Source organism: Streptomyces sp. NPDC019937, from assembly GCF_040631655.1.
Classification (GTDB): domain Bacteria; phylum Actinomycetota; class Actinomycetes; order Streptomycetales; family Streptomycetaceae; genus Streptomyces.
On record NZ_JBEYAL010000033.1, the window covers coordinates 1 to 55,045 of the forward strand.

Consider the following 55,045-nt stretch of genomic DNA (forward strand, 5'->3'; position numbering starts at 1 on the left):
GAGCGCAGCGGCGCTGCGTGCGACGAGCGCGGGGCCGCGAGGTGCCGTGCCGGGCGTCGGGAGCCCGGCATGATCCACACGACACCCCCTAGTCGCGGGGTCGCGGCGGCGACGGCCTCCCGCACCGCGTGGTGCAACCCGTCCCCGGCGGCACATCGCTGACCCGCCCGGCAGTCGGTACAACCCACGGCGTGGTCGAGGAACCGGCCCCAGGGCGTCGACTCGGACGGGGCAGGGCGTACGCCGCAGGCGGGGTCGCACGCCCACACCTCGCACGTCATCCGAGTCATCTCGTGATCCACGGTGACGGTGCCCATGGGCTGGTCGACGGTGAGGTGGGTGCCGCAGAGTACGCAGTTCCAGCCCTGGAGTTGTTCGTGGCTGAGCGTGGCCGGGTCGAGGTCATCCACGGCCGCGGCAAGCTGCTGGCGGGCCGTCATCGCTGCCGCCTGATAGGGAAGGGGTCGCACTGCTTGGGGAAGGTGGGCGCGCAGCGGGGGCAGGCGTAGAGGGTGCGGCCTCCGACGCTGGCGCCGTGCTCGACGGCGACCACGACGGGCTGGCTGGTGGTTGCCTGGCAGCGGGCGCAGACCTGAGGCATCACCGGTCGCTCTCCTGGCCGTCGCCGGGCTCGGCGAGCAGGACGCTGACCAGTGCCTTGTACAGCAGGTGCGGGTCGGTGAGGTACCGGCCTCGGGTGAACGGGATGCGCCAGTACGAACCGGGCCGGGTCAGCCGATTGGCCGGGGGCACGCCGAGGTAGGTGGTGACGCCTTCGGTTTCGGTGAGGACGGTGACTCCCCACAGGTTCCAGGACGTAGCCGCGCCGGGTGCGATGAGCCAGTAGAGGGTGTTGCAGCGGTCTTTGATGACGGCGCCGGACTGATCGCCGAGGACATCGAGGGCGCGTTCGCCGACATCCTCCGCAGCCCGGACGGCGTCCCACCATTGGCCTGTCGGTAAGGCTTCGGGCTCGGGCCCGTTCGGCGGTGTCCACTGTTCGGCTCTGGTGGTCATGGTCGACTCCATGCAACGTGCGGATCACTGACCGTTACATCGTGTCGATCTGGCCCCGCACCGAGTTGCACAGAAGAGTGCAACTCGACAGCAACGGCACGTGCTACAGGCCGATCCATTGCGCGAACTCGGCAAGCTCACTGCTGCGCGACCGATCGCGCGACCGTAGCGTCACCACGGCTTCCCGCACGGTGGGGTGATAGCGCGTCTGCTGAGGGGCCGTACGGCGAGCCCGCTGGAGACAGCGCAGCGCCTCCTCCGAATCCTCCGTCCATACGTTGGCCCTGCCCAGGTCCAACCAGTGATGTCCGGCCCGCGCCCGATCCCACCCCTTGGGGAACCGAACGTCTTGCGCCAGCTGGACAGCCTGTCCGTACTCGTCCAGATCGCAGGCGATCGCGACAGCGTGGACGCCCACGTTCGTCGGTCCCCACCCCACCCCGTAGGCCGGGGTCTCCCCGGTCCGCTCCGCGAGCGCGCGGGCCTCGGACACCCGAGCGTCCACTGCGTCGGCGTCCCCCATCCGCCCGGCGATCACCGCCGCTCGCAGCTGAAGCACACCGGTCATCGCGGCCAGCCCCGTCGCGTTCCGGGAGTCCTGCCCGGCCATATCCCGCAACGTGCCGTCCACCACCCGCATCCCCAAGTCGTACCGGCTGGATGAGAGCGTGGTCTGGGCGCGCAGATAGCCGTACATGGCGGCCAGCCCCGGCTCGTCGGCCCGCGGCGCCGCCCACGCCAGCCGTTGCAGGGCGATCGTGGCCAGGTCCACGTACCCGAAGGACCACGCCAGCGTGAACACACACCGAAACGCCCACGCCAGACACTCGTGCCCCTGCCGCTGCTCCTCACCGCTGGTGGTGTGGATGGCCTGCACACACTCGTCGATGAGTGCCGGAAGGTCGACGGCCATCGGCAGATACTCGGCCTGCCGCCGCTGGACCAGGACCTTCTCCATATCGGCCCGGATCAGCGCGACGGGACGGGCCGACACCTGCCAGTCGAGGGGGATGTCCCAGTTCTCCATGCTGACCCGGATGGGCTGTATCACCTCATCAAGCCGCTCCCGCCGGAGTTCCTGGGTGTAGGGCTGACCGAGAAGATCCGAGGTAGTGACGCTGAGCGCGCGAGCGCAGGCAGCGATCAGTGATGGCGAGGCGGGCCTCTGACCGCACTCCACCTTGGACAGCAGGGACTTCGAGACATTGGCACGCATCGCCAGACCTTGCTGAGTCAGACCACGCTCGCGACGAGTGCGGGCGATCCGTGCGCCGGTGTGTTCCTCAATGCTCTGCGGCATGCTGAACTCCGTTCTGGCCTAGACACCCAGAACGGTACCCGCGGCCTACCCGGCGGGGACGGCTGAACAGCCCCGTTCCCGTAGGAGCCAGCGCGCTTCCTTGACACCGACGAAACCCCTCCCGTGGCCGAGGGGCGCACAGCGCCAAGCGCGAGCTGTCGGGTCTCGGGTGATGGTTGACGGTTTGGCGTCGGGTGATGCTTGACGTCTGTCCTAGACAATCTTCCGTCGGTTGTACTCTCCGGATTTGCGGACGACCACCTCCTTGGCAGTGGTGCGGGGGACGGTGGTGATCAGGTCGTTGCCGTGGAAGACCCGGATGACGGTCTCGTCGAGGTGGGCGGTGACGACCTGACGGGCCCAGGATCGGCCGATCTGGACGCGCTGGCCTGCGAGGGTGAAGCCGCCGTTGCTGGTGACGGTCCGCTCGGCGATCTGCGGGGCGGGCGGCGGAATGGCCGGGGGTGGGCCCGCTGGGCGTGCTCCGCGCAAGCGGCCGCAGGCCGTGGCCGACAGGGGGCAGGGCAGCGCGGCCAGCAAGACGCGCTGCTCGTCCAGGACCTGCATCACCGTGCCGTCCAGCCGCAGGGTGACCCGCTGTCCTGCGAACGCCCAGCCGATATTGCACCGGTCACCGCGGCCGCCGGGGATGCTGCTGACGCCATCGACGCAGAACTCCGCGGCCGCGCAGAGAAGCAAGTACGGTCGGCGTCGCCGGCCCACCCTTGCTGAAGTGCCTCCGCAGCATGCCGGAAACCTGTCGAGCCCGACCCTGGGGCGGCTCTACCCTTCCCGCATGGCCCATGGAAAGACCTCGTACGTGTGCCTGCCCTGCCGGGCCTCGTACAAGCAGCCCTACCCCGGCTACCACGACCACGACCGGGTCTGTCCACGCTGCGCCGAACCACTGATCCACGTCGGCTCCGCCTTCGCGGCACCCAAGAGGCGGGACACCGCCGCCTGGCGCACCCTCTCCGTGCTGCTGCACGCCGGTGTGCGCTTCCACAAGAGCTGCTGCGGCGGCCCCGGCTACCGCCCACGCACCCTCAGCGAGGTGCGCGAGCGGATGGCCCACGCCCGGGCCACCGGAGAACCATTCGCTCAGGCCTTGGTCCGCCGCGACCTGCCCTAGCAGCCCGAAAGCAGGGGGCGTTCCGCCGCGCCGCCGAAGCCCTGCTGTCATACACAGCACGTATGAGGCACACATCACGCCGCGGGATCCTCCAGGACGGCCACGGCCTCGGCAGCCTTGCGGGCATGCCTCTCCGCCTTGACCAGTTGCTTGGAGCGGCGCTTGCGCATCTTCTTCGAGGCCCCGTCCAGCCGGTCCGGGAGGAAGTGCCCGTAGGTGTCCAGGATCAGCGTCGCGGAATCGTGGCCCAGCATCGGCGCTGGATTCGAACTCCTTCGCAAGGGAGTCCTCCTCGCTCCATAATCCGATCGCTGGACTTGGCACGGATATTACGATCGAGAAGTGACGGTCAAGTACGAGTGGCGGGGCGGCTTCGACAACGCCGCCCTCAACGCGCTCCACGCTGACGGCTTCGGCCACCCGCCCACTCAGACTGACTGGCGGGAACGACTTGAGCACCACAGTCTCGGCTGGGTCTGCGCATGGGAAGACGGTTCTCTGATCGGCTTCGTCAACGTTGTCTGGGACGGAGGGAATCACGCCTTCATCCTGGACACGGTGGTCGCACAAGATCGTCGGGCGAGCGGCGTCGGCGCCGCGCTGGTCGCAACCGCGGCCCGCGAAGCCCGTGCGGCGAGGTGCGGATGGCTCCACGTCGACTTCGAGGAGCACCTGCGTTCCTTCTATTTCGATGCCTGCGGCTTCAAGGAGACGACAGCCGGTCTGATCGCTCTGTAACACCGCGGACCAAGCTTTGAGCCAGGGCACACAGCACCAGAAGCGGTATCAACGACCCCTTGCAGGATCCCTGACCCAAGTCTCGGCCGTCACCTGGTGTGGCGGCAGCACGCAGTTGGACCAGAGCCGAGGGAGTCATTGCGGAGCGACTTCGGGAGTCGTTCCGGGGCCGGTCTGCCACAGTCACCCTCCGCGCCCGCGCGCCTTGGCCGACGCGTCGGCGAAGGGGCGTCAGTGGTGGTGGCCGTGGCGGCCGAGGGTCTCCACGGGGGTCGCGCCGGGGCGGGTCCACTGTGGCACGGGGCGGCTGGTCGGGCCCCAGGTGGCGTTCCCGTTCGCGTCCGAGCGCCAGGACCAGCACGGGCCGCGTCCCTCGGGCCGGCCCTCGGGGGTGTCCTCCCACGCCTCGCCGCGGCCGGAGGGCGTCATGTCGAGCAGGCCCAAGGACCCGTTGACCCGCTCGTTGCCACGGCCCGTCGTGGAGTAGGTGAGGAACGCGCGGTTGCCGTCGCGCAGGAAGCAGGTGAGGTGACCCATGGCGCCGCCGACCGGCGCGTCCACGTCGCGCGCCGAGTACCAGGGCTGGGTGTAGCCCATGAACGCGACGTAGGGGGCCACTTCGTCCCACCGGCCCGTGGTCAGGATGGCGAACGAGACGCCGCGGGCGTCCAGGTAGGCGGCGTCCTTCAGGTGCCAGGCCGTGGTGGTGCAGCCCTCGCACTGCCCCTGGTGCGGCGCGTCGTCGTACCACATGTGCTTGTAGACCACGAGCTCGTCGCGGCCCTGGAACAGGTTCAGGAACGGGACCGGGCCGTCGGGTCCGACGACCTCGACCGTCCCGTCGAACTCCACCATCGGCAGCCGGCGGCGGGCCGCGGCGATGGCGTCGCCCTCGCGGGTGTGGGCCTTCTCGCGGGCCAGCAGCTCGTCGCGGGCGATCTGCCAGGTGGCCAGGTCGACCACGGGCGGGCGGCCGGGCAGTGGGGTGGTCGGGTCGTCCGGTGCGGTCGTCATGGTGTCCTCCGTGGTGTCTCGTGCCGGGCAGCGTCGTACGACGTTCTACGGCGGTCACCAGAAGAGACTCGCGGCCCGGCCGGAACTCATCGCGGCGGGGCGCGTCGCGCTGCCCGAGCGAGCGGCCCTTCCCCGTCGTAGCGCGGCGTCCGACAGCCGCCGGACAGGGCGGGGCAGGGGGCCGGCCTGTTGGACGTGAACGATTCTTCCGAAGCGCTCGTCGAGCGGTATCTGCTGGCCGGCGCCGAGTTCGAGCGGCGGTTGCGGACCGTGCGGGCCGAGCAGTGGGCCTGGCCGACGCCCTGCACGGAGTGGAACGTACGCGACCTGGTCCATCACATGACCCGGGGCAACCTCGGCTACACGGGACTGCGGAATCTCGCACGCGCCTTCGGCATGGACGACCGCCTGCGCCCCGACCTGGTGGCGATCTACGCCGGGCTGCCCGAGACTCCCACCGCGGCCGAGACGACCCATCGGTCTTCGCGCCGCCCGTGGCTCCTCTCCGCCGCGACGCGGCTCGCCAGGACCGGTTGCCGCGCCGGATGGGCAGGGCCCCGGAGGAGAGGAACGCTACCGGCCCCGGACGCGCTTGAGCTTGGTCCAGCCCGTCCAGCCCCGTTCCCTCAGCAGCTCGATCAGCCGGCGGGCCGGGGGCACGGTGTCGTACGCCAGGGTGTCCATCAGCGCCACGAGCGGGGGTTCGAGGTCGGCGTCGTCGACGTAGTGTTCGCCCCGCTCGTCGGCCAGTCGCGTGAGGTAGGCGGCCAGGTCGTCGGCCAGGCCGGTCAGGCGTGGATCGTCGGCGGTGTGGTCGAGGGCCTGGCTCAGGGTGCGGTAGAAGCCGATGAACAGCGGGTCGGCGATCTGCGCCCGCTTGCGGGTCATCCACTCCGGGACGCGTTCGGGTGAGCGCGCGGCCAGGGGGATCCAGCCGTCGCGTTCGGCCTGGACGATCCGCTCGTCGACGCCGAGAGCACGGAGGTGGTCGAGGTAGGCGACCACCTCCCGGGGCAGTGCCAGGTGGTCCCCGGCGGCCAGGCGGGCGAGCTGGTCGCGGTGGTGCTGGCGCTCCTGGATCTCCGCGCGCAGCCGTTCGTCGATGTCCGTGACCGCTGCGGCGAAGTCCGCTTCGCCGGCCTGGAGGAGTTCGCGTACGCGCGCCAGCGGGACCCCCGCCCCGGCGAGGGTACGGATCTTGATCAGCTCGACCACGGCGCCCGCGTCGTACCTGCGGTAGCCGGAGTGGTCCCGTTCCGGTTCCGGGAGCAGGCCCTTGGCGTGGTAGTACCGCACCGCGCGCACCGTCACTCCGGCGTACGAGGCCAGCTCGCCGATGGTCAGCATCCCGGCAGGTTACGGATGATCTCCGCGATGTGCGGGGCGTGGGTGAAGACCAGGCGGTGGTCGGCGTCGAGCCAGGTCGTGGAGGTGTGCGGTCGTGCGCGTACGAGACGTTCGACGCCCGCGCGCCAGAGCTGGTTGTGGCGTGGCGCACGGCCCTCGGTGCGGTCGCCGGCGATGTTGGCCGACATGATCAGGCTGATGGGGTGGTCGATCTTCCGGTAGCGGTCGAGGAGCGCGGACCGCACCACGTCGATTTCCAGGTTCAGGTTGTGGATGTCGTGGGCGGTGAGCACCACCCGTTGCGCGAGGTCGTCCGCCAGTGAGCGGAATTCCGCCAGGTCGGCATCGGTGATGAACGGTTCGGGCAGTGGGTTCGCACCGTCGATGAGGACGAGCCCGGCGACGGCGTCGGGGCGCTCGCAGGCGTAGTGCACGGCCAGGTCCGCGCCCAGCGAGTAGCCGACGAGCAGGGGCGCCGTGGGCAGGTCGAGCGCCGTCAGTACGGCGACGAGGTCGCTCAGGAACGCGTCGAACGAGTACCGGTCGGAGGCCGAGGCGGGGCCGTGGCCCCTGAGGTCGAAGGTGACCACGTCGTAGTCGCGCCGGAGGAGCGCGGCCAGCTCGTGCAGGTCGGCCTGGGTCGAGATCAGTCCGGGGCACAGGACCAGCGGGCGTCCCCGGCCGCCGCGGGTGACCGGGATCGTGACGCCGTCGTGGTGGATCGCCTTCGTCATCATGCCGGTCAGGCTGCGGGGTTGCCCCTGCGGCAGGGTCAAGGCGGGGGCGCCGTGAACCGTTCGGCGGCGTCCCAGAGTTCGCCTTCGCGCCGCGGGTCGTACGACTCCTCCGACGACCGGGCCTCACGGCCGCGGTCGACGTACGACCCGGTCGGCGCCCGGGTCGTACCGAGGACGACGTCGGCGAGGTGGCGGCCCGCGGTGCCGCGGGTGGTGGCGAACGGGGTGAGGGTCATCGCGGGCAGGACGCGGCGCATCGCGAAGCGGGAGACGGGGTCCGCGTTGCGGGCGAGGCCGGTGCCGGGGACGAATCCGGGGTTGTAGGCCACGACGTCGATCCCGGCCGGGAGGCGGCGCGCGTGCTCGTGCACGAGGTAGATCGCGGCCAGCTTGCTCGTCGAGTACGCGGTGCGCCCGGCGGCGGTGGTGTCCGGCCGGGGGAAGGCGCCGGTACGGGCCAGCACGTCCGGGGACTTCCAGTCCGGGCCGGGCACCATGCCCAGGTTGTGCCTGAGGTCGCCGAAGTGGGTGTCGCTGACGGTGATCACGATCCGGGCGGGTGCGGGGATGCGGTCCTGGAGCAGGCGGATGAAGAGGTGGTTTGCCAGGACATTGACCGTGAAGGTCGACTCGAACCCGTCGGGTCCCTCGGTCAGCGCGTTGGTGTACTGCACGCCCGCGTTGCCCACGAAGCCGCGCAGCGGCGGGAGTTCGCCGTCGTCGAGCCGGGCGCGGATCTCGGTGGCGGCCGAGCGGACGCTCCGTAGCGAGCCGAGGTCCGCCGGGACGTACGAGACGGTACGCCCGCCCGTGGCGAGCCGTGCGGCGGACGAGCCGCGGCTGACGACGAGGAGGTGCGCTTCCGGCGACCGGCGCAGGATCTGCTCCGCCGCGACGCGGCCGATCCCGCGGCTCGCGCCGGTCATCACGATGGTGTGCTTCACGGGAGGCCCTTTCGTTGCTCCGCCTGTCCGTCCCCACGTTCGCCGCGACCATCGCCGTCGACCAGTGCCGTGCCCGTCACTAGGACCGGCAGTACCCAGGCTGATGTTGCGCGGCGTGGCGAGAATGAGCCCATGGGTTCCTCGCGCTCCGACTTCGCCACACTCCTGCGCGCCTGGCGCGACCGGCTCTCCCCGGCCGACGCGGGTTTCGCCGTGACGGCAGACCGTCGTGCGCCGGGGCTGCGCCGTGAGGAGTTGGCGCAGCTGGCCGGGCTCTCGGTCGACTACGTGCTGCGGCTGGAGCAGGGACGCGCCAAGCACCCCTCGGCCCAGGTCGTCGGCGCCCTCGCCCGCGCCCTCCAGCTCTCCCGCGCCGAGCGCGACCAGCTGTACCGGAGCGCCGGGCTCCTGCCGCCGCAGGACGGGACGGTCGGCACCCATGTGCCCGCCGGAATCCAACGGCTCGCCGGGCGGCTGGGCGACGTACCGATCGGGGTGTTCGCAGCCGACTGGACCCTGGTCTGGTGGAACGCCACGTGGTGCGCCCTGCACGGCGACCCCACCGTGCTCCCGCCCTCCGAACGCAATCTCGCCCGCGCCCTGTTCGCGCGCGGCGCCGCGCACGCCGCGATGCTGCCCGTCCAGTCCGAGCGCGGGCAGGACGCCTTCGAGGTGTCGATCGTCGCCGACCTCAAGGACGCCGTGTCCCGCTACCCCGGGGACGTCCAGCTCGATCGTCTGGTGAACGAACTGCGGTCCGTATCCGACGCCTTCGCGCATCACTGGTCCACGAAGACCGCGGCCGTCCAGCACACCACCGACCAGAAGACGATCCGCCATCCGGAGGTCGGCGACATCCTGCTCGACTGCGATGTCCTCATCGTCCCCGGCGCGGACCTGCGCATGGTGACGTACACGGCGGCGACGGGGAGCGGCGACGCGGCGAAGCTCGACCTTCTGCGCGTCACGGGTGGCCGTACGACCAGCCCACTTCCCTGAGGACGAGGAGGCGACCGGTAAACCTTCGGAAGTTTTCGTGATTCTTTCCGGAATACTGTTGACTGTTGACGTGGGCAGCTCAAAACTGCGAGGCAAGCGCCGCATGGTCTCCCCACCGGCCTCATGAGGGCGAGGAGGAATCACGCACATGAAGCACGCATCCGCTCACGCACACCCGACAACCGGCAGGCGCGGTCGCTTACGCGCGCTCGGCCGGTTCAGGCTGCTCGTCAGCAGCGCCTGTACGACGGTGCTGGTCACCGTGGCCGCGATGGCGCTGCCCGGCACCGCGCACGCCGACACGGTCATCACCACGAACCAGACCGGCACCAACAACGGCTACTACTACTCGTTCTGGACGGACTCGCAAGGCACCGTCTCCATGAACCTGGCCTCCGGTGGCAGCTACAGCACGTCGTGGCGCAACACCGGGAACTTCGTCGCGGGCAAGGGCTGGAGCAACGGCGGCCGCAAGAGCGTGACGTACTCGGGCACGTTCAACCCGTCCGGCAACGCCTACCTGGCGCTCTACGGGTGGACGTCGAACCCGCTGGTGGAGTACTACGTCGTCGACAACTGGGGCACGTACCGGCCCACGGGGACGTACAAGGGCACCGTCACCAGCGACGGCGGGACGTACGACATCTACAAGACGACGCGGTACAACGCACCGTCCGTCGAAGGCACGCGCACCTTCGACCAGTACTGGAGCGTGCGGCAGTCGAAGCGGACGGGCGGGACGATCACCACCGGCAACCACTTCGACGCCTGGGCCCGCGCCGGAATGCCGCTGGGCAACTTCAAGTACTACATGATCCTCGCGACCGAGGGATACCAGAGCAGCGGCAACTCCAACGTCACCGTGGGCGGCGGCTGATGAGGACCGGGACGCCTCGCCCGTCACGTTCCCTGGTCGTGAGGCTGGCCGTCGTCGCGACCGCCGCCGCGGGCACCCTCGGCGTCCACGCCGCCACCCCGGCGCAGGCCGGGGCGGCGGCCTGCGCCGGGTACGTCGGGCTCACCTTCGACGACGGTCCGTCCGGCAGCACCTCCGCCCTGCTCGGCGTGCTCCAGCAGAACGGGCTGCGGGCCACGATGTTCAACGAGGGTCAGTACGCCGCCGCCAACCCGTCCCAGGTGCGGGCCCAGGTCGCCGCGGGCATGTGGGTCGCCAACCACAGCTACACCCATCCGCATCTGACCCAGCTCGGTCAGGCGCAGATCGACTCGGAGATCTCCCGGACGCAAACCGCCATCGCGAACGCGGGCGGCGGCACGCCGAAGCTGTTCCGGCCGCCGTACGGGGAGACCAACGCGACGGTGAAGTCGGTCGCGGCCAAGTACGGCCTGACCCAGATCATCTGGGACGTCGACTCGCAGGACTGGAACAACGCCAGTACGGACGCGATCGTGCAGGCCGCGGGCCGGCTCACCAACGGCCAGATCATCCTCATGCACGATTGGCCCGCCAACACGCGCGCCGCGATCCCCCGGATCGCGCAGGGGCTGGCCAGTCGCGGGCTCTGCGCCGGGATGATCTCGCCGCAGACCGGCCGCGCCGTGGCCCCGGCCTGACAGCGACATCACGCGCACGGCGGGCCTTCGGGACGCCGAAAGCGGCGTCACCGGGTGAATTCGGTGACGCCGCCCTCTCTTTCAGGGTTCTTTCAGGGCTCGGCGGTCAGTCCCTGATATCCGACCCGACGCGGAGAATCCCCACCGCGCCGCCCTGCGTTCCGGGGCACTTCCGCTTCGAGGTCTTGCCGTTCGAGACCCAGGGGCCGTAGAAGGTGACCTCCACGCCGCGGGAGTCCACGCAGATGATTTTCACCCGGTGCGCGCCGAGGTGGCCCAGGCCCGAGCAGTACGAATAGCCGGTGGTGCCGCCCCTCGCCCACGCATTGCAGTCGGCGGAGCGGGTCGAGACATCGCCGCCGTCATTCGCCATGGCGTTCGGCGTGATGAGACTGGCGCTCATGGCCAGTCCGGCGATGGTGAGGAAAGACTTCTTTCGATTCATGCCGGTGTCCCCTGATGTGCGAAAGCTGGTGGTGATGGGCGTTCGGTCGTGGCTCAGAAGAGTTCGACCTGGTAGCCCGCCTTGTAGACGCCCACCGCACCGCCCTGCGTACCGGGGCACGTGCGCTTGGACCACTCACCGCTCTTTCCCGGCTTCCACGGCCCGTAGAAGACGGCCTTCACACCCCGGCTGTCGATGCAGGTGACCTTCGCTCGATACCGGTCGAGCTTCGCCAGGTCGGCGCACTTGGCGTACCCGGTGGTGCTCGTATTCTTCGAGGTGCAGACGTACTTGACGCTCACGTCGCCGTCCGCGGCAGCGGCGGCGGGCGCGAGCAGGGCACCTGTGGCCATGACGGCAGCGGCGAGGGCCGCGATGGAGCCGGCTTTGCTCCTCATTCAGAATCCCCCGTTTTTCATTTTTACAGGCTGAGCCTGTCTTTGCGGTCGCGGAACTTTCTACCCGCGCCTGTTCGCCGGACGCAAGGGGTTTGCGCCACCCAATCCAGGGGGACGCCGGACTCCCGCCATATCGGACGAAGTCATGCCTTTGCGCTTTCAGTACCCTCCTGGGCACCCAACCGCCACCATCAAGGACCAAGCGGAATTGCCTTGCCGGGACCCTGACTTCACCCATGACGTCTGCTAGCTTTCCCGCCAAGCACGATCACTTCGATCAGGCTCAAACGGGGAGCAATGGTGAAGTTCAAGACCATCGGCGTGGCCGTCGTCGCGTCACTCGCGGTATTCGGGGGAACTCAATCGGCATCCGCTGCCGACTGGCTCACCGCAAAGGCACCCACGTACAAATCCGGGAAGGTCACCGCCAAGGCGACCATGCTCGGCCCGCAGCCCGCGGGCACCAAACTGTGCGTATCCCTCCTGGTGGCCCACCCCTACTACCCCGACATCGAGGTGGCCAACAAGTGCACGACCACCCAGGCCGGGTCCGTGAGCGTCACCGTCAAGGTCGGCACCTGCGGTAAGTACTCGAGCTACGCCAGCGTCAAGCGGGCCGGAGCGGGGACGTCCGTCCGCAAGTCGAATCCCGCGATCTACTGCAAGTAGGCAGCAGCGGTCGGCAGGCCCCCGTCTCCGCGGGGGCCTGCCGCGCCTCGTCAGGCCGCCGCCTTGGCGATGATGCCGTCCATCTCCTCCCGGCCGAAGGCGCGCAGGGTCGTGGTGCGGACGTTGCCCAAACTGCTGAGCTGCAAGGATGCCGCGGTGGCGGTTTCGTCGTCGGGTGCCTCGATGGTGAAGACGACGTCGTACGGGCCGACGGTCCAGACGAAGTCGAGGAGCTTCACCCCTTGCTTGTCCAGCGCCGCCTTGAACGCGTCGTAGCGCTTCGGGGTGTCCCGGTAGGCGCGGACTCCCTGCTCGGTCCAGTTCAGTAGCACGACGAACTTCGGCATGACCTTCACCTCCACGAAGGGGCACATCGCAAGGTCAAGCGTCGACGTCAGGCGCGCCGCCCGCCCGAGGCGCGCACCCATTCGGGTGGTGGCCGGCAGGTCGATCAGCAGCAGGACGCTCCACCTGAGCTGGTCAGCCGATGGGGTTGACGAAGGTGCCGGGGTGGGTGGCGCCGCGCTGGTCGACGAGGCTGTCGTTCTCCCAGGGCCACTCGATCTTGAGGGCCTCGGTCTCGTTGGGCGGGGTGACCTCGACCCAGGCCGGCTGGTAGAAGCCCTTTTCCTCCTTGGTGAAGGCGAGGTTGAGGGTGAACTCGGTGCTCTGGCCGGCCTCCACCTCCACGGGGCTCCCCTTCTGCGAGGAGCGGGCCAGGGACCAGCGCTCGCCGCCGTTGATCGAGGTCAGGTCCACGCCGGGGAAGCCGCTGAGTTTGCAGGAGCTGGTGCCCTTGTTCATCAGGACGATGGTGGCGGTCGTCGCGCCGCCCGCGCCCGCGTCCGGGAGCGCGTCCTCGCCCGTGGCGAAGGCGGCTTCCAGGTTTTCGGTGCGGCACCGCTCGACGCCCGCGTGCGCCCTGCCGCTGCCTTCGGCGGCGCCCTGCCCGCCGCCCGACTCCGAGCCTCCCTCGGCCTTGGCGTCGGAACCCTGCGCACCGCCGGAGGAATCCGAGGAGCTGCCGGACCCTGCTGGGGCCGTGTCGGCCCGGCCCGCGGACTTCGTGCCGCCGGTCTCCGCGCCGTTGCAGGCCGTCAGGGTCAGGGCAGCGGCCGCGGTCAGGGCCGCGGCGGCGACGCGGAGGGTGCGACGGCGGGCGGTGCGGGCGGTGGTGTTGGAGCGCATTTTCGGGTCCCCCGGAGAGGTCGGCGTCGTGGTCCGTTCGGTACGACAACAACTCTCGCCGGGGCCACTACCGCAACACTGCCGCCCCGCTAACTTCCGGCTAACACGACGGTGACCAGGGAAGGGACGCCAAGGGGGCCCCTCAGCGAGTGAGCAGCACGCTCACTTCCAGGGCGCCCTTGTTGTCGTCCAGGCAGGTGTCGGCGTCGTTGATCCGCAGCTCCAGGGTGCCCGAGCGGGCGGCCCGGAATTTCCACTCGCGGCCCACGCGGTGGCTCGGCAGGCTCTTGGGGTTGCCGGAGAAGCGGCCAAGGAGGGTGCCGAACCGGGATCCGGAGTCGACCTTGCAGCCCCAGCCGCCCCGCAGGGATTCGTCGACGGCGGCCGTGTAACCGAGGGGGCCGACCTCCGGTTGGGAGCGGGAGTCCATCGTCCAGGTGCCGGTGGAATAGCGCACCGTCACCGCATCGCCCTTGCGGAGCGGGGTCCGCGTCGCGCGCTGCCAGCCCTCGGCCGACTGGACGCTCAGCTTCGTCGTCGTGGTGACCGGGGCGGCCGACGCGTCGCTCCCGGGGCCGAACGGGGGCGCGTCCTTCACCACCAGGAAGGCCCCGGCGGCCAGGGCGGACACCAGCCCCACCGCCACCGGCCACCACCACCTCGCCCTGCGGCGCGGGGGCGCCGCGGCGAGTATGCGGTCCACGACGGTCGGCTCGGCGCCGACGACGGTCGGCTCCGGGCCCAGGGCGCGGATGCTCGTCTGCGTCGCGGCCTCCGCCAGGGACTGGGGCACCCGTACCGTCGTGGCGCGGATGCCCGCGTCGCCGGTGGGCGCCGGGACGGCCGGGCCGGGGGCGGAACCGTCCGCGACGCTCCGCAGCGCCTCGCGCACTTCGGCCACGGAGGGCCGCTGGTCCGGGGACTTGTGGAGCAGCGCCTCGACGACGGGCCGCAGCGGGCCGACCCGGTCCGGGATGTTGGGTTCCGCGAAGGTGACGGCGTGCAGCGCGGCGGCCTGGGTGGTGCGCTGGAACGGCGCCACCCCGGAGGCGACGGCGGACAGGGTCGCGCCCAGCGCCCACAGGTCGGACGGCGGGCCGACCTCGTCGGCGGTCAGCTGCTCGGGGGCCATGTAGCCGATGGAGCCGAGGAGTTCACCGGCCGTAGTGAGCGAGTCGTCGCCTTCCAGGGCGGCGATGCCGAAGTCGGTGAGGACGGCGTTGCCGTCCGGGCGCAGCAGCACGTTGGCGGGCTTGATGTCGCGGTGCAGCGCCCCGACGGCGTGCACGGCTTCGAGGGCGCTCAGCAGCTGGAGGCCGATGGCGGCGGTGCGCTGCGGGGACAGCGGGCCGGTGGCCGCGAGGTGACGGTCGAGGGAGGGGCCGTCGATCAGCTCCATCGTGATCCACAACCGGTCGTCGTACTCGACCAGATCGTGCACCCCGATCACATGGGGGTGGTGCACCCGGGCGACGGTGCGCGCCTCCCGCACCGCCCGGCGCAGCCGTCTGTTGTGCTCGTCGCCGTCGCTGTGGACGTGTAACTCCTTGACGGCGACCTCGCGCTCCAGCACCCGGTCCCGGGCTCGCCAGACGGTACCCATGCCGCCCTGGCCGAGCCGGTCCAGGAGCAGATAGCGTTCGGCGATCAGCCGTCCGTCCTCGGCGGATCTCACTCGGTCTCCCCTGCCTCTTCCCCCGACCCCGGCCGTACGCGCGGGGAACGATGCGGCGAGCATAGCGGGGCCGTTGACGTATCCGTGCGGTCGACCGGACACGTGTGCGAGAGTTCAATGGACCGCATGGCGGACGACAACAGGTGGCGCGTCGAGCTGAGCGGGGTCCCGGAGACCCTGCTGTGGAACCTCCACATGCGCGCGTACGAGGCGCGGCGGCCACGGCCGGTGCTGGCGGACCCCAAGGCCGTGGAGCTGGTCGACCGCATCGACTACCCCTTCGAGGAGATCTTCGGGCCACCGGTTCCGCTGCTCGCGCAGGGGCACGCGCTGCGGGTGCGGACCTTCGACGACGCCGTACGGGACTTCCTCGCCGCCCACCCGGACGGCACCGTCGTCGCGCTCGCCGAGGGGCTGGAGACCCAGTACTGGCGGGTGGACAACGGACGGGCCCGCTGGCTGTGCGTCGAGCTGCCGGAGACCGCCGCGGTGCGGCGCGCCCTGCTGCCGGACGACGAGCGGCGGCGCACCCTCGCCCGGTCGGCGCTCGACCTGTCGTGGCGGGAGGAGGTCGATCCCTCCCGCGGGGTGCTGATCACCGCGCAGGGGCTGCTGATGTATCTGCGGCCCACCGAGGTACGGGACCTGATCGCCGGGTGCGCGGAGGGGTTCCCGGGCGGGGCGCTGGTCTTCGACGCGGTGCCCCGCTGGTTCAGCGCGCGCACGATGCGCGGCGAGCTGCGCACCGCGCGGGGGTACCGGCCGCCGCCCATGCCGTGGGGCATGGACGCGGGCGAGCTGGCGAAGGTCCGCGGCGCCCATCCGCGCATCCGTGAGGTGCGGGAGCTGCCGCCGCCGCGCGGGCGGGGGCTGTACCACGGGGCGCTGGTGCCGGTGCTGCGGCGGCTGCCCGCGGTACGGAATCTGCGCCCGACGATGACCGCGATCGCCCGCTTCGGCTGAGCTTGTCGTTCAACGTCCGGTCGCTTCTACTTCTGATGCGAGCGATGCCCGAATGATGTGCAGCCATCGCTGACAGACCGGGACGGTGATCGGCTCGAAGAGCTAGTTCTGGTCAACGTGGGACAGCCGCGAGCGGGTCGGGGCCTTGTTGTTCGGGTCGATGACCGGGGTCAGACCGATGTACGGGGTCCGGGTGCTGCTCGTGGAGCCCGCCGGCACCAACACCCTTCGATACGAACATCGTCGCCCCCGACCGCCCGTTGCAGGTCTACGCCGAACAGCGGCGCATCGCCGACCAGGTGGCGGTGGCGATCAACAACGACGGCGACGATCCTGCCGTCGTCGCGAAGGTGATCGTCGCAGCCGCGACCGACACCAGGCCGAAACCGCGCTACGCCGCCGGCCCGACCGCCCGACGCGTCAGCGTAGCGAGCCGCATCGTTCCCGCCCGGGTCTTCGAACGGATCATCCGCAAGGCCAACAGGCTCACCCCTGACGCTTGCGCGAGCACGGATCTGGCCGACAAGGCCGAGAACCTTAACGGGGAAGGCCGCGCCGCGACGTTTGCCACGGACCGGATGGGCGCGCAGGGCGGTACCCGGCAAGTCCTGCTGTAGCGCTTGCGCGGCCCCGTCGACTGGTGGGGCCCGCAGTTCCTGGACCTGCTTTTCAGCTGATGACCGTAATCCATACTCTCGCCGCTCAGGAGTGAGCAGGACGATTGGGATTTCGCGGTCGGTCTGCTGTGCGTCCTCGTCGTACAACGGCAGGATGCGCATCCGGCATCAGGGACCAGACCTGCCCGTCATCCCTGGGGGATGTCGATCAGGACGCGGCCGCGGCCGCCGGCGTCGATGCGGTCGTGGGCCTTGGCGATGCCGGCGAGCGGGAAGCGGGCGCCGACATCGACGGTGAGGGCGCCGACGGCGGCCGCGGCGGTGAGGTCGCGGGCGGCCTGGCGTTTGGCCTCGGCGGGGAAGTCGTCGCTGCCGAGCAGGCGCAGGGTGACGTTGTTGAACAGCAGCGTCCAGAACGGGATCTCGGTGCGGTCGTCGCGGGTGGCGTACGCGGCGATGACCGCGCCGTTCGCGGCGACGGCGTTGTCCAGGTCGACGTTGTCGGACAGAGCGACCTCGATGATCCGGTCCACGCCGTCGGGTGCGTGGGTGCGGATCGCGGCGGCCGGGTCAGCGGAGTCGAGGGCCACGGCGTGGGAGACCACCGCGGGATCGACCCGGTCCAGGTCGGTGCCGCGCCGGACGGTGCCGATGACCGTGGCCCCGCCCCAGCGGGCGAGCTGGGCGGCCAGTGAGCCGACCCCGCCGAGGACGCCGTTGACCAGCACGAACTTGCCGTCGACAGGGCCGTCGGCGAAGACGGTGCGATGCGCGGTGATGCCGGGGATGCCCAGGCTCGCGCCGAGGTCGTCGGACAGGTGGTCGGGCAACCGGACGGCGAGGTCGCCGGGAACGACGGTGTACTGGGCTGCGGTACCGAAGGGGCGGTAGGACTGGGCGCCGTACACCCACACCCGCTGCCCGACGCGGCGCGCGTCGACACCGTCGCCGACGGAGTCGACGATGCCGGCGGCGTCGCTGTGCGGGATCACCCGCGGGTAGGGCATGGCCGAGCCGGTCCAGCCACGCCGCTTCTTGGTGTCACCGGGGCTGGCGCCGGAGACGGTGACACGGACACGCACCTCACCGGGGCCGGGGGTGGGGTCGGGCAGCTCACCGAGCTGGAGCACCTCGGCGGCCGGGCCCTGCTGGTCGTACCAGGAGGCGAGCATGTTCACTCCTTCCGATCACGGGTGTGGGTCTGGGGGCCGGGCTGCCCGTCCGCCCCTCGGATGCCGTCGCCGTCCAGGACCTCGTGGAGCCAGGCGCGCTCGGCACGGCTGATGGCACGGGCGGTGAGCAGCATGCCGCGCCGGTACGGGTCGCTGACCTGCTCGGCGCGCAGCGGCGTGTCGCCGTCGTAGAAGAAGCTGGCGGGGGCCTCCAGGAAGTCCAGGCGGCGGCGCAGCACGGCGTGCTGCTCGGCGCTGTCGGGCAGCAGCGAGAGGAACGCCAGGATCGTGAACCAGCGGGAGAAGTCGGTGATCTCGTGCCCGGCCGGTTCCCGCAGCCGCCGCAGCATGTCCTCACGTCCTGCCGTGGTCAGGTTCAGCACGTACCGGCCGCCGCCCGCCTCGGGAGCAGGGCGCCGCTCGATCAGCCCGGCCTTCGTCAGCCGGTTGATCGCCGGGTAGAGGGTGCCGTCGCTGACCGGACGGCTGTAGCCGGTCAGATGCGTGATGCGCCGTCGCAGCTCGTGACCGGGCAGGGGGCCCTCGGCGAGGAAACCGAGGATCGCGAGTTCCAGCATGATCCCAGCATCTCACATCGAAACGATGTACACATCGTTTCGATGTTACGGTGCATGGAGAGGCAGCGCCCTGCCGTACCGCCGGCAAGGCCGCCCGGGCGGACCGGCCGCCCGCGGGCGCACCCCTCCCGGACCGCCAACATTCTTAGGGAAGAAGACCATGACTGCCCCTGCTCCCCGCCAGGCCCGCGTCACCTCCACCGACGGCACAAAGATCGCCGTCACGATCACCGGCCGGGGCCGCCCCCTGGTCGTCTCCCCGGGCGCCCTCAACGCCGCCCAGGACTGGCAGATACTCGCCGACCTGCTGGCGCCGCGCTTCACCACCTACGCCATCGACCGCCGCGGCCGGGGCGCCAGTGGCGACAACGGCGAGCACACCCTCCAGCGGGAGGCCGACGACATCGCCGCCGTCCTCGACCTCGCCGGACCCGACGCGATCCTGCTCGGCCACTCCTACGGCGGACTGGTCACCCTCGCCCACGCCCTGCACCAGCCCCCGGCGGCGTTCATCCTCTACGAGCCCCCGATCCCGCTGGGCGGCCCCATCGGCGGCGACGCCCTCGCCCCCTTCGAGGAGGCCGTCCAAGCCGGCGACCTCGACCAGGCCCTCACCCTCGGGCTGCGGAACTTCCTGAAGTTCCCCAACCAGGCCATCGAGGAGTTCCGCCAGACCCCGTTCTGGGCCATCCGCGCGTCCATGACCCCGACATGGGCCCGCGAGATGCGCGCGATGGACAACTTCGGCGACGACCTCACCCGCTTCGCCGCCCTCGACACCCCGACGCTCCTCGTGATCGGCGAACTCAGCCCCCGCTGGCTGACCGACGTCTCCCGCCGCATGCACCAAACCCTGCCCGACGCCCGCCTCGTCGAGATCCCCGGCGAAGCCCACGACGCCTTCCTCACCGGCCCCCACGCCCTCGCCGACGCCATCACCGCCTTCGCAGGCGGCCTGCCTGCCTGACCGAAGTCGACAGCCCCGCACATGAGCCGCCTCTGCGGCGCACCCCGGACAGCCGGGAGGGCGCCGCCCAGGCCCGCCGCCTGAAGAACTGGCGATCGAGGGCGGGCCATGGCCTGCCCATCCTCACGAGCAGATGCCGGAGCCCCGCATCAAGCAGCCCGAAAGCCCCATCCCCGCAGAGCGAGAGCCAGCCGGCTACTTCCGCATCGCGTGACGCGCGGGCCTCCACCGCTCGCCAGCCCGTCGACACCCAACTCGACTCCCTCACCCAGGCCCGCGTCGAGCAGCGCCCCGAAGCGATCAGCCGCCGCATGGCCGAGCTCCGCAAGGCCCGCACCGTTCTCCGCGGACTCGCCGAGCGAGCCGCCGCGGCTCGAGCCCACAAAGTGTCGCGGTCAGATAACGTTCGCCACGCTCTCCTGAGACACAAGGGGTCTGACAGCTGCAAGAGCGAACCATCTCCCTCACCGCGACATCGCTGAGACAGCAGAGCCACTGAGACACCCGACCTGTTCTAAGCTGCGCACGGTCCGGAAAGGCCAGCGCTCCCCGTTCGCCTCGCTGCTGTCGGCCCCGGCGGCGGCCCGGGCATGACGTCAGCGGTCCGGGGCGGGTGGAGCGCCAGAAGCTCTGTCCGCCCCGGACTGGCGCTGACACCCGCGAGCCTTGTCCGGCGCGACGGGCAATCGTCATGCACTCCGCGCAGGCCGCGCAGGCACCGGTGCAGCGCGAGGGGGTGTCTTCCGGATCATGCCGGGCTCGCGGGCCCTGGCACGCACGCTCGCCGCCCGCCGCACGCTCGAGGCCATCGCATGGAAATACCGCACCAACTCGCCCTGGCGGGACTTGCCCGACGAACTCGGCTCCTTCAAGACCGCTCACAAACGGCTGATCAAGTGGGCCGTCGACGGCACGTGGGAGAAGATCCTGGCCGCCGTCCTGGCGGCGGCGGATGCCGTCGACGACATCGGCCGGACCGTGTCGGTCGACTCCACCGTCGTCCGCGCCCACCAGCACGCCGCCGGCGCCCGCAAAAGGAGGCTGAAGGCCGAGACGAGCCGCCCGACCACGCACTCGGGCGCTCCCGCGGCGGACTGAGCACCAAGATCCACCTGGCTGCGGACGGCCATGCACGGCCCCTGGCCATCACCGTTACCGCGGGCCAGGCCGGTGACGCTCCCGCATTCGAGACGGTCATGGCCCGCATCCGCGTGCCCAGATCCGGCCCCGGCCGGCCCCGGACCCGCCCCGCCATGGTCCTGGCCGGCCGCACCTACTCATCCCGCGCGATCCGAGGCCATCTGCGACGCCGCCAGATCCGCGCGGTGATCCCGCAGCCTTCGGACCGGATCCGCCACCGTCTGCGGCGGGGCCGGCAAGGAGGGCGCCCGCCCGGCTTCGATACGGATGCCTACAAGCAGCTCAACACCGTCGAGCGGTGCATCAACCGCCTCAAACAGTGGCGCGGCCTGGCCACACGAACCGACAAGCTCGCGATCGCCTACGTCGAAGGTCGCGCCTTTCCGATTTCGTCGAGTAGCCGCCAAGGTGACTTCATGAGAGATTGAGAGCATGGTAGACACGCCGACTCTTCAATCATTCGGACACGGGTCTATAAACCAGAACGGTCGCATTGCGATTGGTAATCGCAATGTGTCAATCATCCTCGCGGAATACAATAACTTCCCGCCACTAAGCAACACACACCCCAATCCCGCCGACTACTATTTCAAACTTACTACTGGTGGGTCGACTTCACCACCCTTCTCGACTCGGGATCCGGTCAACCCGGCGAGTTTGTTTGAATACTTCCTAGAGAACAGCAACAACAGGTTTGTGTTGGGTCCTGGGCTACTCGGCAATGTGCAGCCCGGTCCTTTCCCGTCAAGCGATCCCGGCCCAGAGCAGCGATGCGCCGACATACTGCGCCTCTTTTACGATGAGAACAAAGTCAACGTTCTCGTCGGGGATGACATCAACAAGGACGGCCAGGTCGGCCCCGACGAACAGTGTGTCCTGATAATCGAGAATATACCCGGGGCATGGCCGGCAAATAGAGACAACAAACCCGTGACGTTTGCTTTGAACCCACGGGATGAGACCCTCGCGACGCACTGCGCCGGCGTCGGACCGACCACGCCTTTCTATCAGATAGCCCATGAGATGTCTCACTCACTGGGCACAGTCGACCTCTATAATTCCGGAGTTCTGCCCTCCGGCGCCAACAACATGCTCTTGACCCTGATGGGTGCTTACTCTTTTACGAGCGACGACCAGGGTACGGTGCACCTGGACATATGGCACAAGCTCGCGCTCGGGTGGGCTGAACCCCGCATCTTCGATCTTTCGGTTCATGGCCAGACGCAGGTGGACACCACGGCGGACGGCGCCGTGCTGCTATGGCACCCCACCCGCGAAGCGAGAGAGTACTTCCTGATCGAGCGCCGGGGGCCGGCTCTTCCCGGGCGGAAGTACGACGCGAGCTTCCCGGACGACGGCGTGCTGATCTGGCGTGTGCAGGGAGGGATGCCCACGCATCTGGGCGCGCCGTATCTCACTCCGGGTGGTGCCGGAGTGTGGCGTGTCGGTCAGGAGACGCCGCTGCTGATATGGAGCGATGGGGGCCTGACCGGCGTCCAGCTCTCCGTGACCGAAGCCGATGACGGCAAGCTACACGTGGCCTGGCATTCCCCGGTGACCCTGAGGAAGGGTGCCGTGGGTCCGTTCGTAAAGCAACTTCAGCTATCCCTAAACGACCTCGTTCCTGGAAACCCGATCGCGGTCGATGGAGATTTTGGAGCCATTACGGACAGTCGGGTTCGGGAATTCCAACGGCACGCCGGAATCACCGATGACGGTGTCGTGGAAACGCAAACATGGGGGGCCATTACGAAGCTCGCCCCCAGGCCCGGTGACGCAGGCACACCGACGCTGAGGAAAGGTTCTCGGGGTGTGGCGGTGATGCGGCTTCAGCAGCTCCTCAACGAGCGCACTCCGGATTTGGCTCCGATCGCAGTCGACGGGGACTTCGGACCAATCACGGACGGTCGAGTCCAAGAATTCCAACGGCGCACCAAAATCACCGTAGACGGCCTGGTCGGGCCACAAACCTGGGGATCTCTGTTTCACGATCCAGCTTTGCAGCAGGGTTCTCAGGGCCCAGCAGTGATGCGGCTTCAGAAGCTCCTCAATGAGCGCGCTCCAGATTTGGCTCCGATCGCAGTCGACGGGAACTTCGGACCAATCACAGACGGTCGAGTCCAAGAATTCCAACGGCGCACCAAAATCACCGTAGACGGCCTGGTCGGGCCACAAACCTGGGAAGCGCTCACACAGGAAAGTAAGCTGTGAGACTCCTGGGCGCTGAGCGCTGCCGCGGAGCCTGCCGTTGCCTTGGTTCGGAAAACCGGACTGCTGCGGCCCCAGATCGACAATGGGCTGTTGCGGCTGCACGTCAGGGGGCCGGGGCGTCCAGTTGCGCGAGTTGATCACCCCTCCCCAGCGGTGATCCCGCAGCCTTCGGACCGGATCGGCCATCGTCTGCTGCGGGGCCGGCAAGGAGGGCGCCCGCCCGGCTTCGATGCGGATGCCTACAAGCGACACAACACCGTCGAGCGGTGCATCAACCGCCTCCAACAGTGGTGCGACCTGGCCACACGATGCAACAAACTGGCGATCGCCTACCAGGCCGCGCGCCACCTCGCCGCCATCCTCATCTGGGTACAGCGCTGATCAAAGAGACAGGACCTAGGCTAGGCGTTCTGCGCGTCGTAGCGGCTGCGGGCCTCGTGGACCTCCTCGATGTGGGTCTCGGCCCAGTCCTTCACCGCGGCCAGCAGGACGGCGAGGCTGGCGCCGAGCGGGGTGAGCTCGTAGTCGACACGGACCGGGACAGCCGGGGTGACGGTACGGGAGAGGATGCCGTCACGTTCCAGGGCGCGCAGGGTCTGGGTGAGCATCTTGGGGCTGACGCCGGCGATCTTGCGGCTGAGGTCGCTGTAGCGCATGGGGCCCGGGGAGAGGGCGGCGAGGACGAAGCTGACCCACTTGTCGCTGAGGCGGCCGAGGAGCTCGTTGGTGGGGCAGCCCCTGATGAAGGCGTCGTACTCGACGCGTGCCTGTTCGCGCCGCTGGGCCGCGGTCTTGGTCGCCATGGCTTCCCTCCTGGGGACATAGGCACTCTCAGGTAACTACTTCCTGAAGGATAGTGCCTCTTCCTAGGGTTGTCGCCGTACCCGGAAAACGACACAAATACCCAGGATTGAGGCGAGTGGACATGCGTGCTGCAGTCGTGAGGACCTTCGGCGGACCCGAGGCCGTGGAGGTCGTGGAGACCGGACTGCCGGAGCCGGGGCCGCGGCAGGTGCGGATCAAGGTGGCGGCGGCCACGCTGAACCCGGCGGACGCGGGGGTCCGGGAGGGGTTCCTCGGGGACGCGGGCAAGCAGATCGGATTCGGCTGGGACGTCGCCGGCACGGTGGACGCGACGGGCGTGGCCACGGCGTGGAGCGTCGGCGACGAGGTGGTGGCGCTCGACCCCGGCGTGGCGCGGCCGGTGCGCACGCACGCGGAGTACGTCGTCGTCGACACGGACGCGGTCGCGACGGCACCGACCACGGTCGACGCCGTGCACGCCGCGACCCTGCCCCTGAACGCCCTGACCGCCGTACAGGCCCTGGATCTCCTGGAACTGGAGGAGGGGCAGTCCCTGCTGGTCACCGGTGCCGCGGGCGCGGTCGGTGGCTTCGCGGTCCAACTCGCCGCGCACCGGGGCGTGTCGGTGACCGCGCTGGCCCGGGAGGGCGACGAGGAGTTCGTACGGTCCCTGGGCGCCGCTCACTTCACGTCCGGTGCCGTCAGCGCGGGCAGCATCGACGCGGTGCTGGACGCGGCGGTACTCGGGGAGACGGCCCTGGAGTGGGTGCGGGACGGCGGCTCCTACGTGGGCGTACGGCCCGGCGGTGAACCGGCGTCGGTGCGCGGGGTGCGCACCGCCTCCATCGCCGTCAGCGCGGACGGCGCCCGCCTCGCGGAGCTGGCCGCGCTGGTGGACGAGGGAGTGCTGACCCTCCGGGTCGCCGAGACCTACCCCTTGGAGGAGGCCGCGAAGGCACACGCCCGCCTGGCCGAGGGCGGGGTACGGGGGCGGCTGGTGCTGGTGCCCTAGTGCTGTGGCCGGGAACGTCCCCCGTGCGGCAGTCAGGTCATGGCGATGGCTTCGGCTGTCGACCCGGTGAAGCTTTCCGGTCACAGCACTAGGTATGGCGGCTCAGCTTGTTCTTTATGGTCTGACCTCGAACGATGTCCCGAACGTGATCGCTCGTACGGGGATTCCGGGGGCGTGAACACGGCCTCCGTCTGTTCCTGTGCTCCGACTAAAGACGCACTTGATCAGCACGAAGGCCGTGGGGGAATGGGTCTGCTGCACCACGATGTCCGGCGGGAAGCGTTCGCGGTGGCGTCACACTTCCGGGACGACTTCTTCGGCTGCCTGCCCATGCGCGGGGACACACTGTTCGAGCTGACTGACGCGTTGCTGTGTGCGGACGGGCCGGTGACCACGCCGGTGGACCTCACGCTGACGGCCGAGCACCGGCGCGGGCACGGCGCGATGTACGACGCGCTGAACCGTGGGGAAGTCGATGTGCCGCGGCTGCGGCAGGTGTTGGCCGGGCTGCCGCAGCCCGAGGCCGCCGACGGGCGCCTGGTCCTGGCGGCGGACGTCACCCACTGGCTCCGGCCCGACGCGCCGACCAGTCCGGACCGCTTGTTCTGCCACGTCTACGGCCGCAGCGGACGCTCGTCGGACCAGTTCGTGCCCGGCTGGCCCTACTCGTTCGTCGCCGCTCTGGAGTCGGGCCGGAGCTCGTGGTGCCAGATCCTGGACGCGCCGCCGCTGGGGCCGGCCGACGACGTCGCCGAGGTCACGCGGCCCAGGTCCGCCGCGTGGTCGAGGACCTCATCGACATGGGCCGTTGGAAGGCGGGCGACCGGGACATCCTGATCGTCTTCGACGCCGGCTACGACGCTCCCCGCATGGCCTATCTGCTGGAAGGACTGCCGGTGGAGGTCCTCGGACGCATGCGCACGGACCGTGTGATGCGCAAGCCGGTCCCGGTGCCGTGGATCTCACCGTCACAAGGCGGACGCCCGCCGAAGCACGGCAAGGAGTTCCGCTTCGCCAAGCCCGACACCTGGAGTGATCCCGATGCCGCGACCGTGCAGGTCAGCGACCGCTATGGCACCGCTCGTGCGATGGCATGGGACCGCATCCATCCTCGTCTGACCACCCGTTCCGCGTGGATCGACCACACCGGTGAACTCCCCGTCATCGAGGGCACGTTGATCCGGTTGGAGGTCGACCGCCTACCCGGCGGCCACGATCCACTCCCGGTCTGGCTGTGGACGTCGGCCACCGGTCTGTCGGGAGAGGACGTCGACCTGCGCTGGCAAGCGTTCCTGCGCAGATTCGACCTTGAGCACACTTTCCGGATGATCAAACAGACCACCCAACTCCGCCTCGCTCGGCCGCTGGCCGCGGACCTCCGCCGCCCTTGGGAGAAGCCGGCCGAGCCCGGCCGGCTCACCCCCGCCCGGGGTCCGCCGGGGGTTCAGGAACCTCCGCCCGAACCTGCCCTGTCCGACCCGTGCGCCGAAACCCAACCGGCCCGGACCCGGCAGGCCGCTCGGCTCGAAGAACCGGCGCCCCGCCACCCGCTACGACGTGGGCAAAACGGCCAGGCGACCCGCGACCATCGCCGAACGTGACCAGGTCAGACCATAAAGAACAAGCTGAGTGGCTGGTTTCTTACCGATCTCTACTGATCAACGAGTCAGTCCCCAGCTCATCATGGGGCTGAAATTCCACCGCATAGAGGGCCAGAAGGGGGCATACCACACTCGCGTCCATTGCGCTTATCTCAACGCCTCCGTAGCGTGTCGGCCATGCGGCAAGAGTTCGACGTCGCGGCGCGCGTCCGTCAGGTGATCGACGAAGCGGGCTGCAGCCAGCGGGAGTTCGCGCGGCGTGTGGTGATGGACCCCTCCAAGCTGTCCCGCTCGCTCGGCGGCACGCGTCGTTTCACCGTCGCCGAACTGGCCCGCATCGCCGACGCGGGCCGGGTCGACGCCGGGTGGCTGCTCGGCACCGCCGGCCCCGGCGAACCCGCCGCCGGCGCCCCCGAACCGGCCGCCCGCCCCTCACCCCCCGAGGGCGGGCGGCCCCTCCAGATCGTGCGCGAGACGGTCCGGCTCATCGCCGAGCACGGCTTCCACTCCGTACGCGTCGCCGACATCGCCGCCGCCTGCGACACCAGCACCGCCGCCATCCACTACCACTTCCCCGGCCGCGCCGAATTACTGGAAGCCGCCGTGCGCTGGTGCATGGACGAGGACACCATGCGCCGCGCCGCCCGCCTCGCGGACGCCGACGACGCCCTGGAGGAGCTGCGTCAGCTCATCGACCTCCAGGTCCCGGACAGCACCCAGCAGCGCCACCAGTGGCTGGTGTGGATGGACCTGTGGGCCGAGGCCGCGCGCTCGACCGCCATCGGGCAGCTGCACGCCGCGTTCTACCGGGAGTGGCGGCGGACGATCGCCGAGGTGATCCGGCGCGGCATCGCCCAGGGCGTCTTCCGCGACGTGGACCCGGAGGTCGGCGCCCTGCGGCTCACCGCGCTGATCGACGGCTTCGCCACCCAGGTCGTCGCGACCGCGCCCGGCGAGGGCGGTACGAGCGCGGACCACATGCGCGCCGCCTGCCTCGCCTACGTCGACACGGAGCTGTCCGCACAGCCCCCTCACCGTCCCGACGAAACCCGTTCATCCCCGTTCCCGTAGCTACGGAGCAGTCGCAGAAGACGGAGAAAGCCCATGCCCATGAACGACAGCGTCATCATCACCTGCGCCCTCACCGGGGCCGGTGACACCGTGGGCCGCAGCCCCCACGTCCCCGTCACCCCCGAGCAGATAGCCCGCTCCGCCGTCGAGGCCGCGGAGGCCGGGGCGGCCGTGGTCCACATCCACGTACGCGACCCCGAGACCGGCGCCCCCTCCCGCGATCCGCGGCTGTACCGCGAGGTCGTGGAGCGGGTGAAGGAGACCGGCACCGACGTCGTCATCAACCTCACCGCGGGCATGGGCGGCGACCTGGTCATCGACCCCGAGGAACCGCTCACCCACCTCCCCGGCACCGACCTGGTCAGCGGCCTGGACCGGCTCCCGCACGTCGAGGACCTGCTCCCCGACATCTGCACCCTGGACTGCGGCTCGCTCAACTTCGGCGACGGCAGCAACCTCTACGTCTCCACCCCCGACATGCTGCGCGCCGGCGCCAAGCGCATCCAGGAGCTGGGCGTCCGCCCGGAGCTGGAGATCTTCGACACCGGGCAGCTGTGGTTCGCCAAGCAGCTGCTGGCCGAGGGGCTGCTCGACGACCCGACCGTCTTCCAGCTGTGCATGGGCATCCCGTGGGGCGCCCCCGCCGAGCCCGGCGTCCTCAAGGCCATGGTCGACATCCTGCCCGAGGGCGCGCAGTGGGCCAGCTTCGCGCTGGGCCGCACGCAGATGCCGTGGGTCGCCCAGTCCATCCTGCTCGGCGGCAACGTACGGGTGGGTCTTGAGGACAACCTCTACCTCAGCCGGGGCGTCAAGGCCACCAACGGCCAGCTGGTCGAGCGCGCCGTCCAGATCACCGAGCTGCTGGGCGCCACCGTCGCCACGCCCGACGAGGCCCGGCGGCGCCTGGGCCTCAAGGCGCGCTCGTAACCCCTCCCGGCCCGCGCTCACCCCTCCTCACCTCCTTAGGACCCCCATGCCCTCACCCCCTTGCGCCCCCGACCGTGTCCGCCGCGTCGCCTGTATCGGCGCGGGCGTCATCGGCGGCGGCTGGGTCGCCCACTTCCTCGCCCGCGGCTACGACGTCACCGCCTGGGACCCGGCGCCGGACGCCGAGGTGAAGCTGCGCCGCCTCGTCGACGCCGCCTGGCCCGCCCTGGAGCAGATCGGCCTCGCCGAGGGCGCCTCACCGGACCGCCTCACCCTCGCCCCGACCCTCGAAGAGGCCGTCGCGGAAGCGGACTTCGTCCAGGAGAGCGCCCCCGAGAAGCTGGAGCTGAAGCGGAGCCTGCTGGCCCAGCTGGACGCGGCGGCCCCGGCGGGCGTCGTCATCGCGTCCTCCACCTCCGGCTATCCGATGACCGACATGCAGACCGAGGCCACCGACCCCGGCCGCCTCCTCGTCGGCCACCCGTTCAACCCGCCGTACCTGATCCCGCTGGTCGAGGTCGTCGGCGGGGAGAAGACCGACCCGGCCGCCGTGGAATGGGCCTCCGCCTTCTACACGGCGGCCGCCAAGTCCGTCATCACGATGGACCGCGAACTGCCCGGCTTCATCGCCAACCGCCTCCAGGAGGCGCTGTGGCGCGAGGCCCTGCACATGGTCGCGAACGGTGAGGCCACCGTGAAGGACATCGACGACTCCATCACCGAAGGGCCCGGTCTGCGCTGGGCCTTCATGGGCCCGTGCCTGACGTTCGCCCTCGCGGGAGGCGAGGGCGGCATGGGGCATATGCTCGATCACTTCGGACCGTCACTGAAATCGCCATGGACGCGTCTCGAAGCCCCTGAGCTGGACGACTCGTTGCGTACGGCCATGGTCGACGGATGTGACGAGGCGGCGGCCGGGCGGAGTATCGCCCAGCTCGTCGCGGAAAGGGACCAGGGCGTGATCAACGTCCTGCGGGCGACCGGCCGGTTGCCCGAGCAGCGCAACGAGGGAGGCGACAAGTGAGCGACCAGCTCCCCCACTACCACCAGACCGTCCGACCGGAATGGATCGACTACAACGGTCATATGAGCGAGGCGTTCTACGTCCTCGTCTTCGGACACAGCACGGACGAGATGATGGTCGAGACCGGTCTCGACTCCGGATACCGGGTGAAGACCGGCTGCTCCCTCTACACCGTCGAGACGCATCTGCGCTATCTCCACGAAGTCGAGGAAGGCGCCGAGCTGACCATCCGCACCCGGGTGCTGGGTGTGGACGAGAAGAAGGTGCGGTTCTCCCACGAGATGTACGTGGGCGAGCCGGAGGGCGGCGAGCCGGTGGCCACCACCGAACTGCTCGCCCTCCACATCGACCAGAAGGAGGGCCACGCGGCGCCCTTCCCCGAGGAGATCCGCGAGCGGCTCACCTCCCTGATCGAAGAGGCGCCCAAGTGGGCGGGCCGCTCCATCGGCCCGGTGCCGGCGGCCGCCTAGGCGCGGCGCACGCAGAGACGAGGGGGTCAGCGGGCCGCACGGCCCGGTGACCCCCTCGACGCGTTCAGGCCGTCGCGCGCGGGCCTGGGCAGCTCAGGCAGGCGGCCGGGCCGTGTCCTTGCCGACGGGGCTGGACCGGGCGTACCAGCTGGCGAGGATGCGCAGCTTTTCGAGGTCGTCGTCGGTCTTGCCGGCGTAGACGAAGAGGATCTGGTCGGGGTCGCCGGGCAGGGAAAGGGCTTCGTAGGTGATGTCGAGGCGGCCGACGACGGGGTGGTCGAACCGTTTGGTGCCCCAGGTGCGTTCGACGACGGTCCGCTCGGCCCACCAGGTGCGGAACTCGGGGGAAACCGAGCGCAGCTCGGCGACGAATGCGGCGATCCGCGGGTCGTGGGGGTTGCGGCCGGCCTCGGCGCGCAGCACGCCGACGACCTCGGAGGTGACCTGCGCCCAGTCGAGGTAGAGGGAGCGGGCGGCGGGGTCGAGGAGCATCCAGCGCAGCAGGTTGCGTTCACCGGGCGGGCGGTGGTTGAAGGGGGTGAGCAGCGCGTCGAGCAGGTCGTTGGAGGCCAGGACCTCGTTGCGGCGGCCGAGGACGAAGGCGGGCTGGTCGTGCAGGCCGTTCAGCATGCGCAGCAGATCGGGCCGCACCTGCTGGGGCGGTGCCTGCTCGGCGCCGCGGCGGGGCTGGGGGCGCAGCAGGTCGCGCAGGTACTGGGTCTCGGCCTGGGTGAGCCGCAGGGCCTCGGCGATGGAGAGGATGACGCCTTCGGAGGCGCTGGTGAGCCGTCCCTGCTCCAGGCGGGTGTAGTAGTCCACGCTGACCCCGGCGAGCTGCGCGACCTCTTCGCGGCGCAGGCCGGGCACTCGCCGGCCCGGGTAGTTCGCCAGGCCGACCTGGGAGGGGCGGACCGCGTCACGCCGGGTGCGCAGGAACTTCTTGATCTCCTCGGCATTGTTCGCCATGGCCTCCAGTGTTCCCCGGCTCGCGGAGGGGTTCCACTGGCGTGGGGGGGAAGGTTTTTCCCCGGCAGCAGTGGCCCCCGCTGGTGGCTTGGCCTGCGGCTTTTCGGCGTGCATGAATGGTGCGGCGGCCATCGCAGCGGCCTTCGAAGGTCCGCGGCCCGCCTGCCGTGTGCGTGGCACCGGCCGGGGGGGCGCCGCCTCACCCCGTACATCGCACCCCCGTCGCCGTCACCCGTTGTGATCGCGGTGGGAGGGGTGCGCCCGTTCTCAGGGAGATCCACATCGTGGCTTTTCAGCAGAAGGTCTGGTTCATCACCGGCTGCTCGACCGGCTTCGGCCGGGCCCTGGCCCAGGAGGTCCTCGCCGCCGGCCACCGGGCGGTCGTCACCGCCCGTGACGTCGCTCAGGTCCAGGATCTCGTCGAGGGCAACGGCCAGGCGCTCGCCCTGCCCCTCGACGTCACCGACGCCACACAGGTCAGGGAGGCCGTCGAGGCCGCCGAGAAGCACTTCGACGGCATCGACGTGCTGGTCAACAACGCCGGCATCGGCTACTTCGCCGCCGTGGAGGAGAGCACCGACGAAGAGATCCGCCGGATCTTCGACATCAACGTCTTCGGCCTGTCCGACGTCATCCGCGCCGCCCTGCCCGGCATGCGCGCACGCCGCTCGGGGACGATCGTGAACTTCTCCTCCATCGGAGGGCTCCGCGCCTTCCCGGCCGTCGGCTACTACGCCGCCACCAAGTTCGCCGTCGAGGGCCTGACCGACGCCCTGCGCCAGGAGGTCGCCCCGCTGGGCATCACCACGCTGCTCGTCGAGCCCGGCCCCTTCCGCACCGACTGGGCCGGCCGGTCCGCCAACGAGACGCTGCCCGAGCGGGAGATCGCCGACTACGCCGACACGGTCGGCGCGCAGCGTGCCGCGTTCCGCGCGGACACCGGCAAGGAGCCCGGCGACCCCCATGCCGCCGCCCGGGCGATCATCACCGCCCTCGCCGCCGACACCCACCCCCAGCGCCTGCTGCTGGGCGCCCCGGCGTACAGCATGGCGATCGAGCAGCTGGAGTCGATGCTCGCCGAGATCCGCGCGAACGAGGCACTGACGAAGTCGGCCGACTTCGACGCCCCCGCCGCCTGACCTCGGCTCGGGCGCGCCGGCCGGTGACGACGCCGTACGGCCTGTCGCCGGCCGGCGCGCCGCGGCGGTTGGTCCGCCCGCCCGGCGCCCCGCACGAAAGCCGAAACCGCGCACCGCACGAAAGCCGAACCGAACCGGGCCGAGAGCCGAACCGAACCGGACGACCACCAGCACACGGAACCGGAGCACCCCTCATGAGCAGCACCGCCTCCTCCCACCGCCCGCTCGCCCTGGTGACCGGGGCTTCCGCGGGCATCGGCTACGAACTCGCGAAGCTGTTCGCCGTCAACGGCTTCGACCTGATCGCCACCGGCCGCGGCGAACACACCGACCAGGCAGCGGCCGACCTCGCACGGCACGGCGTCCACGTCACCCCCGTGCGCGCCGACCTCTCCCTGAGCGAAGGCGTCGAGGCCGTGTGGCGGGCGGTGGAAGAGACAGGACGGCCGCTCGACACCGCGGTCCTCAACGCCGGCCGCAGCATCGGCGGCGCCTTCCTCGACACCGACCTCGACGACGAACTCTCCCTCATCCAGCTGAACGTGGCGTCCGTCGTCCACCTGGCCAAGCACGTCGCCCGGCACATGGCCGGCAACGGCCGCGGCCGCATCCTGATCACCTCGTCGCTGTCGGCGACCCTGCCCACCCCCTACGAGACCGTGTACGGGCCCTCCCGCGCCTTCACCCGCATGTTCGCCCTCGGACTGCGCGAGGAACTCAAGGAACACGGTGTCACCGTCACCTGCCTCATGCCCGGCGCCACCGACAGCGACTTCCACGCCCGCGCGGGCATGAACAACACCGCCTTCGGCCCCGGCATGAAGAAGAACAGCCGCAAGGAAGTCGCCCGCCAGGGCTTCCTCGCCCTGATGAACGGACGCGCCGAGGTCGTCGGGGGCGATGCCGCCACCAAGCGCACCGCCATCGAGCACCGCTTCCTCCCCGAGACCTACAAGGCCGCCCGCCACGCCACGAAGGCCAAGCCGCGGCCTCGGCGGTAGGTGAGCCGGGTACTCCGCTTCCTCTCGGGTTTCTAGACTTCCGTCGTGATGCCTCCCGCCGCCCTTCCCTCGCCGCTGACCCCGCTCGTCGATCCGGTCATGGAGCGTGCGGGGCTGGAGCTGCGGCTGAAGCGGGACGACCTCATCCACCCCACCGTCCCCGGCAACAAGTGGCGCAAGCTCACGCCCAATCTGCGGGCCGCCGCCGAGCAGGGGCATACGCGGCTGCTCACCTTCGGCGGGGCGTACTCCAACCACATCCGCGCCGTCGCCGCCGCCGGGGCCGCGCGGGGGATGTCGACGGTGGGGATCATCCGGGGCGAGGAGCTGGCGGACGCGCCGCGCAACTGGTCGCTCGCGCTCGCCGAGTCGTACGGCATGCGGCTGTCCTTCCTCGACCGGTCCGGGTACCGGGAGACGCTGCGTTCCCTGGACGACCCGGGGACGCTGCGGGAGCTGGAGGCGCGGTGGGGGCGCGCTTACGTCCTGCCGGAGGGCGGTACGAACGCCCTCGCCGCGCGCGGGGCGGCCGAGCTGGTCGCGGAGATGCCCGGTCTGGGCGCGCGCGACATCGTGTGCTGTGCGGTCGGCACCGGCGGCACGCTGGCCGGGATCGCCGCCGCCCTGCCGGAGGGGGCGCGGGCGGTGGGGTTCGCCGTGCTGAAGGGGGCGGCCGGGTATCTGGAGGGCGAGGTGGCGGAGCTGCACCGGCTCGGGTGGGGGCGGGAGTTCGGCGATTGGCGCATCGAGCACGGCTGGCACGGGGGCGGGTACGGGCGGGTCCCGGCCGAGCTGGAGGCGTTCGCGGCGGGGTTCGAGGAGCGGCACGGGGTGCGGGTGGAGCGGCGGTACGTGGCGAAGACGCTGTGGGGGCTGTACGGGCTGGCGGAGGCCGGGGCGCTGCCGCGGGGTGGCCGGGTGACGGCGGTGGTCACCGGGCCGCCGGACCCTGCGGGTGCGGGGTAGGGGGCTTGTCCCCCACCCTGCCCCTTCCCGAATCCGGCGGCTCCGCCCCCGGCCCCCACCGGGGCTCCGCCCCGGACCCCGACGACGCGCGCCGTGGGCGGCGCGGTGTGACGCTCGCCCGGCGGGCAGGGTTGGGCCTCGCGCGTCGGGCACGCCCGGCACGGAGCCGGGGACGCGGCGCGGGACCGGGCCTCGCGCCTCAGGGCGCGCCCGGCGCGGGGCGGGAGGCCGGACAAGAGCGCGGCCCGCACGGGAGACGAGGACGCGCGTCCGCCCGGCGGACGGGGCCGGGCCTCGCGCCCCAGAGCACGCCCGGCGCGGGGAGCGCGGCGCGGCGCGGGACCGGGGCGGGGCGGACAGGCGCGCGGCCCCGCACGGGAGACGAGGGCGCAGGGTCACCCCGCATCGGGAGTCGGGAGTGCGGCGCGGGGTCACTCACGGGCCCGTAGCCGGATGACCGACGTCGCCGCGTGGCGGACCGTGCTCTCCTGGCGCACCTCCACCGTCAGGTCCGGCGCGATCGGCTGGTAGGCGATCCACGCGCCGACCGTGTCGATCGCCGTGGGCGGGTCCGGGGACGGGGATTCCACCGGTGGCAGGTCCCGCAGGGCCGGGGCCAGCTGGGCCCGGACCGCCGGGGAGAGGGGGCCGGAGACGACGGGGGTGTCGTCGCCCGGCAGGACGAGGGCCAGGGCGCGGGGGCGGAACCGGGGGCCGACCACGCCGACGACCACGGCGTCCCGGGTCTCCGAGTGCCGCAGCTTCCGCCAGTGCCGTCCGGGCCGGTAGGGCTGGTCGGGGCTCTTGATGACCAGCCCCTCGACGCCGATGGCCGGAAACGCCTCGTACCAGGTGGCGGCCAGCTCCGGGGCCATCGTCATCGGGACGGCCTGCAGGGGCGGACCGTGCGGTTCGAGGAGCGCGACGAGGCGGGCGCGGCGTTCGGCGTACGGCCGCGGCCGCAGATCGTCCGGGCCGCTCGCGAGGAGATCGAACGCGGCGTAGGACGCGGGGAGTTCGCGGGCGAGCCGCGCGGCGCGGGCCTCGGACGCGGCAGTGGCGCGCTTCTGGACGGCGGCGAAGTCGGTGTGGCGCCCGACCCACACCACCACCTCCCCGTCGAGCACGGTGCCCACCGGGAGCCGCAGGGCGGCGGCCGCCAGGTCGGGGAAGGCGCGGGTGACGATGCGGCCGGAGCGGGCCTGCATCCGCACCTCCTCCGCCAGCCGGAAGATCAGCAGCCGGTGGCCGTCGAACTTCGGCTCGTAGGCGAGCTGCCGCCCCGGCGCGGCGACCGGCAGGGTCGGAACGGGCCGGGCCAGCGCCACCGGCACGGGTGGCAGCAGGGCGGTCATGCCGTGGCGGGCAACGGGTGGGCCCGTGCCGGGTCGAGGAGCGGGGCGAGCAGATCGCCGTGGCGGTCGAGGCGGGCGGGGACATCGTCGATCCGGAAGACCAGCCGCCCGGGGCCGTCGCACGCCTCCACCTCGTCCCAGGTCACGGGCGTGGAGACGGTCGGCTCCCGCCGGGCGCGGGGCGTGTAGGGGGCGGCGGTGGTCTTGGCGGCGGCGTTCTGGCTGAAGTCGACGAACACCTTGCCGGGCCGCAGGGAGCGCGTCATCTTCTGGATGGCCAGCCCCGGCAGCGCCGCCGAGGCCTCCGCCGCGAGCCGCCGGGCGTAGTGGGTGACCTGCCGGGACGGCGCCGGTTCCAGCGGGGTCAGCAGATGCAGTCCCTTGGAGCCGCTGGTCTTGGCGTACGCGGCCAGCCCGTCAGCGGCCAGCCGCTCCCGCAGCCATACGGCGACGGCGCAGCAGTCCACGATCGTGGCGGGCGGGCCGGGGTCGAGGTCGAACACCAGCCGGTCGGCGATGCCCGTTCCCGCGTCGATCCGCCACATGGGTGCGTGGAACTCGACCACCAGGTTCGCCGCCCACATCAGCGAGGCCAGGTCCTGCACCAGCACCTGGCGCGCCGTCTCCCCCTCATGCCGGCTGACCTCGGCGGTCGTGACCCAGGAGGGGGTGCCGGGAGGCGGGTTCTTGGTGAAGAACGTCTGTCCGTCCGGGCCGTCCGGATAGCGCAGGAACGCGAGGGGGCGCCCCCGCAGATGTCCGAGCATCGGGGCGGCGGCGGACGCCAGATAGTGCAGCAGCTCGCCCTTGGTGGTGCCGGTGGCCGGATGGATGACCTTGTCGAGGTTCCTGAGCGCGATCCGTCGCCCCTCCACCTCCGTGATCGGGGACATACGATAAGAATCTCACGAAAGGGATCAAGCATGCGATCTATCTGGAATGGGAACATTTCGTTCGGCCTGGTGAGCATCCCGATCAAGATGTATCCGGCGACCGAGGACCACTCGGTGTCCTTCCGGCAGATCCACACCGCCGACGGCGGCCGCATCCGCTATCGCAAGGTCTGCGAGCTGGAGGACAAGCAGGTCGACTCGGAGGAGATCGGCAAGGCGTACGAGGATGCCGACGGTGCCCTGATCCCGATCACCGACGAGGACCTGGCCGCCCTTCCGCTGCCGACCACCCGCGCCCTGGAGATCGAGGCGTTCGTGAACGCCTCGGACATCGATCCGCTGCAGATGGGCGACGCCTACTACCTCGGCGCCAACGGCACCGCCGCCGCCAAGCCGTACGCCCTGCTCCGCGAGGCCCTCAAGCGCAGCGAGAAGGTCGCCATCACCAAGTACGCCCACCGCGGGCGGGAACGGCTCGGCATGCTGCGCGTCGTCGGCGACGCCATCGCCATGCACCGGCTGCTGTGGCCGGACGAGGTGCGCGAGCCCGCGGGCGTGGCACCCAGGGAGAAGGTCACGGTGAAACCGGCCGAGCTGGACCTCGCCGACACCCTGATGGCCACGCTCGGCGAGGTGAACCTGAGCGAACTGCGCGACGAGTACCACGAGGCCCTGGAGTCCCTGGTGGCGGCGAAGGTCTCCGGCGCCACCCCCACCGCCGAACCGGGCGAGCGCCCGGCCGGGGCCCAGGTCGTGGACCTGATGGCCGCGCTGAAGGACAGCGTCCGCAGCGCGAAGGAGGCCCGCGGCGAATCGGCCGAGGAGGCGGAGGCTGCCGAGGAGAAGGCGACGGTCACCGAACTGACCGGCCGCAAGAAGGCCCCCGCCAAGAAGAAGGCGCCCGAGAAGAAGACGGCCGCGAAGAAGGCCGCGGCCAAGAAGACCGCGGCCAAGAAGCAGACGCCGAAGAAGGCGGCGGCCAAGAAGCAGCCCGGCAAGCGCGGCGCCTGACGCGGGGTGCGGGATACGGTCCAGGGCCCTGCCCCGGAGGCCCCGCACCCGGCACCCCCAGCGCGCCCGGACCTATCCGCCGAAGGCGCCCCGGTGGTCCGCCACCCACTCCGCGAACGTCCGAGCCGGGCGGCCCGTGATGCGCTCGACCTCCGGGGAGATCACCTGCGGCCGGTCCACGCAGCCCGCGAACACCCGCAGCAGCGAATCCGCGATCTCCGGCGTCACGAACCCGCCGACCATCTTCTCGCGCGCCACCTCGTGCGGAATCTCCTCGTACCGCAGGGGCCGCCCGATGACCTCGCCGATGACGCGCACCTGGTCGGCGAAGGTCAGCGACTCCGGGCCGGTCAGCTCGGGCGTCCGGCCGACCAGGTCGTCGGCGAGGAGCGCACGGGCGGCGACGGCACCCATGTCGGCCTCGTGGATGGGCGCCATGTGCGCTCCGGCGTACGCGCCGTAGACCACGTCCCCGGCCTTGATCTGGTCCGCCCACTGGAAGGCGTTCACGGCGAAGGCACCCGGCCGGACATGGGTCCACTCCAGCCCGGTGCGCTCGACCTGGGCCTCCAGCTCGCGGTGCATGGCGCCGATCGGGTTGTCCTTCGGGTCGGTCTCCTCGAGGACGGAGGACGAGGAGAGCGTGACGATGCGCCGCACCCCGCTCTCCTTGGCCCGCTCCAGCAGCTTCTCCGCGCCCAGCTGCCACGCCACCGCGGCGTGGAGGAAGAGCCCGGTGGCACCCTCCAGCGGCAGGTCCTCGGTCCGGGCCCCGCTGACCCCGTCGGGGAAGCGGGTGGCCCCGGGGTCACGGGTGAGCGCGCGGACCTCCGCGCCCGCGGCGGCCAGCTCCTTCACCACATGCGCGCCGACGTTTCCGGTGGCTCCGGTTACCACGATCATGACGTGCCTCCCTGACTGTCCTCAAGCATCCTCGAAGCCAGATTCATCCAATCGGATGAAGTTGTCAAACATTTAGATGGAGCTAGTCTGGTCCGATCGAGCACGGAATCGAGCACGGAGCAGTGGCACGAGGAGTTGAAGGACATGGAGGGGACGCCGAAGAGGCCCCGCCGCGCCCCCGCACCCGAGGAGCGCAAGCTGTGCCCGGAGCGCTCCCGGCGGCTGCTGCTGGAGGCCGCGCGGGACGAGTTCGCGCAGAAGGGGTTCGCGGGCGCCCGGGTGCAGGACATCGCGGACCGGGCGGGCGTCAACAAGCAGCTGATCGCGTACCACTTCGGCGGCAAGGAGGGGCTGTACCGGGAGCTGGGCCGCGAGTGGCTGAAGCGCGAGGAGACCTTCAACGACCCCTCGATCCCGCTCGACGAGCTGGTCGAGCGCTATCTCCGGGAGGCCTTCGCCGATCCCCGGGCGACCCGGTTCAACGCCTGGTGCGGCCTGGACGACGCCGCGCCGGAGGAAGGCCCGGAGGACCTCTCCGACCTGCGGCGCCGCCAGGCGGCCGGCGAGATCGCGGAGGACATCGATCCCGCCATGGCGATGCTGCTGTACGTCAGTCTGGTCACGGCGCCGATCGCGCTGCCGCACGCCGTGCGGCAGTTCTTCGACGCCGATCCGGAGTCGCCGGAGTTCCGTGAGCACTACGCGGAGCAGTTGCGCAGGATCGTCCGCCACCTGGCGACCTGAGACGGAGCTACTCCGTCACCCCGTCGATCTGGAACGTCTGCACGGACTGCGCGGCGAACGGAACGCTCAGCCGCTTGCCGTCCAGCACCGTGTCCCGGCGCGCGGTGTACAGGTCGCCGCCGCCCGCCGTCTGCGTCGACCAGCGCGGCACCAGGCCGCCCGTACCGCCGGTGACCTGGCCGAACCGGGACAGGTCGAAGGTCATGGTCTGCGCGGCGCCGGGGTTGACGGCGACGAGCACGAGGCGGCGCGCGGCCGGATCGTACGCCGCGACCGCGTGGTCCGAACCGGTGGCCAGGACGCGCATGCCGGGGCGGATGTGCCGGGTGAACTGGGCCAGGACGTAGTACTTGGTCTGCACGGCGCCGGGCTGCGCGGTGTTCGGGTCGTAGTGGATGAGCGCCCAGCCCGCGCTGGGGTCCATGACCTGCCAGTAGCACCAGGCGGTCGGGTGCAGCCAGCGGAAGTCCAGGCAGAGGTTGGTGGCGAGGGTGAGGCCCGTGCCGTCCTTGTCGCCGGTCTCGGAGTTCCACAGCTTCTTGCCCGCGGCGCGCACATCCGCGTACAGCAGGTCGCGGCGGCCGCCCGAGCCCTGGTAGCCGTGCACGTTGACCTGGTCGACGAGGGCGCGGGTCGCGGTGTCGAAGGAGCCCCAGGTGGTGCGGGCCAGGTCGTAGCTGGTCTCGTCCGAGGCCGAGATGCGGGCCCCGGTCAGGCCGCGGCTGTCCAGCTCGGTGCGGAGGTGACCGAGGACGGTGCGCTGCACCGCCGCGTCGATGTGGCAGCCCTCCTGGGTGCCGTCCGCCTTCCACCACGCGGAGGACGGTTCGTTGAACGGCTCGACGGTGGCGAAGCGGACGCCCCAGTGGTCCTGGGCGTAGCGGGCGGTGGTGGCGAGGTAGACGGCGAACTGCCGGTAGTTCCAGGACTGGAGGTTGTTGCCGCCGTCCGCCGCGCCGGAGGGGTTGTGGTTGAGACACATCCACCACATGGGTGAATTGGAGAACAGCTCGGTGATGGCGCCGCGCTGCACGGCCTTGGTGAGCGCCGCGCGCTGGACCGCGTCGGAGGTCCAGCGCCAGGCGGAGGAGGCGGGGTCCTCGCTGGACCAGTCGTGCCAGTAGCCCTCGATCTGCTTGAACCGGGGGATGTTGGGCGAGACGGCCATGGACTGGCCGCCCACGCCGGTCCACGCGCAGCCGCCGAGGTTGTAGCGGGCGATGTTCAGCCCGAGGCCGGGGAGGGTGGTACCGGCGTACGGGGTGTTCCTGGTGGTGAAGAAGAGGTCGGCGAAGTCGTCCCGCTGCCCGAACAGGTTGGCCCACCAGGCGAGCGAGGTGCCCCAGCCCTCCCAGCCACCGTAATCGGTGCCCGGGTCGATGGTGACCGCCTCGTCGGCGTGGGCCGTGCCGGTGGTGAGTGCGGTGCCGAGCAGGGTTGCGCTTGCCGCGGTGAGGAGCGTTCTTCGTCGCACCATGTGTCCCTTCTGCCGCTTGGGCCCCCGTGGGGTGAAGCGTCGGGCGCAGAGAGGGAGTTGTCGAGAGGTATGACAGCGCTTTCTGCCTTTGCGCGCCAGGACGGATAAATCGGTTGCTCGCGCCCGGCCAACGCGCTCAGGATGTCCGGCGGCATCCGCCAACACCACTACCGGCACGACAGGAGCATGCGATGCGCCGATTCCTCGGAACGACTCAGCGCCCCCATCGGACGACCGTCTTCGAGGACATCACCACGCATGCACCAGACCATCAACATCGGCGTGCTCGCCCATGTCGACGCCGGTAAGACCAGCCTCACCGAGCGGCTGCTGTTCGACGCGGGCGTCATCGACCGCCTCGGCAGCGTCGACTCCGGGGACACCCAGACCGACACGGGCGCCATCGAGCGGGAGCGCGGTATCACCGTACGGTCGGCCGTCGCCTCCTTCACCGCCGGTGACATCCAGGTCAACCTGATCGACACCCCCGGCCACTCCGACTTCATCGCCGAGGTCGAGCGGGCCCTCGGCGTGCTGGACGGGGCCGTGCTCGTGCTGTCCGCCGTCGAGGGCGTCCAGGCACAGACCCGGGTGCTGATGAAGACACTGCGGCGGCTGCGGCTGCCGCTGCTGCTGTTCGTCAACAAGATCGATCGGGCGGGCGCCCGGCACGCGGAGCTGCTGGCCGACATCCGGCGGCTGCTGGCGCCGCACATCGTGGCCATGACGGACGTACGGGACCTGGGCACGCGGGCCGCGCGCACCCGGCCGCGGCCGCTCGACGACATCGGCGTACGCACCGAGATGGCCGAGGCGCTGGCGGAGACGGACGACGCGCTGCTCGCCCGGCTCGTGGACGGCCCGCTCCCCTCCCCCGCCGAGGTGCGCGCGGCACTGGCCGCGGGGACGGCGGACGGGCGGGCGCACCCGGTGTACTTCGGTTCGGCGCTGAGCGGGGAGGGGGTCGCGGCCCTCGTCGAGGGCGTCGTACGGTACGTCCCGCCCAGCCCCGGGGTCGGGGACGGTACGGAGCCCCGGGGCACCGTCTTCGCCGTCGAGCGGACGGCGGGCTCGGCCATGAAGACCGCGTATCTGCGGCTGTTCTCCGGCGAGCTGACCACACGGCAGCACCTCACCCTGCACCGGCCGGGCGCCCGGCACAGCGGGCGGATCACCTCGCTGGAGGTGGTGGGACGGGGCGGGGCGCGGGTGCTGACCGCCGGGGACATCGCGCGGATCAGGGGGCTGCCCGAGGTCCGCGTCGGCGACCGGCTCGGGGAGTTCCACGACGAGGACGGACAGCCGCGTTTCGCCGCGCCCACCCTCCACACCCTCGTCCACGCCCGCGAACCCGGCCCCGCGGCCGCCGCCCGGCTGCACACCGCGCTGCTGGCCCTGGCCGACCAGGATCCACTGATCCACGCCCGGGCGATGCCCGGCGGCGCCACCTCGGTGCTGCTGTACGGCGAGGTCCAGAAGCAGATCATCGCGGCGACGCTCGTCCAGGACTACGGCATCGAGGCCGACTTCGAGCCGAGCCGCCCGGTCCTGGTGGAGCGGCCGGTGGGGGTCGGCGAGGCGTGCTACGAGATGGCGCGGCGCGGCCATACGGGGCCGTGGGCGACGGTCGGGCTGCGCGTCGAGCCCGCCGCGACCGGGTCCGGGGTCGGTTTCGGCTACGAGACGGAACTGGGCGCCCTGCCGCGCGCGTTCCACACCGCGATCGAGCAGACCGTGCACGACACGCTGCGCGAGGGGCCGCGCGGGCGGGCGGTCACGGACTGCCGGGCCACCCTGATCCGTTCGGGCTTCGACGCCCCCGTCAGCACCGCCGCCGACTTCCGGGGCGTCACCCGGGGGGTGCTGGGGGCGGCCCTGGAGCGGGCGGGGTGGCGGGTGTACGAGCCGTATCACGCCTTCGAGCTGGAGATTCCGTCCGATGTGCTGGCGCAGGTCACCGCCCGGCTCGCCGCGGTCGGGGCGGACCTCGCGGAGAGCGCGGGCGGTGGGTCGGGGTGGCTGCTGACGGGGGAGATTCCGGTGCGGTCGGTGCACGCGTTCGAGCACGCGCTGCCGGGTCTTTCGCGGGGCGAGGGGGTCTGGGTGTCCCGCCCGTCCGGCGACCGGCCGCTCCCCGGCGGCGCCACGGATCAGATGCCGGGCCCGGCGACGCGGGCATAGGTCACGGCGTTGCTCGTGCCGCCTTCCGTGGTCACGGTGACGTTGACCGCCCCGGCCGACCCAGCCGGGGCGGTCGCCGTCACCCAGTTGTCCGACACGACCGTGAACGCGGCGAGCGTGGAGCCGAAATGGACCGCGCTCGCCGTGGTCAGGCCGGTGCCGAACAGGGTGACCGTGTTGCCGCCGCCCAGCGGGCCCTGGCCGGGGACCGCGCTGGTGAGGGTGGGGACGGCGACGTAGAGGTAGGTGACGCCGTTGCTGGTGCCGCCCGGCGTGGTCACCGTCACCTGCACGGGCCCGGCGGCCCCCGGCGGCGCCACCGCGTTGATCTGGATGTCGGAGACGACCGTGAAGGACGTGGCGGCGACGGTGCCGAACTTGACGGCCGTCGCGCCGAGCAGGTTCGTCCCGGTGAGGGTGACGGGAGTGCCGCCGGAGGTCGGGCCCTGGCCGGGGGTGACGGCGCCGAGGGTGGGCAGGCCGACGTAGAAGTACGTCACGCCGTTGCTCGCACCGCCCGGGCCGGTCACGATGATCTGCACCGGACCGGCGGCCCCCGGCGGCGCCACCGCCGTGATCTGCGTGGACGACACCACCGTGAACGAGACCGCGGGCACCGAACCGAAGCGGACCGCCGTGGCCCCGGTGAAGCCGCTGCCGGTCAGCGTCACCGTGGTGCCGCCGCTCACCGGCCCCTGCGCGGGCGAGACACCGCTCAGCACCGGACCGGCGACGTACGTATAGGTGACGCCGTTGCTCGTACCGCCCGGGCCGGTCACCGTGATCGGCACCGGACCGGCGGCCCCCGGCGGCGCCACCGCCGTGATCTGCGTCGGCGACACCACCGTGAACGACGACGCGTTCGTGGAACCGAAGCGGACCGCCGTGGCGCCGGTGAAGCCGCTGCCGGTCAGCGTCACCGTGGTGCCCCCGGCGGCCGGGCCCTGCGCGGGCGAGGCACCGCTCAGCACGGGGGCGGGGGCGGACACGTAGCTGAAGCCCACCCCGTTGCTCGTGCCGCCCGGCGTGGTCACCGTGACCAGCACAGTGCCGGTGCCCGCCGGGGTGGTGGCGGTGATCTGGCTGGCGGACACGACGGTGAAGGCCGGGGCGAGGGCGGTTCCGAAGCGGACCGCCGTCGCCTGGTTGAGGTTGGTGCCGGTGATGGTCACGACGGTCCCGCCCCCGGGTGCTCCGGAGGCGGGACTGACGGAGCTGATCACCGGAGGGGACGCCGCCGTGACCGCGGGCGCGGCGGTTGCCCTGGAACCCGTCTCCGGGCCTGCGGCGTGAGGGATGCTCAACGTGCTGCTCCTTCCGGCGGAACGTCCCAGGGGTGATCAGATACCGGGTGAGGCGAGGTACTGGAAGGGGGTCGGGGCGGTCGCGGAGCCCGCCTGGTTGGTGACGGTGATGTCGGCGGGGCCGGGCGCCCCGTCCGCCGTGGGCGGCGAGACCGCCGACAAGGTGGTGGAGTTGATGACGCTGAACGGCGCCGCGATGCCGCCGAAGGTGACCGACTGCGTGGTGTCCAGGTTGGTGCCGGTGATGGTCACCGCGGTGCCACCGGAGGCCGGGCCGGAGGTGGGCGCGAAGCCGGAGACGGTGGGCACGTCCACATAGGTGTAGGACAGGCCGTTGTTGGTGCCGCCCGCGGTGGTGACGCTGACGCCGACGGACCCGGCCGCGGCACCCGCGGGCACGGTGACGCTGATGCTGCTGTCGGAGGTGACGGTGGGCGTGGCGGTGGTGCCGCCGAAGGACACGGAGTTGGCCGTCGACAGACCGGTGCCGGTGATGGTGATGGTGTTGCCGCCCGCGAGCGGCCCCGACGAGGCGCTGAGGCCGGACTTGAAGGGCGCGCCGACGTAGTAGAACGTCAGCGGGTTGCTGGTGCCGCCCGGCGTGGTCACGGTCACCGGGACCGCACCGGTGCCGGAGGGGGAGATCACGGTGACCGAGGTGGGCGTGTTGGCCGTGATGGTGGCGTTCTTGCTGCCGAACTTCACGGCGGAGGCGTTGGCGAGGTTCGTACCGGTGATGGTGACCACGGTGCCACCGCCGGTCGACCCCTGGTTCGGAGAGATGGGCATGGCGTTTACTCCCTGCTGAAGACTGAGCGGGCCCGGAGGTCCGAAGGCGGCTCAGAGGACGGAAAGGGAAGGGAAGGGCTGGAGAGACGGGCCGGGCGGGTCGGACCCGCTCGCGCTCGCAGGAGAATGCGATGTGCGCCGGCCGGGTCGTTGGGGACGCCCGCCCGGCCCCCTCGCGCGGTACGCCTGGCGCCCGGGACCGGCGAGGGTGCGGGGGCCGGTCCACCGGGAACGCCGGCGGAGGCCATACCGCACGTTTTCAGTAATCCATCGGAATGAGTCCGCCCACAAGAAGTGGGACGTGGCATCACTCGAATGGCGGGGCGTGCGACCGCCAGCGGCCCTCGCGGCCCTCGCGCCGGGCCCGTGGTGACCGCGCGGGAGCGCGTACGGCCGGGCCTTTCGCCGCCCACTCATCCTTTCCCGTGACCCATCGGACGAAGGGGTCACTTCCGCACCCGGCGGGCGTATCCTCTTGCCACATGGGGGCGGACATGAACATTCCCGTCAAGGAGTCCTCCGCCGGGGGGCGTTGGCGGGTTCGGATCCGCGGCATGACCGGCGAGATCCTGGGCGCGGGGATCCTTCTGGGCGGCGACACCGTGCTGACGTGCGCCCATGTCATCCCGGACGACGGGCGGCCGGTGCCCGCCTCACAGGTCCTCGTCGACCTGGTGCAGGTGCCCGACGCCGCCCCCGTGACCGCGCGGGTCGCCCCGGGCTGCTGGGTGCCCCGGCGCTCCGACGGATGCGGTGACATCGCGCTGCTCACGCTGGACCGCCCGCAGCCCGCCGAGCACGCCGCGCCCCTGTACCGGCTGTCGCCGGAGCCGCTGGGGCAGGTCCGGAACCTGGGCTTCCCCAGACACAACGACGACGGGACGTGGTTCTACGCGAAGATCGCGGGCGCCGTCGGCCCGCGCGCGGAGTGGCTGGAGCTGATCCCGGACTCCCCCGGGGACGTGGTGCGGCGCGGATGCAGCGGCGCCGGGGTGGAGGACCTGAAGACCGGCCATGTCATCGGGATGATCGTCAACCGCTACGACGACGCCCCCGACATCCCCGCCGACGAGCGCCGGCTGCGCTCGAACATGATCCACATCGAGACGATCCTGCGTCACCTCCCGCTGCTCCGCGACGCCGTGGGCGGCGACCGGGTCGTCGACGCGCGGCTCGTCTCCCGGCTCGGCTCCGGCGAACGGGAGGTGCTGGACATCCCGTTCGCGCAGCGGCTCGCCCTGTGGCTGCGCCGCGAGTCCCTGGCCGGGCGGCGCGCGGGCGTCGCGGACGTGGAGACCGTCGTCATCGCGCACGACGACAGCGGCCGCTACGAGGCGCTCAGCCGCGCCGTGACCCTCGCCGACCGCGAGCTGTCCGGGGGCGGCGACGACGAGGCGGTGTCCGCCGCGCCGCACGGCACCGTGCCGCCGCTGGGCAGCGTGGACCTGGCCATCGACGTCACCGGCCGCACCGAGACCGAGGTGGCCCTCCGGGTGGCCGACCGGATGGATGCGCGCTCGCCCGGCGACACCTCCCCGCTCAGCCGGATCCGGGCCAACGCCGTACCGCTGACCATCGTGGCCGTGGGCCTCGACCGGGCGAGCGACCCGGAGGCGCTGATCGGCTTCATGAAGCTCCTCGCCGACCTGGGCGCCCGGCTGATGCTGGTCTTCCGCGATCCGCACGCGCCCGGGCTGCGGCTGGCCGAGGAGCTGTTCCGCCCCGAGCCGGAGCGGATCGACGCCTGGCTGGACGAGCTGGCCGCCCGGGTCGCCGAGGCCACCGGACTGGAGCGGGAGGCCACCGGGGCCGGGGCGCGCGCGTTATCCGATCCGGCGGAGGCCCCGGCGCTGCGCATCAACCTGACCCGGCTGCGCGGCGACCCCGAGCTGCGCACCCATCACATCGTCGCCAAGCTGGCCGCGTTCGAGCACGCCGTACGGGCGGTACGGGAGCGGGCCGAGGCGGCGCTGCGCACGGCCGACGCCCGGCGCGACGAGGTCAAGGAGCTGAAGGGGCTGCTCAACGCGTACGCGGCGCTGCTCGGGGCGAAGGCCGCGTCGGAGCGCCGGGAGCTGTTCCCGCTCCAGCGCGCCGCCCACCGCGAGCTGACCGCGGTGCCCTGCGACGTGGCGGCCGCGCGGCGCGCCGTCGACCGCTTCGTCCAGGCCGTGCACGGGCCGCCGCACCCGCGGCCGGAGGGGGAGGCGCCATGACGACGGCCGGTGCGGTGTGTGCCCGCGCGGACTGCCCCGGCGGGGGCCGCGGCCGGATCAACGACCGCGGCTTCTGCGCCGAGTGCGGCCGCAGACCCCGGCCCGCCGCCCCCACCGCCCCTGAGACCACCGGCACCGGGCCCCGCACCGGAAACGGCAGCCTGCGCTCCGGGCCGACCACGGCCACCGACCGCGCCCGCCGCCGCGACGCGGCGCGGAAGTTCACCCTGGGCCCCGCCGGGGACGATCTGCTGGACCTGCCGCGGGTCGAACTGCCCTCCCTCACCGACCTCGTGCTCGACGATCCGCGTCCCCCCTCCCGTGGCCAGATCTGCGGCCGACCGGGCTGCGAGGAGACCGTGGGCGCGCCGTACAACGGAGAGCCCGCGCTGTCGGCGGGCTTCTGCCCCCGCTGCCGCCACCCGTTCGACTTCACCCCGCGGCTGCGCCCGGGGGATCTGCTGGGCGACCAGTACCGGGTGGTCGGCTGTGTCGCGTACGGCGGGCTCGGCTGGGTCTATCTCGCCGAGGACACCCAGCTGGAGCGGCAGCCCGTCGCCATCAAGGGCCTGATCAACAACGAGGACGAGGCGGCGCTGCGGGCGGCGGTCGAGGAGCGCCGCTATCTGACGATGCTCGACCACCCCGGCATCGTCCGCATCATCAACTACGTCACCCAGCCCGAGCCCGGCAGCGACCGGCTCACCGGCTACATCGTGATGGAGTTCGTCGGCGGCATGACGCTCGCCCAGATACGGGACTGCATCGCGGACGCGACGCCGCCGTACGACGGGCCCCGGCTGTACGAGCACATCCTGGCGTACGGCTGTCTCATGCTGCGCGCGGTCGGCTATCTGCACGGCGAGCGGCTGCTGTACTGCGACCTCAAGCCGAGCAACGTGATGCACTACGAGAGCCGGGTCAAGGTGATCGACCTGGGCGCGGTCCGCCGGCTCGGGCAGCGGGGCGGCGATCCGCCCGTGATCACCAAGAAGTTCGCCTCCCCCGAGTCGCGGCGGGGCGGCCTCCTCACCGAGCGCCACGATCTGTACGGCGTCGGCGCGACCCTGCGGGCGCTGTCCGAGGAGGCGCGGCTGCCCGCCCAGGCGCCGCCGGGGCTGGGCGCCGAGTCGTACCGGCGGGTGCTGGCCCGCGCCACCGCCCACGATCCGCTGCGGCGGTTCGGGTCGGCGGGCGAGATGTCCGAGCAGCTGTGGGGCGTGCTCCGGGAGATCCACGCGCTGCGGCTGCGGGAGGAACAGCCCCAGCCGTCCACGCTGTTCGCCCCGACCGCCGCGCTGCTGGACGCCGGGCTCGGCCGGATCCCGGGACTCGAGCACTGGCTGGACGCCGATCCGGGCCGGGTCCTCGCCCACGGGCTGCCGTCCCCGGAGCGGGTGCCGCCGGGGCTGCCGGTGCCGTTCCCGGACGCGGCGGACCCGGGCGCCGCCCTGCTCAACACCCCGACCGACAGCAGTCCGCGGCGGCTGATCGAGCAGCTGGGCGCGTTCCCGTACCCCTCGGCCGAGATCCGCTTCCGCATCTGCCGCGCCTATCTGGAGCTGGGGACGCTGGACCGGGCGGAGACCGAGCTGACGGCCGCCGAGGAGATCATCGGCGGCGGCGCCGCGTACGACTGGCGGCCCGCCTGGCACCGCGCCCTGCTGCGGCTCGCGGGCGGCGCGGTGACCGACGCGCGGGGCGCGTTCGACGAGGTGTACAGCGCGCTGCCCGGTGAGTACGCGCCCAAGCTGGCGCTGGGCTACTGCGCCGAGCACCTGGGCGACCACGAGGCCGCCAAGCGGTTCTACGAGGCGGTGTGGGAGCGCAACCACTCCCAGGGCAGCGCCGCCTTCGGGCTGGCCCGGCTGCGGCTCGCCGCCGGGGACCGGGGCGGGGCGGTCGCCGTCCTCGACGGGGTGCCGAAGGTCTCGCGCCACTACGACGCCGCCCGGATCGCGGCCGTCCGGGTGCTCGCCGGGCGGCTCGGCCCCCAGCCGGGCGGGCAGCCCACCGGTGAGGACCTGGTGGAGGTGCTGACCCGGCTGCCGCGGCTGTATCTGGACGACGGGCGCGCCCAGGGGCAGGCGCGGGACCGGCTCACCGCGGAGGTGCTGGAGGCCGCGCTGGACTGGACGCTGCGCCCGGCGGCCCCGGGCGATCCGGCCGACCCCGGGCTGCTGTTCGGCGAGGGGGACGACGAGCTGTCGGTGCGGTCGCGGCTCGAAGCGGTGCTGCGCGATCTCGCCCGGCAGGCCGACACCCCGGAGGCCCTGGGGGTGCTGGTCGACCGCGCCAACGCCATCCGGCCCATGACCGGCGTCTGACAGGGGGATCACATGAGCCAGGACCAGGACGGGCTGCACGGGGGCGGGAACGGGGACCGCGAGGGCGACCGCCCCGGCATCAGCTTGCGCGTGCACCAGAACAAGTACCTCCCGGCCGCCGGGGGCCGCGCCGAGATGCACGCCGTCATCAGCGTCGAGGCGAAGGGGCTGGGCCCGGCCGCGGCCCGCACCGCCGCCTCCGAGGTCATCGTCATCGACTGCTCCGGATCGATGGGCTGGCCCCCGACGAAGATCGCGGCGGCCCGCCGGGCGACCGCGACCGCCGTCGGCGTGCTCCGCGACGGCACCCACTTCGCGATCATCGAGGGCACCGAACAGGCACAGGTCGTCTATCCGTTCACAGGCGACATGGCCGTCGCGGGCCCCGACACCAGGGCCGCCGCCGCCCGCGTCGCGGCCCGGCTGCCCGCCATCGGCGGTACGGCCATGGGCGCCTGGCTGGACCTGGCCCGGCGGCTGCACCTCAGCCGCCCCGCCGCGATCCGGCACACCCTGCTGCTCACCGACGGCCGCAACGAGCACGACGCGGCCGGATACCTGGACAAGGTGCTGGACGCCTGCGCCCCGCACTTCACCTGCGACGCGCGCGGCATCGGCGACGGCTGGGACGCCACCGAGCTGAAGGAGATCGTGCGCAGACTGCACGGCCGCGCCGACGCCGTGCTCGACGACTCCGCGCTGGCCGCCGAGTTCGCGGAGATGACCCGCGCCTCCATGGCCAAGGCGCTGGCCGGGGTGCGGATCCGGGTCCGTACCCGGGCGGGCGGCCGGATCGGCTTCGTGAAGCAGGTGCACCCCACCCGGGCCGACCTCACCGACGAGGGCACCCGGCCCGACGCGCGCACCTGGGAGTGCGGCACCGGCGCCTGGGGCGACGAGTCCCGCGAGTTCCATCTGTGCGTCCTCGCCGACCCCCAGGGCGATCCGGTGGGCGAGGACGTCGAACTGGCCACCGTCGACCTCCTGCTGGACGGCGATACGGAGCTTGTGCCGCCCGCCGCGCAGTCCGTGCTCGTCCAATGGACCGACGACCTGCTGCTGTCCTCCCGCGTCGACCCCCGTCTCGCGCACTACGGCGCCGACTCCGACCTCGGCCTCGCCATCACCGCGGGCTGCGACGCGTACGAGGCGGGCGACCGCGAGGAGGCCCGGCGGCAGTGGGGGCAGGCCGTCCGGCTCGCGCACGGACTGGGCAGCGCCAAGATGCTGGAGCGGCTGCGCGGGCTGGTCCACATCGTCGACGCCGCCACCGGCGAGGTGCGGATCCGGGAGCCCATCCGGCCGCTGGACCTCAACTCGGCGATGATCGTCACCGAGGAGAGCGTCCGCTTCACCGGCGCCGCCCTCACCCCGGCCCCCACCGGACCGGACGTGATCTGCCCCAACCCGTCCTGCCGCCGCACCGCGCCCGCCACCGCCGCGTACTGCCAGAAGTGCGACACCCCGCTGCGACCGGAGGAGGGGTCATGAGCGGCACCCGGGCCTTCCTCGTCCGGCGGCTGACCGCGCTGCTCGCCGTCACGGGGGTGGCGGTGACCACGCTGTTCGCCGCGTACTACGGCGTCAGCCGCAACTGCGCGGCGGTCAGCGACCGGTCGACCCCCGCGATCCTGCAGGTGGCCGCCGCGATCGACGCCCTCCACGCCTCCAACGACAAGGCCAAGCGGAGCCTCACCGGCCCCACCACCGACGTCGAGGGGCTCGGCGAGGACTACCGCAACGAACTCTCCACGGCCAACCAGAGCCTCGCCCAGGCCGTCAAGAGCACCACCGGCGGCAAGGAGGCCCGTCAGTCGCTGCTCACCATCACCGGGCTGGTCTCCTCGTACAGCGACCTCGTCGAGCAGGCGTATGTGAACCGCGACAACGACGATCTGCGCGACGCCTATCTGAGCTACGCCACGGCCATGCTCACCCGGGACGACGACGGCATCCTGGCCCGGCTGGGCATCGTGCAGAAGGGGCAGCAGAAGGTGCTGCGGACGCAGACCTCGTTCGGCGGGCTGCTGACGTTCGCCTGGTGGGTGCTGGTGCCCGCGCTGTTCCTCACCCTCGCGGTGCTGCTCGTCCTCACCCAGCGGTATCTGCGGCACCGTTTCCGCCGGCTGGTCAACCCCTGGCTGATCGCGGCGACCGCGCTGCTGATCGCGGTGGTGCCGCTGGCCGCCTTCGCGTACCAGACCCAGGAGCGGCTGGCCTCGGCGGGGCGCGCGCTGCACCGGACGGACATCGGCTCCAGCGGCGGCGAGACCGCCAAGAAGGTGGCGGCGACCATGCGGGGCACCCACTGGCGGGCCGGGGCCGGGGGCTGGATCCCCCTGGGCGGAGCGACCCTCGCCGCGCTGATCCTCATCGGGCTCCAGCCGCGCATCAACGAGTACAGGTTCCAGCCGCGATGAGCGCCCGGACGAGCCCCCGCGGCAGCTCCTGGAGCGTGAGCGCGGCGATCCTCGGGCTGTGGCTGGTGGTGCTGACCGCGGTCGGTGTGGGCGACACCGGCGGACAGCGGTCGCACGGCAGCGTCAGCGTGCTGGCCACCTGGACCGGACGCGAGGGCACGGCCTTCCGCCAACTGCTCCGGTCGTTCACCCGGGACACCGGCATCCGGGTCGACTACCAGGGCACCACCGCGCTGCGCGAGGTGCTGTCCTCGGAGGTGAAGGCGGGCACCGCGCCCGACATCGCCGTCCTGCCCACCCCGGGCGAACTGGCCACCTACGCGGACGCCCTGCAGCCCCTGCAGAAGGTGCTTCCCGGGAAAACCCTCGCGGCCTACGACGGCCCGCTGTGGAAACCCGCGCCGCGCGGGGACAAGGCGATCTACGGGATCGCGGTCAAGACCGACCTGAAGAGCATCGTCTGGTACGACCGGGACCGCCACGACCCGAGCGAACTGCCCCTCCTCGCCGCCCGGGACGGCCAGTGGTGCGCCGGAATGGGCGGCGACGCGACCTCCGGATGGCCGGGCACCGACTGGGTCGAGGACATCCTGCTCCAGCAGCGGGGCAAGGCCGTCTACGAGGCGTGGGCGACCGGCCGCCTGGACTGGACGGACCCGCGCGTCAAGCAGGCGTGGCGGACCTGGGGCTCCCTGTTCGGGAAGGGCACGGCGCGCACCGCGCTGCTCACCGACTTCCGGGCCGCCGGCCGGAAGCTGTTCGCCGCACGGCCCCGGTGCGCGCTGGAGCACCAGGGCTCGTTCATCCGCGGCGACTACCCGATGAACCACCGCACCCACGCCGACTTCGACTTCTCCAGCGGGCTGATCCCCGACGCCGACCGGCGCACCACCGCCCGGGAGGTGTCCGCGGACTTCGCGGTGATGTTCCGCAAGACCTCACAGTCGCAACAGCTCCTGGCGTACCTCACCCATGCGGATCACCAGACGGCCTGGGTGCGGAAGACCCCGCGCGACGGGACCCCGCCGTTCTTCGCGAACAGCAAGGTCCCCCTCCGCGTGTGGAAGGACGGCGTGGCCCGGCGGATCGCCCGCACGCTCAGGGACTCCGGCTCCCTGTGCCTGGACGCGTCCGACGCCATGCCGACCCGGATGCGGCTGGCCTTCCAGCGCGCCGCGCTCGCCTACCTCAGCGATGTCGGCAAGGGCCCGGACGCGCTGCTGACCAGCCTGGAGAAGGTCCGCACCGATCTGCACCGGGAGCACGGACAGCCCTGGCTGCCGACCGTCTGCGGATGACGCGCCCTACGGGGCCATCTCCTCCGGGCAGGGCGTGCCGCGCGGCAGCTGGTACTTGCCCGCTATCCGGTACGTGCCGGGGCGCGGGGCGTGCAGCACGGTCCACTCGTCCTGCGGCTGTCCCGCCTCGGCGTCCTCGACCTCCTTGGTCAGACAGCCCTGGCGGTTGACCGGCAGCTCATCGCGCCGGTCGGCCTTCGGCGCGTGGACGCTGCGGCCCTTGGAGTCGACCAGGCCCAGCCACGGCGAGTACGGGATGCGGATCAGGACCGGTCCGCGCTCCCGCACCTTCAGCACCAGCTGGTCGGCGTCCGCCCGCTCCACGGTGGCCGGCGGGTCGGCGAGCTGCGTGGGGTCCTTGACCTCGTACAGCTTCCAGTTGGCGTCCGACCACACCTGCCGCAGATACGGCAGCTTGCTGTCCAGCAGCAGCCGGGACTCCTTCTCGGCGCCCTGGTCCGGGTTGTCGGCGGGCAGCACCACGAAGTGCACCGCCCAGCGCTTGAGCCAGTCGTGATAGGTCGTGGGGGTGAGGGTGTCGTCGCCGTAGAAGATCGGGTTGCGGTCCAGGTCCCGCTGCCGGTTCCAGCCGCGCGCCAGGTTGACGTACGGGGCGAGCGCGGAGGACTCGCGGTGGCTGCGCACCGGCACCACCTCGACCCGGCCCCGCCCTGCGTCCACCCGCTTCAGCCGGTCGACCAGCGGCGCCAGCTCCCGCGCCCAGGCCGCCGAGGGGGTGGTGTGGATGACGTCGTCGCCGGTCTTGACCAGCTGCCACACCGTGATCGTCGAGAGCGCCAGCACCAGCGCGGTCCACCGCTGTCCGGGCCGCGTGGTGCGCCACTCGGCGCGGGCGGGCCGGATGCGGCGCTCGCTCAGCGCGGCGATCACCACCACCCCGCCGAAGATCATGCCCAGCCGGGAGATGTTGGTGCCGATCTGGGAGGGGATCAGCCAGGTGAGCACCACACCGAGCGAGTACAGCGCCGAGCCGACCCGCACCGTGCGCCAGTCGACCGGGGACAGCAGCCAGGCGGTGAGTCCGGCGACGAGCGGCAGCACCGCCGAGCCGAACGACATCGGCTGCTCACCGGAGAACGGGAACAGCCACGCGGACAGCGCGACCACCAGCGTCGGGGTGATGCCGAGCGCGTACGCGGCCGGGCGCCGCTTGGTCAGCCACAGCGCGGCCGCCACTATCCCCACGAACAGGCCCGCCACCGGGCTGGCCATGGTCGACACCCCGGACAGCAGCGCGGCCAGCAGGAACCGGCCGGTCCGGTGATGCCAGTGCCGGGACCGCCACCGCACCGGCCACGCGAAGATCACCGCCACCGCGGCGAGCCCGAACATGGCACCGAGCCCGAAGGTCACCCGGCCCGAGATCGCGTTGCAGACCAGCGCGAACGCGCCGTACAGGGTGGGCCACATCGGCCGCGCCACCGAGCGGCTGCGGACCAGCAGCAGGGCGAGCAGCCCGGCGGACAGCGTCCCGGCGATCACCATGGTCGACCGCACGCCGAGGACCGCCATCAGATACGGCGAGATGACGCTGTACGACACCGGGTGCATACCGCCGTACCAGGCCAGGTTGTACGCCGAGTCGGGATGCTGGAGCGCGAACTCCGCCCAGGCGTCCTGCGCGGCCAGATCGCCGCCGCTGTTGGCGAGCAGCGCCACCCACAGCAGATGCAGCACCGCGGCCGAGGCCAGCGCGGCGGGCACCGGGCGGCGCAGGGCGTACCAGGCGCGCCGGAACAAACCCGTCCGACCGGCCGCCTCACCTCCGCGGGCCGCCGCCGCGTGATCGTCCGGTGCGGTGGGCGAGCGCTGCGCGGGCAGGCGTATTCGCGCCGCGGTGCTCTCCTCCGAGCTCCCGTTCTTGTCGGCCCGTGTCGGATCCACGGTGGTCACTGCGGCTCTCCCCGTCTCCCCCGAGGTCTGCCCCTGTTCATCTTTTCAACCCCGCGCCGGTCCCCCACGGTTCGCCTTGGTCGGGGCGAGTCAGGGTCGTGGGCATCATGCGACGCTAGCACGCGAGGCGGTCCGTCAGCGGCTATGGACACCGGCGCGGCTCCCGCGCCGGTGCCCGAAGCCCAGGTCAGGTGATGCGGGTCAGCTTCGCCCCGAAGGACGGCTCGGACAAGTCGTCTTGCAGCGCCACCGGCGCCCTGACCTGACCGGGCCCGCTGCCCACGGTCACCTGGCCGACGACGGTGCCCGCCTTCGCCGAGTGCGGAATGGTTTTGCCGCCGTCACCGATCTCGATGTCGACGTTCAGCCCCGCCCAGCCGACCGCCTTCAGGTCCTTGGTGGCGAC

Annotated in this window: 53 protein-coding genes and 6 pseudogenes (1 of these 59 cut by a window edge); 31 read left to right on the plus strand and 28 right to left on the minus strand. The window is 71.5% G+C overall.

From position 1 onward, the window contains the following. The 6 genes and pseudogenes from ABZ562_RS29100 to ABZ562_RS29125 form a co-directional block, all read right to left on the minus strand. A partial coding sequence (locus ABZ562_RS29100) for a hypothetical protein (RefSeq protein ID WP_361485185.1) occupies positions 1-440 on the minus strand: 440 nt, incomplete at its 3' end. Beyond that, positions 437-601: a hypothetical protein gene (locus ABZ562_RS29105; RefSeq protein ID WP_361485187.1), complete on the minus strand. Its 165-nt coding sequence runs from the start codon at positions 599-601 to the stop codon at positions 437-439. The genes ABZ562_RS29105 and ABZ562_RS29100, both read right to left, overlap by 4 nt. Next, positions 601-1,017: a hypothetical protein gene (locus tag ABZ562_RS29110; protein ID WP_361485189.1), complete on the minus strand. Its 417-nt coding sequence runs from the start codon at positions 1,015-1,017 to the stop codon at positions 601-603. Before ABZ562_RS29110 ends, ABZ562_RS29105 begins: the two co-directional genes overlap by 1 nt. Positions 1,018-1,120: 103 nt before the next feature. Continuing rightward, positions 1,121-2,044: an XRE family transcriptional regulator gene (locus ABZ562_RS29115; protein WP_361485364.1), complete on the minus strand. Its 924-nt coding sequence runs from the start codon at positions 2,042-2,044 to the stop codon at positions 1,121-1,123. Between the two features lie 132 nt (positions 2,045-2,176). Further along, a pseudogene (locus ABZ562_RS29120) lies at positions 2,177-2,317 on the minus strand (helix-turn-helix transcriptional regulator); the annotation flags it as partial. Between the two features lie 213 nt (positions 2,318-2,530). Next, positions 2,531-2,953, minus strand: a pseudogene (locus ABZ562_RS29125) (IS481 family transposase); the annotation flags it as partial. Between the two features lie 160 nt (positions 2,954-3,113). Between ABZ562_RS29125 and ABZ562_RS29130 the strand changes: the two are divergent. After that, the gene (locus ABZ562_RS29130; RefSeq protein WP_361485191.1) at positions 3,114-3,449 is read left to right on the plus strand and encodes a deoxyxylulose-5-phosphate synthase; all 336 of its coding nucleotides are present in this window, start codon (positions 3,114-3,116) and stop codon (positions 3,447-3,449) included. 74 nt (positions 3,450-3,523) lie between these two features. On the opposite strand, the gene ABZ562_RS29135 is transcribed toward ABZ562_RS29130, so the two are convergent. Then, a complete protein-coding gene (locus ABZ562_RS29135) occupies positions 3,524-3,703 on the minus strand; it encodes a hypothetical protein (protein ID WP_361485193.1) in 180 nt (59 codons plus the stop codon). An 88-nt stretch (positions 3,704-3,791) separates the two neighbouring features. Between ABZ562_RS29135 and ABZ562_RS29140 the strand changes: the two genes are divergently transcribed. Further along, positions 3,792-4,187, plus strand: coding sequence for a GNAT family N-acetyltransferase (locus ABZ562_RS29140; protein WP_361485195.1), 396 nt, complete (start codon positions 3,792-3,794; stop codon positions 4,185-4,187). 231 nt (positions 4,188-4,418) lie between these two features. Here ABZ562_RS29140 and ABZ562_RS29145 read toward each other — a convergent pair whose 3' ends face one another. Next, positions 4,419-5,201, minus strand: a complete 783-nt coding sequence (locus tag ABZ562_RS29145; RefSeq protein ID WP_361485197.1) for a DUF899 family protein — start codon at positions 5,199-5,201, stop codon at positions 4,419-4,421. Positions 5,202-5,471: 270 nt separating this feature from the next. On the opposite strand from ABZ562_RS29145, the pseudogene ABZ562_RS29150 reads away from it, so the two are divergent. Next, positions 5,472-5,711: pseudogene (locus tag ABZ562_RS29150) on the plus strand (maleylpyruvate isomerase N-terminal domain-containing protein); the annotation flags it as partial. Between the two features lie 63 nt (positions 5,712-5,774). On the opposite strand, the gene ABZ562_RS29155 reads toward ABZ562_RS29150, so the two are convergent. Genes ABZ562_RS29155 through ABZ562_RS29165 form a run of 3 tightly spaced genes read right to left on the minus strand, consistent with a single transcriptional unit; the run spans position 5,775 to position 8,229 of the window. After that, positions 5,775-6,548 (minus strand): MerR family transcriptional regulator, encoded by a 774-nt coding sequence (locus ABZ562_RS29155; protein ID WP_361485199.1) that lies wholly within the window; start codon positions 6,546-6,548, stop codon positions 5,775-5,777. Then, positions 6,542-7,285, minus strand: a complete 744-nt coding sequence (locus ABZ562_RS29160; RefSeq protein WP_361485201.1) for an alpha/beta hydrolase — start codon at positions 7,283-7,285, stop codon at positions 6,542-6,544. The genes ABZ562_RS29155 and ABZ562_RS29160 overlap by 7 nt, the downstream gene beginning before the upstream one ends. Positions 7,286-7,320: 35 nt before the next feature. Further along, positions 7,321-8,229: an SDR family NAD(P)-dependent oxidoreductase gene (locus tag ABZ562_RS29165; RefSeq protein ID WP_361485202.1), complete on the minus strand. Its 909-nt coding sequence runs from the start codon at positions 8,227-8,229 to the stop codon at positions 7,321-7,323. Positions 8,230-8,361: 132 nt separating this feature from the next. On the opposite strand from ABZ562_RS29165, the gene ABZ562_RS29170 reads away from it, so the two are divergent. From ABZ562_RS29170 to ABZ562_RS29180, 3 genes are all read left to right on the plus strand, one after another. Next, positions 8,362-9,228, plus strand: coding sequence for a helix-turn-helix transcriptional regulator (locus ABZ562_RS29170; RefSeq protein WP_361485204.1), 867 nt, complete (start codon positions 8,362-8,364; stop codon positions 9,226-9,228). Between the two features lie 148 nt (positions 9,229-9,376). Further along, the gene (locus tag ABZ562_RS29175; protein WP_361485206.1) at positions 9,377-10,105 is read left to right on the plus strand and encodes a glycoside hydrolase family 11 protein; all 729 of its coding nucleotides are present in this window, start codon (positions 9,377-9,379) and stop codon (positions 10,103-10,105) included. Continuing rightward, positions 10,105-10,803 carry a polysaccharide deacetylase family protein gene (locus tag ABZ562_RS29180; protein ID WP_361485208.1) on the plus strand — a complete coding sequence of 233 codons (699 nt, stop codon included), beginning with the start codon at positions 10,105-10,107 and terminating at the stop codon, positions 10,801-10,803. Before ABZ562_RS29175 ends, ABZ562_RS29180 begins: the two co-directional genes overlap by 1 nt. 106 nt (positions 10,804-10,909) lie before the next feature. Here ABZ562_RS29180 and ABZ562_RS29185 read toward each other — a convergent pair whose 3' ends face one another. Then, the gene (locus ABZ562_RS29185) at positions 10,910-11,248 is read right to left on the minus strand and encodes a hypothetical protein (protein WP_361485210.1); all 339 of its coding nucleotides are present in this window, start codon (positions 11,246-11,248) and stop codon (positions 10,910-10,912) included. A 53-nt stretch (positions 11,249-11,301) separates the two neighbouring features. After that, entirely contained in the window at positions 11,302-11,646 is a 345-nt protein-coding gene (locus ABZ562_RS29190) for a hypothetical protein (protein ID WP_361485212.1), read from the minus strand. Positions 11,647-11,943: 297 nt separating this feature from the next. Between ABZ562_RS29190 and ABZ562_RS29195 the strand changes: the two genes are divergently transcribed. Beyond that, positions 11,944-12,315, plus strand: coding sequence for a hypothetical protein (locus ABZ562_RS29195; protein ID WP_361485214.1), 372 nt, complete (start codon positions 11,944-11,946; stop codon positions 12,313-12,315). Between the two features lie 50 nt (positions 12,316-12,365). Here the strand turns inward: ABZ562_RS29195 and ABZ562_RS29200 are convergent, their stop codons facing one another. The 3 genes from ABZ562_RS29200 to ABZ562_RS29210 form a co-directional block, all read right to left on the minus strand. Next, positions 12,366-12,662, minus strand: a complete 297-nt coding sequence (locus ABZ562_RS29200; protein WP_361485216.1) for a GYD domain-containing protein — start codon at positions 12,660-12,662, stop codon at positions 12,366-12,368. 133 nt (positions 12,663-12,795) lie between these two features. Then, positions 12,796-13,503 carry a DUF4232 domain-containing protein gene (locus ABZ562_RS29205; protein WP_361485218.1) on the minus strand — a complete coding sequence of 236 codons (708 nt, stop codon included), beginning with the start codon at positions 13,501-13,503 and terminating at the stop codon, positions 12,796-12,798. A gap of 142 nt (positions 13,504-13,645) precedes the next feature. After that, complete coding sequence (locus ABZ562_RS29210; protein WP_361485220.1) at positions 13,646-15,178, minus strand: serine/threonine-protein kinase; 1,533 nt, start codon at positions 15,176-15,178, stop codon at positions 13,646-13,648. A gap of 126 nt (positions 15,179-15,304) precedes the next feature. On the opposite strand from ABZ562_RS29210, the gene ABZ562_RS29215 reads away from it, so the two are divergent. After that, positions 15,305-16,141, plus strand: a complete 837-nt coding sequence (locus tag ABZ562_RS29215; protein WP_361485222.1) for a class I SAM-dependent methyltransferase — start codon at positions 15,305-15,307, stop codon at positions 16,139-16,141. Positions 16,142-16,401: 260 nt separating this feature from the next. Beyond that, positions 16,402-16,758 (plus strand): hypothetical protein, encoded by a 357-nt coding sequence (locus tag ABZ562_RS29220; RefSeq protein WP_361485224.1) that lies wholly within the window; start codon positions 16,402-16,404, stop codon positions 16,756-16,758. A 188-nt stretch (positions 16,759-16,946) separates the two neighbouring features. On the opposite strand, the gene ABZ562_RS29225 is transcribed toward ABZ562_RS29220, so the two are convergent. Both ABZ562_RS29225 and ABZ562_RS29230 read right to left on the minus strand, forming a co-directional pair. Then, the gene (locus ABZ562_RS29225; protein ID WP_361485226.1) at positions 16,947-17,930 is read right to left on the minus strand and encodes an NADPH:quinone reductase; all 984 of its coding nucleotides are present in this window, start codon (positions 17,928-17,930) and stop codon (positions 16,947-16,949) included. Between the two features lie 2 nt (positions 17,931-17,932). Then, positions 17,933-18,508, minus strand: coding sequence for a PadR family transcriptional regulator (locus ABZ562_RS29230; RefSeq protein WP_361485228.1), 576 nt, complete (start codon positions 18,506-18,508; stop codon positions 17,933-17,935). A gap of 160 nt (positions 18,509-18,668) precedes the next feature. Here ABZ562_RS29230 and ABZ562_RS29235 point away from each other — a divergent pair, with 160 nt between their 5' ends. From ABZ562_RS29235 to ABZ562_RS29250, 4 genes and pseudogenes are all read left to right on the plus strand, one after another. Next, positions 18,669-19,475 carry an alpha/beta hydrolase gene (locus ABZ562_RS29235; RefSeq protein ID WP_361485230.1) on the plus strand — a complete coding sequence of 269 codons (807 nt, stop codon included), beginning with the start codon at positions 18,669-18,671 and terminating at the stop codon, positions 19,473-19,475. 789 nt (positions 19,476-20,264) lie between these two features. After that, positions 20,265-20,989 (plus strand): annotated as a pseudogene (locus ABZ562_RS29240) (IS5 family transposase); the annotation flags it as partial. A gap of 58 nt (positions 20,990-21,047) precedes the next feature. Continuing rightward, entirely contained in the window at positions 21,048-22,826 is a 1,779-nt protein-coding gene (locus tag ABZ562_RS29245; protein WP_361485232.1) for a peptidoglycan-binding protein, read from the plus strand. A 150-nt stretch (positions 22,827-22,976) separates the two neighbouring features. After that, a pseudogene (locus ABZ562_RS29250) lies at positions 22,977-23,207 on the plus strand (IS5/IS1182 family transposase); the annotation flags it as partial. 20 nt (positions 23,208-23,227) lie between these two features. Here ABZ562_RS29250 and ABZ562_RS29255 read toward each other — a convergent pair. Then, the gene (locus ABZ562_RS29255) at positions 23,228-23,629 is read right to left on the minus strand and encodes a helix-turn-helix domain-containing protein (protein WP_361485234.1); all 402 of its coding nucleotides are present in this window, start codon (positions 23,627-23,629) and stop codon (positions 23,228-23,230) included. A 122-nt stretch (positions 23,630-23,751) separates the two neighbouring features. Between ABZ562_RS29255 and ABZ562_RS29260 the strand changes: the two genes are divergently transcribed. The 6 genes and pseudogenes from ABZ562_RS29260 to ABZ562_RS29285 all read left to right on the plus strand — a co-directional run bounded on the left by ABZ562_RS29260 (position 23,752) and on the right by ABZ562_RS29285 (position 29,735). After that, on the plus strand, positions 23,752-24,642 hold the full coding sequence (locus tag ABZ562_RS29260) for an NADP-dependent oxidoreductase (protein WP_361485236.1): 891 nt from the start codon (positions 23,752-23,754) through the stop codon (positions 24,640-24,642). A gap of 330 nt (positions 24,643-24,972) precedes the next feature. Further along, a pseudogene (locus ABZ562_RS29265) lies at positions 24,973-26,243 on the plus strand (transposase). A gap of 177 nt (positions 26,244-26,420) precedes the next feature. After that, positions 26,421-27,314 carry a TetR/AcrR family transcriptional regulator gene (locus ABZ562_RS29270; RefSeq protein WP_361485238.1) on the plus strand — a complete coding sequence of 298 codons (894 nt, stop codon included), beginning with the start codon at positions 26,421-26,423 and terminating at the stop codon, positions 27,312-27,314. 39 nt (positions 27,315-27,353) lie between these two features. Next, entirely contained in the window at positions 27,354-28,241 is an 888-nt protein-coding gene (locus ABZ562_RS29275; protein WP_361485357.1) for a 3-keto-5-aminohexanoate cleavage protein, read from the plus strand. A gap of 46 nt (positions 28,242-28,287) precedes the next feature. Continuing rightward, the gene (locus ABZ562_RS29280) at positions 28,288-29,265 is read left to right on the plus strand and encodes a 3-hydroxyacyl-CoA dehydrogenase NAD-binding domain-containing protein (RefSeq protein WP_361485240.1); all 978 of its coding nucleotides are present in this window, start codon (positions 28,288-28,290) and stop codon (positions 29,263-29,265) included. Continuing rightward, positions 29,262-29,735 carry a thioesterase family protein gene (locus tag ABZ562_RS29285; protein WP_361485242.1) on the plus strand — a complete coding sequence of 158 codons (474 nt, stop codon included), beginning with the start codon at positions 29,262-29,264 and terminating at the stop codon, positions 29,733-29,735. The genes ABZ562_RS29280 and ABZ562_RS29285 overlap by 4 nt, the downstream gene beginning before the upstream one ends. A gap of 93 nt (positions 29,736-29,828) precedes the next feature. Here ABZ562_RS29285 and ABZ562_RS29290 read toward each other — a convergent pair whose 3' ends face one another. Continuing rightward, positions 29,829-30,701, minus strand: coding sequence for a helix-turn-helix transcriptional regulator (locus ABZ562_RS29290; RefSeq protein WP_361485244.1), 873 nt, complete (start codon positions 30,699-30,701; stop codon positions 29,829-29,831). Positions 30,702-30,985: 284 nt separating this feature from the next. Between ABZ562_RS29290 and ABZ562_RS29295 the strand changes: the two genes are divergently transcribed. The 3 genes from ABZ562_RS29295 to ABZ562_RS29305 all read left to right on the plus strand — a co-directional run bounded on the left by ABZ562_RS29295 (position 30,986) and on the right by ABZ562_RS29305 (position 33,807). Beyond that, positions 30,986-31,840, plus strand: coding sequence for an oxidoreductase (locus ABZ562_RS29295; RefSeq protein ID WP_361485246.1), 855 nt, complete (start codon positions 30,986-30,988; stop codon positions 31,838-31,840). A gap of 194 nt (positions 31,841-32,034) precedes the next feature. Beyond that, the gene (locus tag ABZ562_RS29300; protein ID WP_361485248.1) at positions 32,035-32,841 is read left to right on the plus strand and encodes an SDR family NAD(P)-dependent oxidoreductase; all 807 of its coding nucleotides are present in this window, start codon (positions 32,035-32,037) and stop codon (positions 32,839-32,841) included. Positions 32,842-32,889: 48 nt separating this feature from the next. After that, the gene (locus tag ABZ562_RS29305; protein ID WP_361485359.1) at positions 32,890-33,807 is read left to right on the plus strand and encodes a pyridoxal-phosphate dependent enzyme; all 918 of its coding nucleotides are present in this window, start codon (positions 32,890-32,892) and stop codon (positions 33,805-33,807) included. A 431-nt stretch (positions 33,808-34,238) separates the two neighbouring features. On the opposite strand, the gene ABZ562_RS29310 is transcribed toward ABZ562_RS29305, so the two are convergent. Both ABZ562_RS29310 and ligD read right to left on the minus strand, forming a co-directional pair. Then, positions 34,239-35,162 (minus strand): ATP-dependent DNA ligase, encoded by a 924-nt coding sequence (locus tag ABZ562_RS29310; protein ID WP_361485250.1) that lies wholly within the window; start codon positions 35,160-35,162, stop codon positions 34,239-34,241. Next, entirely contained in the window at positions 35,159-36,055 is an 897-nt protein-coding gene (ligD, locus tag ABZ562_RS29315; protein ID WP_361485252.1) for a non-homologous end-joining DNA ligase, read from the minus strand. Before ligD ends, ABZ562_RS29310 begins: the two co-directional genes overlap by 4 nt. 30 nt (positions 36,056-36,085) lie before the next feature. Between ligD and ABZ562_RS29320 the strand changes: the two genes are divergently transcribed. Continuing rightward, positions 36,086-37,066, plus strand: coding sequence for a Ku protein (locus tag ABZ562_RS29320; protein ID WP_361485254.1), 981 nt, complete (start codon positions 36,086-36,088; stop codon positions 37,064-37,066). Positions 37,067-37,138: 72 nt separating this feature from the next. On the opposite strand, the gene ABZ562_RS29325 is transcribed toward ABZ562_RS29320, so the two are convergent. Next, positions 37,139-37,969, minus strand: a complete 831-nt coding sequence (locus tag ABZ562_RS29325; protein WP_361485256.1) for an NAD(P)H-binding protein — start codon at positions 37,967-37,969, stop codon at positions 37,139-37,141. A gap of 144 nt (positions 37,970-38,113) precedes the next feature. On the opposite strand from ABZ562_RS29325, the gene ABZ562_RS29330 reads away from it, so the two are divergent. After that, positions 38,114-38,713 carry a TetR family transcriptional regulator gene (locus ABZ562_RS29330; protein WP_361485258.1) on the plus strand — a complete coding sequence of 200 codons (600 nt, stop codon included), beginning with the start codon at positions 38,114-38,116 and terminating at the stop codon, positions 38,711-38,713. A gap of 7 nt (positions 38,714-38,720) precedes the next feature. Here the strand turns inward: ABZ562_RS29330 and ABZ562_RS29335 are convergent, their stop codons facing one another. Next, complete coding sequence (locus tag ABZ562_RS29335) at positions 38,721-40,190, minus strand: glycoside hydrolase (protein WP_361485260.1); 1,470 nt, start codon at positions 40,188-40,190, stop codon at positions 38,721-38,723. A 258-nt stretch (positions 40,191-40,448) separates the two neighbouring features. Between ABZ562_RS29335 and otr(A) the strand changes: the two genes are divergently transcribed. After that, a complete protein-coding gene (gene otr(A), locus ABZ562_RS29340) occupies positions 40,449-42,371 on the plus strand; it encodes a tetracycline resistance ribosomal protection protein Otr(A) (RefSeq protein WP_361485262.1) in 1,923 nt (640 codons plus the stop codon). Here the strand turns inward: otr(A) and ABZ562_RS29345 are convergent. Continuing rightward, complete coding sequence (locus ABZ562_RS29345) at positions 42,341-43,543, minus strand: IPT/TIG domain-containing protein (protein ID WP_361485264.1); 1,203 nt, start codon at positions 43,541-43,543, stop codon at positions 42,341-42,343. The genes otr(A) and ABZ562_RS29345 overlap by 31 nt on opposite strands. On the opposite strand from ABZ562_RS29345, the gene ABZ562_RS29350 reads away from it, so the two are divergent. After that, complete coding sequence (locus tag ABZ562_RS29350) at positions 43,536-43,664, plus strand: hypothetical protein (RefSeq protein ID WP_361485266.1); 129 nt, start codon at positions 43,536-43,538, stop codon at positions 43,662-43,664. The two genes, ABZ562_RS29345 and ABZ562_RS29350, sit on opposite strands and share 8 nt — an antisense overlap. A gap of 47 nt (positions 43,665-43,711) precedes the next feature. On the opposite strand, the gene ABZ562_RS29355 is transcribed toward ABZ562_RS29350, so the two are convergent. Continuing rightward, entirely contained in the window at positions 43,712-44,464 is a 753-nt protein-coding gene (locus ABZ562_RS29355; protein WP_361485268.1) for an IPT/TIG domain-containing protein, read from the minus strand. A gap of 554 nt (positions 44,465-45,018) precedes the next feature. On the opposite strand from ABZ562_RS29355, the gene ABZ562_RS29360 reads away from it, so the two are divergent. From ABZ562_RS29360 to ABZ562_RS29380, 5 genes are read left to right on the plus strand one after another with little or no spacing between them, the layout of a single operon-like run. Continuing rightward, positions 45,019-46,680: a serine protease gene (locus ABZ562_RS29360; protein WP_361485270.1), complete on the plus strand. Its 1,662-nt coding sequence runs from the start codon at positions 45,019-45,021 to the stop codon at positions 46,678-46,680. After that, positions 46,677-49,007 (plus strand): tetratricopeptide repeat protein, encoded by a 2,331-nt coding sequence (locus ABZ562_RS29365; RefSeq protein WP_361485272.1) that lies wholly within the window; start codon positions 46,677-46,679, stop codon positions 49,005-49,007. Before ABZ562_RS29360 ends, ABZ562_RS29365 begins: the two co-directional genes overlap by 4 nt. A gap of 12 nt (positions 49,008-49,019) precedes the next feature. Further along, positions 49,020-50,498 carry a vWA domain-containing protein gene (locus ABZ562_RS29370; RefSeq protein ID WP_361485274.1) on the plus strand — a complete coding sequence of 493 codons (1,479 nt, stop codon included), beginning with the start codon at positions 49,020-49,022 and terminating at the stop codon, positions 50,496-50,498. Continuing rightward, positions 50,495-51,427 carry a hypothetical protein gene (locus tag ABZ562_RS29375; protein WP_361485276.1) on the plus strand — a complete coding sequence of 311 codons (933 nt, stop codon included), beginning with the start codon at positions 50,495-50,497 and terminating at the stop codon, positions 51,425-51,427. The genes ABZ562_RS29370 and ABZ562_RS29375 overlap by 4 nt, the downstream gene beginning before the upstream one ends. Further along, positions 51,424-52,725 carry an ABC transporter substrate-binding protein gene (locus tag ABZ562_RS29380; protein ID WP_361485278.1) on the plus strand — a complete coding sequence of 434 codons (1,302 nt, stop codon included), beginning with the start codon at positions 51,424-51,426 and terminating at the stop codon, positions 52,723-52,725. Before ABZ562_RS29375 ends, ABZ562_RS29380 begins: the two co-directional genes overlap by 4 nt. A 6-nt stretch (positions 52,726-52,731) precedes the next feature. Here the strand turns inward: ABZ562_RS29380 and ABZ562_RS29385 are convergent, their stop codons facing one another. Further along, complete coding sequence (locus ABZ562_RS29385; protein WP_361485280.1) at positions 52,732-54,639, minus strand: MFS transporter; 1,908 nt, start codon at positions 54,637-54,639, stop codon at positions 52,732-52,734. A gap of 187 nt (positions 54,640-54,826) precedes the next feature. Next, positions 54,827-55,045, minus strand: the 3' portion of a protein-coding gene (locus tag ABZ562_RS29390; RefSeq protein WP_361485282.1) for a D-alanyl-D-alanine carboxypeptidase. 2,367 nt of this gene lie beyond the right edge of the window; only the last 219 of its 2,586 coding nucleotides appear in the window; its start codon lies beyond the right edge, outside the window; the stop codon is at positions 54,827-54,829.

Coding starts and splice junctions, on each gene's coding strand:
- ABZ562_RS29180 (WP_361485208.1), top strand. CDS start 10,105: ATGAGGACCGGGACGCCTCGCCCGTCACGTTCCCTGGTCGTGAGGCTG.
- ABZ562_RS29115 (WP_361485364.1), bottom strand. CDS start 2,044: ATGGAGAACTGGGACATCCCCCTCGACTGGCAGGTGTCGGCCCGTCCC.
- ABZ562_RS29275 (WP_361485357.1), top strand. CDS start 27,354: ATGAACGACAGCGTCATCATCACCTGCGCCCTCACCGGGGCCGGTGAC.
- ABZ562_RS29185 (WP_361485210.1), bottom strand. CDS start 11,248: ATGAATCGAAAGAAGTCTTTCCTCACCATCGCCGGACTGGCCATGAGC.
- ABZ562_RS29175 (WP_361485206.1), top strand. CDS start 9,377: ATGAAGCACGCATCCGCTCACGCACACCCGACAACCGGCAGGCGCGGT.
- ABZ562_RS29135 (WP_361485193.1), bottom strand. CDS start 3,703: ATGCTGGGCCACGATTCCGCGACGCTGATCCTGGACACCTACGGGCAC.
- ABZ562_RS29245 (WP_361485232.1), top strand. CDS start 21,048: ATGGTAGACACGCCGACTCTTCAATCATTCGGACACGGGTCTATAAAC.
- ABZ562_RS29230 (WP_361485228.1), bottom strand. CDS start 18,508: ATGCTGGAACTCGCGATCCTCGGTTTCCTCGCCGAGGGCCCCCTGCCC.
- ABZ562_RS29320 (WP_361485254.1), top strand. CDS start 36,086: ATGCGATCTATCTGGAATGGGAACATTTCGTTCGGCCTGGTGAGCATC.
- ABZ562_RS29290 (WP_361485244.1), bottom strand. CDS start 30,701: ATGGCGAACAATGCCGAGGAGATCAAGAAGTTCCTGCGCACCCGGCGT.
- ABZ562_RS29225 (WP_361485226.1), bottom strand. CDS start 17,930: ATGCTCGCCTCCTGGTACGACCAGCAGGGCCCGGCCGCCGAGGTGCTC.
- ABZ562_RS29375 (WP_361485276.1), top strand. CDS start 50,495: ATGAGCGGCACCCGGGCCTTCCTCGTCCGGCGGCTGACCGCGCTGCTC.
- ABZ562_RS29270 (WP_361485238.1), top strand. CDS start 26,421: ATGCGGCAAGAGTTCGACGTCGCGGCGCGCGTCCGTCAGGTGATCGAC.
- ABZ562_RS29160 (WP_361485201.1), bottom strand. CDS start 7,285: ATGATGACGAAGGCGATCCACCACGACGGCGTCACGATCCCGGTCACC.
- ABZ562_RS29365 (WP_361485272.1), top strand. CDS start 46,677: ATGACGACGGCCGGTGCGGTGTGTGCCCGCGCGGACTGCCCCGGCGGG.
- ABZ562_RS29355 (WP_361485268.1), bottom strand. CDS start 44,464: ATGCCCATCTCTCCGAACCAGGGGTCGACCGGCGGTGGCACCGTGGTC.
- ABZ562_RS29350 (WP_361485266.1), top strand. CDS start 43,536: ATGGTCACGACGGTCCCGCCCCCGGGTGCTCCGGAGGCGGGACTGACG.
- ABZ562_RS29195 (WP_361485214.1), top strand. CDS start 11,944: ATGGTGAAGTTCAAGACCATCGGCGTGGCCGTCGTCGCGTCACTCGCG.
- ABZ562_RS29110 (WP_361485189.1), bottom strand. CDS start 1,017: ATGACCACCAGAGCCGAACAGTGGACACCGCCGAACGGGCCCGAGCCC.
- ABZ562_RS29205 (WP_361485218.1), bottom strand. CDS start 13,503: ATGCGCTCCAACACCACCGCCCGCACCGCCCGCCGTCGCACCCTCCGC.
- ABZ562_RS29360 (WP_361485270.1), top strand. CDS start 45,019: ATGACCGGCGAGATCCTGGGCGCGGGGATCCTTCTGGGCGGCGACACC.
- ABZ562_RS29305 (WP_361485359.1), top strand. CDS start 32,890: ATGCCTCCCGCCGCCCTTCCCTCGCCGCTGACCCCGCTCGTCGATCCG.
- ABZ562_RS29300 (WP_361485248.1), top strand. CDS start 32,035: ATGAGCAGCACCGCCTCCTCCCACCGCCCGCTCGCCCTGGTGACCGGG.
- ABZ562_RS29145 (WP_361485197.1), bottom strand. CDS start 5,201: ATGACGACCGCACCGGACGACCCGACCACCCCACTGCCCGGCCGCCCG.
- ABZ562_RS29170 (WP_361485204.1), top strand. CDS start 8,362: ATGGGTTCCTCGCGCTCCGACTTCGCCACACTCCTGCGCGCCTGGCGC.
- ABZ562_RS29155 (WP_361485199.1), bottom strand. CDS start 6,548: ATGCTGACCATCGGCGAGCTGGCCTCGTACGCCGGAGTGACGGTGCGC.
- ABZ562_RS29380 (WP_361485278.1), top strand. CDS start 51,424: ATGAGCGCCCGGACGAGCCCCCGCGGCAGCTCCTGGAGCGTGAGCGCG.
- ABZ562_RS29260 (WP_361485236.1), top strand. CDS start 23,752: ATGCGTGCTGCAGTCGTGAGGACCTTCGGCGGACCCGAGGCCGTGGAG.
- ABZ562_RS29105 (WP_361485187.1), bottom strand. CDS start 601: ATGCCTCAGGTCTGCGCCCGCTGCCAGGCAACCACCAGCCAGCCCGTC.
- ABZ562_RS29255 (WP_361485234.1), bottom strand. CDS start 23,629: ATGGCGACCAAGACCGCGGCCCAGCGGCGCGAACAGGCACGCGTCGAG.
- ABZ562_RS29370 (WP_361485274.1), top strand. CDS start 49,020: ATGAGCCAGGACCAGGACGGGCTGCACGGGGGCGGGAACGGGGACCGC.
- ABZ562_RS29330 (WP_361485258.1), top strand. CDS start 38,114: ATGGAGGGGACGCCGAAGAGGCCCCGCCGCGCCCCCGCACCCGAGGAG.
- ABZ562_RS29130 (WP_361485191.1), top strand. CDS start 3,114: ATGGCCCATGGAAAGACCTCGTACGTGTGCCTGCCCTGCCGGGCCTCG.
- ABZ562_RS29190 (WP_361485212.1), bottom strand. CDS start 11,646: ATGAGGAGCAAAGCCGGCTCCATCGCGGCCCTCGCCGCTGCCGTCATG.
- ABZ562_RS29200 (WP_361485216.1), bottom strand. CDS start 12,662: ATGCCGAAGTTCGTCGTGCTACTGAACTGGACCGAGCAGGGAGTCCGC.
- ABZ562_RS29325 (WP_361485256.1), bottom strand. CDS start 37,969: ATGATCGTGGTAACCGGAGCCACCGGAAACGTCGGCGCGCATGTGGTG.
- ABZ562_RS29280 (WP_361485240.1), top strand. CDS start 28,288: ATGCCCTCACCCCCTTGCGCCCCCGACCGTGTCCGCCGCGTCGCCTGT.
- ABZ562_RS29235 (WP_361485230.1), top strand. CDS start 18,669: ATGACTGCCCCTGCTCCCCGCCAGGCCCGCGTCACCTCCACCGACGGC.
- ABZ562_RS29335 (WP_361485260.1), bottom strand. CDS start 40,190: ATGGTGCGACGAAGAACGCTCCTCACCGCGGCAAGCGCAACCCTGCTC.
- ABZ562_RS29215 (WP_361485222.1), top strand. CDS start 15,305: ATGGCGGACGACAACAGGTGGCGCGTCGAGCTGAGCGGGGTCCCGGAG.
- ligD (WP_361485252.1), bottom strand. CDS start 36,055: ATGTCCCCGATCACGGAGGTGGAGGGGCGACGGATCGCGCTCAGGAAC.
- ABZ562_RS29310 (WP_361485250.1), bottom strand. CDS start 35,162: ATGACCGCCCTGCTGCCACCCGTGCCGGTGGCGCTGGCCCGGCCCGTT.